The organism is Rhodococcus mengyinensis (genome assembly GCF_048381435.1).
Taxonomy (GTDB): domain Bacteria; phylum Actinomycetota; class Actinomycetes; order Mycobacteriales; family Mycobacteriaceae; genus Rhodococcus_F; species Rhodococcus_F opacus_D.
This window is the reverse complement of the sequence record NZ_JBLWIT010000105.1, coordinates 81,951-139,621: the sequence shown is the minus strand read 5'-3', so window position 1 is coordinate 139,621 and position 57,671 is coordinate 81,951. Positions and strand designations below refer to the sequence as shown.

The 57,671-nt window shown below is 67.8% G+C and carries 55 protein-coding genes (2 of these 55 cut by a window edge); 11 read left to right on the top strand and 44 right to left on the bottom strand.

Annotated elements, in window-relative coordinates:
• From ACNJ7E_RS21660 to ACNJ7E_RS21645, 4 genes are all read right to left on the bottom strand, one after another.
• Positions 1-927: the 5' portion of a YifB family Mg chelatase-like AAA ATPase gene (locus ACNJ7E_RS21660; RefSeq protein WP_283334793.1), read on the bottom strand. The gene continues 582 nt to the left of window position 1, outside the view; 927 of the gene's 1,509 nt are visible here — the first part of the coding sequence; it begins with the start codon at positions 925-927; its stop codon lies off the left edge, out of view.
• Positions 927-1,283, bottom strand: a complete 357-nt coding sequence (locus ACNJ7E_RS21655) for a YraN family protein (RefSeq protein WP_005259362.1) — start codon at positions 1,281-1,283, stop codon at positions 927-929. Before ACNJ7E_RS21655 ends, ACNJ7E_RS21660 begins: the two co-directional genes overlap by 1 nt.
• 209 nt (positions 1,284-1,492) lie before the next feature.
• Entirely contained in the window at positions 1,493-2,365 is an 873-nt protein-coding gene (locus ACNJ7E_RS21650) for an LLM class F420-dependent oxidoreductase (protein WP_418340923.1), read from the bottom strand.
• A 53-nt stretch (positions 2,366-2,418) separates the two neighbouring features.
• Positions 2,419-3,321 (bottom strand): Lrp/AsnC family transcriptional regulator, encoded by a 903-nt coding sequence (locus ACNJ7E_RS21645; protein WP_418340922.1) that lies wholly within the window; start codon positions 3,319-3,321, stop codon positions 2,419-2,421.
• A gap of 223 nt (positions 3,322-3,544) precedes the next feature.
• Between ACNJ7E_RS21645 and ACNJ7E_RS21640 the strand changes: the two genes are divergently transcribed.
• Both ACNJ7E_RS21640 and ACNJ7E_RS21635 read left to right on the top strand, forming a co-directional pair.
• The gene (locus ACNJ7E_RS21640; protein ID WP_418340921.1) at positions 3,545-5,263 is read left to right on the top strand and encodes an amidohydrolase; all 1,719 of its coding nucleotides are present in this window, start codon (positions 3,545-3,547) and stop codon (positions 5,261-5,263) included.
• The gene (locus ACNJ7E_RS21635; protein WP_317568927.1) at positions 5,260-6,603 is read left to right on the top strand and encodes an MFS transporter; all 1,344 of its coding nucleotides are present in this window, start codon (positions 5,260-5,262) and stop codon (positions 6,601-6,603) included. The genes ACNJ7E_RS21640 and ACNJ7E_RS21635 overlap by 4 nt, the downstream gene beginning before the upstream one ends.
• 56 nt (positions 6,604-6,659) lie before the next feature.
• Here ACNJ7E_RS21635 and ACNJ7E_RS21630 read toward each other — a convergent pair whose 3' ends face one another.
• From ACNJ7E_RS21630 to ACNJ7E_RS21600, 7 genes are all read right to left on the bottom strand, one after another.
• Positions 6,660-7,703: a patatin-like phospholipase family protein gene (locus tag ACNJ7E_RS21630; protein ID WP_283354793.1), complete on the bottom strand. Its 1,044-nt coding sequence runs from the start codon at positions 7,701-7,703 to the stop codon at positions 6,660-6,662.
• A gap of 34 nt (positions 7,704-7,737) precedes the next feature.
• Positions 7,738-8,055 (bottom strand): DUF2469 domain-containing protein, encoded by a 318-nt coding sequence (locus ACNJ7E_RS21625; RefSeq protein ID WP_005240496.1) that lies wholly within the window; start codon positions 8,053-8,055, stop codon positions 7,738-7,740.
• 37 nt (positions 8,056-8,092) lie between these two features.
• Positions 8,093-8,773 carry a ribonuclease HII gene (locus tag ACNJ7E_RS21620; RefSeq protein WP_105413024.1) on the bottom strand — a complete coding sequence of 227 codons (681 nt, stop codon included), beginning with the start codon at positions 8,771-8,773 and terminating at the stop codon, positions 8,093-8,095.
• Positions 8,770-9,552 (bottom strand): signal peptidase I, encoded by a 783-nt coding sequence (lepB, locus tag ACNJ7E_RS21615; RefSeq protein WP_283354801.1) that lies wholly within the window; start codon positions 9,550-9,552, stop codon positions 8,770-8,772. Before lepB ends, ACNJ7E_RS21620 begins: the two co-directional genes overlap by 4 nt.
• A gap of 81 nt (positions 9,553-9,633) precedes the next feature.
• Positions 9,634-9,975, bottom strand: coding sequence for a 50S ribosomal protein L19 (gene rplS, locus ACNJ7E_RS21610; RefSeq protein ID WP_005240490.1), 342 nt, complete (start codon positions 9,973-9,975; stop codon positions 9,634-9,636).
• Positions 9,976-10,069: 94 nt separating this feature from the next.
• Positions 10,070-10,975 (bottom strand): hypothetical protein, encoded by a 906-nt coding sequence (locus ACNJ7E_RS21605; RefSeq protein ID WP_418340966.1) that lies wholly within the window; start codon positions 10,973-10,975, stop codon positions 10,070-10,072.
• A 72-nt stretch (positions 10,976-11,047) separates the two neighbouring features.
• Complete coding sequence (locus ACNJ7E_RS21600) at positions 11,048-13,384, bottom strand: Tex family protein (protein WP_280781748.1); 2,337 nt, start codon at positions 13,382-13,384, stop codon at positions 11,048-11,050.
• A gap of 75 nt (positions 13,385-13,459) precedes the next feature.
• Between ACNJ7E_RS21600 and ACNJ7E_RS21595 the strand changes: the two genes are divergently transcribed.
• Positions 13,460-14,494, top strand: a complete 1,035-nt coding sequence (locus tag ACNJ7E_RS21595; protein ID WP_418340920.1) for a serine hydrolase — start codon at positions 13,460-13,462, stop codon at positions 14,492-14,494.
• 25 nt (positions 14,495-14,519) lie between these two features.
• On the opposite strand, the gene trmD is transcribed toward ACNJ7E_RS21595, so the two are convergent.
• From trmD to ACNJ7E_RS21525, 14 genes are all read right to left on the bottom strand, one after another.
• On the bottom strand, positions 14,520-15,212 hold the full coding sequence (gene trmD, locus ACNJ7E_RS21590; RefSeq protein ID WP_418340919.1) for a tRNA (guanosine(37)-N1)-methyltransferase TrmD: 693 nt from the start codon (positions 15,210-15,212) through the stop codon (positions 14,520-14,522).
• Between the two features lie 10 nt (positions 15,213-15,222).
• A complete protein-coding gene (gene rimM, locus ACNJ7E_RS21585; protein ID WP_418340918.1) occupies positions 15,223-15,774 on the bottom strand; it encodes a ribosome maturation factor RimM in 552 nt (183 codons plus the stop codon).
• Between the two features lie 13 nt (positions 15,775-15,787).
• Positions 15,788-16,030, bottom strand: a complete 243-nt coding sequence (locus ACNJ7E_RS21580) for an RNA-binding protein (RefSeq protein ID WP_005240479.1) — start codon at positions 16,028-16,030, stop codon at positions 15,788-15,790.
• Positions 16,027-16,488: a 30S ribosomal protein S16 gene (rpsP, locus tag ACNJ7E_RS21575; RefSeq protein WP_005240477.1), complete on the bottom strand. Its 462-nt coding sequence runs from the start codon at positions 16,486-16,488 to the stop codon at positions 16,027-16,029. Before rpsP ends, ACNJ7E_RS21580 begins: the two co-directional genes overlap by 4 nt.
• A gap of 179 nt (positions 16,489-16,667) precedes the next feature.
• A complete protein-coding gene (locus ACNJ7E_RS21570) occupies positions 16,668-17,753 on the bottom strand; it encodes an amidohydrolase family protein (RefSeq protein WP_280781744.1) in 1,086 nt (361 codons plus the stop codon).
• A gap of 3 nt (positions 17,754-17,756) precedes the next feature.
• Positions 17,757-19,343, bottom strand: coding sequence for a signal recognition particle protein (gene ffh, locus ACNJ7E_RS21565; RefSeq protein WP_280781743.1), 1,587 nt, complete (start codon positions 19,341-19,343; stop codon positions 17,757-17,759).
• 76 nt (positions 19,344-19,419) lie between these two features.
• Entirely contained in the window at positions 19,420-21,972 is a 2,553-nt protein-coding gene (locus ACNJ7E_RS21560) for a [protein-PII] uridylyltransferase (protein WP_283334804.1), read from the bottom strand.
• Entirely contained in the window at positions 21,962-22,300 is a 339-nt protein-coding gene (locus ACNJ7E_RS21555; RefSeq protein ID WP_005240467.1) for a P-II family nitrogen regulator, read from the bottom strand. Before ACNJ7E_RS21555 ends, ACNJ7E_RS21560 begins: the two co-directional genes overlap by 11 nt.
• Before the next feature lie 4 nt (positions 22,301-22,304).
• Positions 22,305-23,624 (bottom strand): ammonium transporter, encoded by a 1,320-nt coding sequence (locus ACNJ7E_RS21550; RefSeq protein WP_371113085.1) that lies wholly within the window; start codon positions 23,622-23,624, stop codon positions 22,305-22,307.
• A 258-nt stretch (positions 23,625-23,882) separates the two neighbouring features.
• Positions 23,883-25,286 carry a signal recognition particle-docking protein FtsY gene (ftsY, locus tag ACNJ7E_RS21545; RefSeq protein WP_418340917.1) on the bottom strand — a complete coding sequence of 468 codons (1,404 nt, stop codon included), beginning with the start codon at positions 25,284-25,286 and terminating at the stop codon, positions 23,883-23,885.
• A gap of 66 nt (positions 25,287-25,352) precedes the next feature.
• A complete protein-coding gene (gene smc, locus ACNJ7E_RS21540) occupies positions 25,353-28,958 on the bottom strand; it encodes a chromosome segregation protein SMC (protein WP_418340916.1) in 3,606 nt (1,201 codons plus the stop codon).
• Positions 28,959-28,980: 22 nt separating this feature from the next.
• Positions 28,981-29,250: an acylphosphatase gene (locus ACNJ7E_RS21535; protein WP_011598391.1), complete on the bottom strand. Its 270-nt coding sequence runs from the start codon at positions 29,248-29,250 to the stop codon at positions 28,981-28,983.
• A 5-nt stretch (positions 29,251-29,255) separates the two neighbouring features.
• Positions 29,256-30,185, bottom strand: a complete 930-nt coding sequence (locus ACNJ7E_RS21530) for an NHL repeat-containing protein (protein ID WP_280781780.1) — start codon at positions 30,183-30,185, stop codon at positions 29,256-29,258.
• Positions 30,185-30,625 carry an OsmC family protein gene (locus ACNJ7E_RS21525; RefSeq protein ID WP_418340915.1) on the bottom strand — a complete coding sequence of 147 codons (441 nt, stop codon included), beginning with the start codon at positions 30,623-30,625 and terminating at the stop codon, positions 30,185-30,187. Before ACNJ7E_RS21525 ends, ACNJ7E_RS21530 begins: the two co-directional genes overlap by 1 nt.
• A 146-nt stretch (positions 30,626-30,771) precedes the next feature.
• On the opposite strand from ACNJ7E_RS21525, the gene ACNJ7E_RS21520 reads away from it, so the two are divergent.
• Positions 30,772-31,476 (top strand): pyridoxamine 5'-phosphate oxidase family protein, encoded by a 705-nt coding sequence (locus tag ACNJ7E_RS21520; protein WP_280781739.1) that lies wholly within the window; start codon positions 30,772-30,774, stop codon positions 31,474-31,476.
• On the opposite strand, the gene mutM is transcribed toward ACNJ7E_RS21520, so the two are convergent.
• From mutM to ACNJ7E_RS21470, 10 genes are all read right to left on the bottom strand, one after another.
• Positions 31,418-32,296 (bottom strand): bifunctional DNA-formamidopyrimidine glycosylase/DNA-(apurinic or apyrimidinic site) lyase, encoded by an 879-nt coding sequence (gene mutM / locus ACNJ7E_RS21515; protein WP_418340914.1) that lies wholly within the window; start codon positions 32,294-32,296, stop codon positions 31,418-31,420. The two genes, ACNJ7E_RS21520 and mutM, sit on opposite strands and share 59 nt — an antisense overlap.
• Complete coding sequence (gene rnc / locus ACNJ7E_RS21510; RefSeq protein ID WP_009479707.1) at positions 32,289-33,047, bottom strand: ribonuclease III; 759 nt, start codon at positions 33,045-33,047, stop codon at positions 32,289-32,291. The genes mutM and rnc overlap by 8 nt, the downstream gene beginning before the upstream one ends.
• A gap of 19 nt (positions 33,048-33,066) precedes the next feature.
• The gene (rpmF, locus tag ACNJ7E_RS21505; protein ID WP_005240446.1) at positions 33,067-33,249 is read right to left on the bottom strand and encodes a 50S ribosomal protein L32; all 183 of its coding nucleotides are present in this window, start codon (positions 33,247-33,249) and stop codon (positions 33,067-33,069) included.
• A gap of 2 nt (positions 33,250-33,251) precedes the next feature.
• Positions 33,252-33,812, bottom strand: coding sequence for a YceD family protein (locus ACNJ7E_RS21500; protein ID WP_009479706.1), 561 nt, complete (start codon positions 33,810-33,812; stop codon positions 33,252-33,254).
• 158 nt (positions 33,813-33,970) lie between these two features.
• Positions 33,971-34,744, bottom strand: a complete 774-nt coding sequence (locus tag ACNJ7E_RS21495; RefSeq protein ID WP_105413040.1) for a DivIVA domain-containing protein — start codon at positions 34,742-34,744, stop codon at positions 33,971-33,973.
• Positions 34,745-34,852: 108 nt separating this feature from the next.
• On the bottom strand, positions 34,853-35,347 hold the full coding sequence (gene coaD / locus ACNJ7E_RS21490) for a pantetheine-phosphate adenylyltransferase (RefSeq protein ID WP_005240440.1): 495 nt from the start codon (positions 35,345-35,347) through the stop codon (positions 34,853-34,855).
• Positions 35,344-35,910: a 16S rRNA (guanine(966)-N(2))-methyltransferase RsmD gene (gene rsmD, locus ACNJ7E_RS21485; protein WP_009479703.1), complete on the bottom strand. Its 567-nt coding sequence runs from the start codon at positions 35,908-35,910 to the stop codon at positions 35,344-35,346. Before rsmD ends, coaD begins: the two co-directional genes overlap by 4 nt.
• The gene (locus tag ACNJ7E_RS21480) at positions 35,907-39,311 is read right to left on the bottom strand and encodes a pyruvate carboxylase (protein WP_280781737.1); all 3,405 of its coding nucleotides are present in this window, start codon (positions 39,309-39,311) and stop codon (positions 35,907-35,909) included. The genes rsmD and ACNJ7E_RS21480 overlap by 4 nt, the downstream gene beginning before the upstream one ends.
• A gap of 155 nt (positions 39,312-39,466) precedes the next feature.
• Positions 39,467-41,725, bottom strand: a complete 2,259-nt coding sequence (gene recG / locus ACNJ7E_RS21475; protein ID WP_418340913.1) for an ATP-dependent DNA helicase RecG — start codon at positions 41,723-41,725, stop codon at positions 39,467-39,469.
• An 8-nt stretch (positions 41,726-41,733) separates the two neighbouring features.
• On the bottom strand, positions 41,734-43,422 hold the full coding sequence (locus tag ACNJ7E_RS21470; protein WP_418340965.1) for a DAK2 domain-containing protein: 1,689 nt from the start codon (positions 43,420-43,422) through the stop codon (positions 41,734-41,736).
• 235 nt (positions 43,423-43,657) lie between these two features.
• Here ACNJ7E_RS21470 and rpmB point away from each other — a divergent pair, with 235 nt between their 5' ends.
• On the top strand, positions 43,658-43,849 hold the full coding sequence (gene rpmB, locus ACNJ7E_RS21465) for a 50S ribosomal protein L28 (RefSeq protein ID WP_005240429.1): 192 nt from the start codon (positions 43,658-43,660) through the stop codon (positions 43,847-43,849).
• Between the two features lie 148 nt (positions 43,850-43,997).
• Positions 43,998-44,786, top strand: coding sequence for an enoyl-CoA hydratase/isomerase family protein (locus ACNJ7E_RS21460; RefSeq protein WP_280781735.1), 789 nt, complete (start codon positions 43,998-44,000; stop codon positions 44,784-44,786).
• Positions 44,787-44,831: 45 nt separating this feature from the next.
• Here ACNJ7E_RS21460 and ACNJ7E_RS21455 read toward each other — a convergent pair whose 3' ends face one another.
• Genes ACNJ7E_RS21455 through ACNJ7E_RS21445 form a run of 3 tightly spaced genes read right to left on the bottom strand, consistent with a single transcriptional unit; the run spans position 44,832 to position 46,948 of the window.
• Complete coding sequence (locus ACNJ7E_RS21455) at positions 44,832-45,506, bottom strand: uracil-DNA glycosylase (protein WP_418340912.1); 675 nt, start codon at positions 45,504-45,506, stop codon at positions 44,832-44,834.
• A complete protein-coding gene (locus ACNJ7E_RS21450) occupies positions 45,506-46,027 on the bottom strand; it encodes a gamma carbonic anhydrase family protein (protein ID WP_037245490.1) in 522 nt (173 codons plus the stop codon). The genes ACNJ7E_RS21455 and ACNJ7E_RS21450 overlap by 1 nt, the downstream gene beginning before the upstream one ends.
• A 9-nt stretch (positions 46,028-46,036) precedes the next feature.
• Positions 46,037-46,948, bottom strand: coding sequence for a thiamine-phosphate kinase (locus tag ACNJ7E_RS21445; RefSeq protein ID WP_411194597.1), 912 nt, complete (start codon positions 46,946-46,948; stop codon positions 46,037-46,039).
• A gap of 246 nt (positions 46,949-47,194) precedes the next feature.
• Between ACNJ7E_RS21445 and ACNJ7E_RS21440 the strand changes: the two genes are divergently transcribed.
• Both ACNJ7E_RS21440 and ACNJ7E_RS21435 read left to right on the top strand, forming a co-directional pair.
• Positions 47,195-47,428: an Lrp/AsnC ligand binding domain-containing protein gene (locus ACNJ7E_RS21440; RefSeq protein ID WP_283334813.1), complete on the top strand. Its 234-nt coding sequence runs from the start codon at positions 47,195-47,197 to the stop codon at positions 47,426-47,428.
• 2 nt (positions 47,429-47,430) lie between these two features.
• Positions 47,431-48,027, top strand: a complete 597-nt coding sequence (locus ACNJ7E_RS21435) for a DUF3515 domain-containing protein (RefSeq protein WP_280781734.1) — start codon at positions 47,431-47,433, stop codon at positions 48,025-48,027.
• A 19-nt stretch (positions 48,028-48,046) separates the two neighbouring features.
• On the opposite strand, the gene ACNJ7E_RS21430 is transcribed toward ACNJ7E_RS21435, so the two are convergent.
• From ACNJ7E_RS21430 to ACNJ7E_RS21420, 3 genes are all read right to left on the bottom strand, one after another.
• Positions 48,047-49,153: a D-alanine--D-alanine ligase family protein gene (locus ACNJ7E_RS21430; RefSeq protein ID WP_105413049.1), complete on the bottom strand. Its 1,107-nt coding sequence runs from the start codon at positions 49,151-49,153 to the stop codon at positions 48,047-48,049.
• Between the two features lie 95 nt (positions 49,154-49,248).
• Positions 49,249-50,373 (bottom strand): cystathionine gamma-lyase, encoded by a 1,125-nt coding sequence (locus ACNJ7E_RS21425; RefSeq protein WP_418340911.1) that lies wholly within the window; start codon positions 50,371-50,373, stop codon positions 49,249-49,251.
• Positions 50,374-50,377: 4 nt separating this feature from the next.
• The gene (locus ACNJ7E_RS21420) at positions 50,378-51,376 is read right to left on the bottom strand and encodes an NAD(P)H-dependent glycerol-3-phosphate dehydrogenase (protein WP_009479691.1); all 999 of its coding nucleotides are present in this window, start codon (positions 51,374-51,376) and stop codon (positions 50,378-50,380) included.
• A gap of 149 nt (positions 51,377-51,525) precedes the next feature.
• Here ACNJ7E_RS21420 and cofC point away from each other — a divergent pair, with 149 nt between their 5' ends.
• The 3 genes from cofC to ACNJ7E_RS21405 all read left to right on the top strand — a co-directional run bounded on the left by cofC (position 51,526) and on the right by ACNJ7E_RS21405 (position 55,491).
• Positions 51,526-52,248, top strand: coding sequence for a 2-phospho-L-lactate guanylyltransferase (gene cofC, locus ACNJ7E_RS21415; RefSeq protein ID WP_280781732.1), 723 nt, complete (start codon positions 51,526-51,528; stop codon positions 52,246-52,248).
• Between the two features lie 68 nt (positions 52,249-52,316).
• A complete protein-coding gene (locus tag ACNJ7E_RS21410; protein ID WP_283334815.1) occupies positions 52,317-54,521 on the top strand; it encodes an RNA degradosome polyphosphate kinase in 2,205 nt (734 codons plus the stop codon).
• Between the two features lie 34 nt (positions 54,522-54,555).
• On the top strand, positions 54,556-55,491 hold the full coding sequence (locus ACNJ7E_RS21405) for an NUDIX hydrolase (protein WP_283334816.1): 936 nt from the start codon (positions 54,556-54,558) through the stop codon (positions 55,489-55,491).
• 103 nt (positions 55,492-55,594) lie between these two features.
• On the opposite strand, the gene ACNJ7E_RS21400 is transcribed toward ACNJ7E_RS21405, so the two are convergent.
• The 3 genes from ACNJ7E_RS21400 to leuC all read right to left on the bottom strand — a co-directional run.
• Positions 55,595-56,287, bottom strand: a complete 693-nt coding sequence (locus ACNJ7E_RS21400; protein ID WP_418340910.1) for an HU family DNA-binding protein — start codon at positions 56,285-56,287, stop codon at positions 55,595-55,597.
• Between the two features lie 158 nt (positions 56,288-56,445).
• The gene (leuD, locus tag ACNJ7E_RS21395) at positions 56,446-57,054 is read right to left on the bottom strand and encodes a 3-isopropylmalate dehydratase small subunit (protein WP_005240402.1); all 609 of its coding nucleotides are present in this window, start codon (positions 57,052-57,054) and stop codon (positions 56,446-56,448) included.
• 27 nt (positions 57,055-57,081) lie between these two features.
• On the bottom strand, positions 57,082-57,671 hold the 3' portion of the coding sequence (gene leuC, locus ACNJ7E_RS21390) for a 3-isopropylmalate dehydratase large subunit (protein ID WP_280781728.1). 832 nt of this gene lie beyond the right edge of the window; the window shows 590 of its 1,422 coding nt (coding positions 833-1,422); its start codon lies off the right edge, out of view; its stop codon occupies positions 57,082-57,084.

Below are 57,671 nucleotides of genomic sequence, written 5' to 3'. Positions count from 1 at the left end.
GATCTCGGCGCACTCGTCGAGAAACAGCACCCCTCGGTGGGCGCGACTGACGGCGCCGGGCTTCGCGACACCGCTTCCACCGCCGACGAGTGCGCTCACGGACGCCGTGTGGTGGGGTGCGATGAACGGCGGCACGTCGATGAGGGGACGCTCGGGCGGCAGAAGCCCGGCCACGGAGTGGATTGCCGTCACCTCGAGCGATTCGCTCTCGGTGAGCGGCGGCAGAACCCCGGGAAGTCGCTGCGCCAGCATCGTCTTCCCCACGCCGGGTGGACCGGTGAGCATCAGGTGGTGCGCTCCCGCCGCCGCCACCTCGATGGCCCAACGCGCCTCTACCTGACCCACCACCTCGCTCAGATCGGCGCGCACCGGTTGCGCAACCCACTGCGCCGGCTCCGGATACTCGAGATCCCGCTCCTCCCGCAGCCACGCGATCGCCGCCCGCAGGTCGTGCGCGCCGAGCACCTCGACACCACCGACCAGCCCTGCCTCGGGCAGCGACTGCACCGGAACCACTACCGTTGCCCACCCCGCATTCTTCGCCGCGAGCACCGCGGGCAGGATCCCGCGCACCGACCGGAGCCGCCCGTCCAGCGCCAGTTCTCCGAGCAGAACGGTCTCGCGCAGCCGCTGCCGCTTCACCTGCTTGGCCGCGTCCAGGACGGCAGCGACGAGCGCGAGATCGTAGACCGACCCGACCTTCGGCAGCGTCGCCGGCGACAGCGCGAGGATCACCTTCGAATCCGGCCACTCCTCGCCCGAGTTCGCCACCGCGGCCCTGATCCGGTCCCGAGCCTCCTGCAGCGCGGTGTCCGGCAGCCCGACCAGATGCACCGCGGGGAGTCCGCGGCCGATGTCGGCCTCGATCTCGACCAGTTGACCGTCGACCCCGGTCACGGCCACCGAATGTGCTCGCCCCAGCGCCATCAGAACGCATCCCGGACATGCTCGATCTGGGGCTGCGGACCGTGCCCGATCATGATCGCGACCACGTCGAACCGCACCCGCGACCAGTGCCGGCCCGAGTCCCGCAGCCACTCGACGGCCAGCAGGCGGATCCTGCGCTGTTTCGAGAACGTCACCGCCTCGGCGGGACTGCCGTATCCCAGGCCGCGCCGTGTCTTCACCTCGACGAAGACGAGCCAGTCTCCCTCTGCTGCAATGAGATCGACTTCGCCGTATCGGGATCGCCAGTTTCGGTCGACGATCTCCATGCCCGCTTCGGTGAGATACCGGGCGGCCAGATCCTCCCCATGTGCACCAAGCGCGAGATTGTGCGCCACAGCAGCCTCCACCCCGTCCCCCGGCGGCCCACCGATGCGAACCGCGTCTCTCGCATCACCGTGCCCGACCCGCATTCCGGGAAGAGGTGCCCGAACTGGCCGAACGAATTGGGCTGTGGATGAAGTGCACGTTGTGGACAACTCGGCACTGTGCGGGAGCTGTTTCTCCCAAAGGCCCAGTTCAGCCTGTCAAGCCGGTAATCGAACGGTCAGCCGACAGCGGGCATCCATCGGCGCGCGAGCGATGCCACCCAGTCGGCGGCCTCACCGGGATCCCCGGGTGGCGACTCGACGAGGACGAGTTCGTCGACTCCCGCGTCGGCCAGCGCGTCGACGTCGGAGGGGTCCACTTTCCGCAGGGCGACGGCCAGGCGCAACTCCTCCGTGTCGCGCCCCGCGTCCCGGCACAGTGCGTGGATCGTCCGGATCCGTTCGGTGACGGCGTCGATGCCGTCCACATTGAACCCGTACCAGCCGTCGCCCCACGCCGCGACCCGGCGGAGTGCCGCGTCACTGTTGCCGCCGAGCACGACCGGAATCCGGCGATCTCGCACGGGTTTCGGATTGACCCGCACCGAATCGACGCGGACGAACTCACCCTCGAACGTCGCGACGTCGTCACGCCACAGCGTGCGCATCGCCGCGACGTATTCGGCGGCGCGCTCGCCACGTCCCTCGAACGGAATGCCGAGCGCAGCGAATTCCTCCCGGGACCAGCCGATGCCGACGCCGAGCGTCAGCCGGCCACCACTCATCAGATCCAACGTCGCGGCCTGCTTGGCCATGAGGACAGGATTGTGTTCGGGCAGTAGCAACACCCCGGTGGCCACGCCGATCGTGTGGGTGGCAGCGGCGGCGAAGCTCAGCCCGATCATCGGGTCGAGCCAATCCGCGACGGCGGGGACCGCGATCCGGCCGTCGTCCGCGTACGGATACCGCGACTCCGACCGGTCCACCATCACGACGTGCTCGCCTGCCCACAGCGTGGCGAATCCGCTGTTCTCGGCGGCACCCGCGACCGAGTCGATCACCGCGCGACGAGCGCCGGTGCCGATCCCGAGTGCGTGCAACCCGAGGCGCATCGGCCGATCGTCTCACAGTTGCCCGGCCGAAGTGACTCGCTTCCGGGATGCTCCTAGCCGCGGACGTCGAGGCTACGGGCGTAGTGCTCCTTGAACACCTCGAGATGCGTCCAGGTCTCCAAGGCCATCACACCGTCGATCGTCCGGATGTGCTCGGCAAGAGAGTAGAGGTCACCCGACGAATCGGCGGCGACCGTGCCGATCAGGTCGAATCTGCCGAGTGTCCGCGCCAGGAACTCGATACCCGGCAGGTCCTCGATCTGCGCGCACGCCTCCCGATCCCGCGATCCGAGGCTGACACCGATGCCCATGGCGAGGGTTCTGCCGCCACCGCGGCGCCTCACGACGGCTCCGACGCGCAACGCGGTGCTGTCGATCAGATGGTTCACGCGATTCCGCGCCGCGCTCGGTGAGAGCCCGGTGCGTTCGGCCAGTTCCAGAAACGGCATCCGCCCGTTCCGTTCCAGTAGCTCGATGAGCGCGACGTCTTTCGCGTCCAGTCGAACGTCGGCCCGTAATGCGCTCTTGGGCATAAAAATTCCCTTGATGACATCGGCGTAGAAGAGCGTGTTGACGGTGCGGACACCGGGTTCCGCACGGATCGCCGCGATCGCGTCGTAGAGGTCCCGCTGGCTGGGGACGCGCAGTTCGGCGATGATGTTGTACTGCCCGCTCACAGCGGAAATGTAGACGGCCGCCTCCGACGCGCAGAGCACCTCGGCCACGGGACCCACCGGCCCCGACACGGCGACGGACACGTGTGCCATCGCCTTGAGGCCCAGCAACTCGGGGTGGGCGACGGCAACGACGCTCACCGTGCCGGTGTCGAGGAGCATCTGGACGCGCGTGGACACCGCGGCGCGTGGTACTCCGACGGTCGCGGCGAGCTCCCGATAGGTTGCGCGACCGTTCGACTGCAACGCCGCGATGAGCTTGGAATCCAGTTCGACAGTCATGATGCCCGGAGATTTCTCGATTTCTTTCTGCACTTCCGACAGAGAAGAAGAATCGCACATACCTCCAGATTCTGCGAATCGGTGCAAATCTGCTCCAGATATCGAACACATTCGCCGTCGACTGCTCGGTCCGAAACTTTGATGTATTGCGCAGCCGCTGGTCAGGGCGTAATTTTCCCTCCCAACCGGAACGTGACCCACACCACCATCTCGAAGGATCCCCATGCGCAAGCTGTTCCACCACGAGGCGTCCCCCCTCGACGCCACCGCCACCGTCTTCACCGGCGGCACGCTCCGCACCGTGGACGCAGACACCGAGGGCGCCGAGGCCTTCCTCGTCTACGGCAATCGCTTCGCCGCGGTCGGCACCGTTGCGGAATGTCGTGAGGAAGCGCGGAGGATCGGCACCCGGACGACGGACGTCATCGATCTCGCCGGGGCGACCGTCGTACCCGGGTTCGTCGATCCGCACGCCCACCCCCTGATGTACGGCCAGATGCTCAGCTGGGTGGACTGCGGCCCCGAGAAGGCACGCACCATTCCCGAGATCGTCGCGCTGCTGCAGGAGGCATCGGGGAATCAGCCTGCCGGGATCCCGGTGCGCGGGTACGGCTACGAGCACCGCAACCTCGTCGAGGGCCGTCATCCCACGAAGGAGGAACTCGATCAGGTCGGTACCGACCGCGAGGTCTACCTGATGAACGCCAGCGGTCACGGCGGCGTTGTCAACACGTTCACCCTCGAACTCCACGGCGTCACCCGCGACACCCCGAATCCGCCCGGCGGCGAGTTCTTCCGCGACGCGGACGGCGAGCTGACCGGCCAACTGTCCGATGCCGCCTGCAACATCCTCACCGGCGTGAACGGCGTCAAGGTCGGTCATCACGGCCCGAATTTTCACCTCGAGGACGAACCCGAGGAGCATCTGCGACAGCTCTCCGTGGCGCAGGAGAAGTTCCTCGAGGGCGGCGTGACCACGATCGGCGACTGCCAGGTGACGCGGCGCGAGTTCGACATGTACCTGCGCCTGGCGGAGCAGGGCCGGCTCGAGACCCGGGTGAGCATGTACCTGCTCAGCCACCTGCTCGATCACGCGCTCGACACCGGGCTGCACGGTGCGTTCGGCAACTCACGTCTCGCGTTCGGCGGGATCAAGTTCTACGCCGACGGCACTCTCGGCGGTTGGACCGCCTACTTCCCTGATGGGTACGTGGGCGACCCATGCCGGACCGGGCAGCTCTATCACGAGCCCGCCGACTATGCGGCGCTGATCGCGAAGGCACACACCGTCGGCCTGCAGACCGCGACGCATGCGCAGTCGCCGACCGCCATCGACATGGTCCTCGACGCGATCGAGGCCGCGCAGAAGGCGCATCCCGACGCCGATGCCCGTCATCGCATCGAGCACTGCGGGTTGCCGACCCCCGAGCAGATCACGCGGATGCACGCACTCGGGGTGTACCCCGTCAACCAGCCGCAGCACTACTACAACTGGGGCGAGGGCGTGACCGCGGCCATCGGCACGCCGGGTGAGCGTTTCAATCCCCTCGGGGAATTCGTCGAAGCCGGCGTGCCGGTCACGATCAGTTCCGACGCACCCGTCGCCGAGCCCAAACCACTCGAGGCGATCCAGGCCGCCGTCACCCGCATCACCCGGCAGGGACATCAGCTCGGCTCGAACGCGTTGCGGCTGACCGCTGCCCAGGCGCTCACCGCGCACACGCTGAACGGGGCCCGCGCGCTCGGAAGGGAATCCGAACTCGGCAGCATCTCCCCCGGCAAGCGCGCCGATTTCGTGGTCCTCGGCTCCGACCCTCTCACCGTCGACCCGCACACCATTGCCGACATCGAGGTTCGTGAAACGTGGATCGACGGCGAATTGGCGCATTCCACCCGCAGCGACCTATTCTCGACCATTGCAACCACCGAGGATCAGTCATGAGTCACGACACCCAGATCGCCAAGGCCCGCAGGGCGGGTTTCGCGGCCTTCGTCGGCACCACCATCGAGTGGTACGACTTCTACGTGTACGCCACGGCGGCGGCCCTGGTGTTCGGTGAGATCTTCTTCCCCTCCGACACCGACCGCCTGACCGGCATCGCCGCCGCGTTCGCCACCTACGCGGTGGGCTTCTTCGCCCGCCCGCTCGGCGGCATCGTCTTCGGACATGTCGGCGACCGGGTCGGCCGGCGGACGGCGCTCGTCGTGACGCTCACCCTGATGGGCGCGGGCACGTTCCTGATCGGCGCCCTGCCGACGTACGCGCAGATCGGGTTCTGGGCGCCGCTGCTGCTCGTGATGCTGCGCTTCGTGCAGGGCTTCGCGGTGGGCGGCGAATGGGGTGGCGCCGTGCTGATGGCGGTCGAACACGCGCCCGAGGACAAGAAGACGTTCTACGGCGGATTCGCACAGCTGGGTAACCCCGCAGGCGCGCTGCTCGCCACCGGGTTCTTCAGTGTCCTCTCGACCTTCGGCGACGACGCCCTGCGGGACTGGGCGTGGCGGCTGCCGTTCCTGTGCTCGGCGCTGCTGATCGGCGTGGGTCTGCTGGTGCGACTGAAGGTGGAGGAATCTCCCGTCTTCGAGTCCGAGGTGCAGACGGCGACCGAACCCGAAGCGCTGCCGCTGAAGTACGCCATCGTCACCAACTGGCGCCCGATCCTGCTCGGCATGGGCATCCTGCCCGTCGCGGTGGGTGGCTACTACCTCGTGACGACGTTCATCACGGCGTACGCCACCGACCCGGACGTCGGGCTGTCCGAGACACTCGTCCTCAACGCGCTCAGCGTGGCCGCGGTGGTGGAATTGATCGCCACGCTCGGGGTGGCGTGGCTCGGCGACAAGGTCGGCCGGATCCGCGTGGTGATCTACGGACTGCTGGCCGTCGCGGTGCTCGCCGCACCACAGTTCCTGGTCCTCAAATCCGGGTCGGTGATCCTGATCTTCCTGACCTTCGCCGTCATGCGGCTCGTCCTGGCCGCGACGTACGGCCCGATCGCGGCGGTGCTGTCGCAGATGTTCCGGCCGCAGGCCCGGTACACCAGCATCTCCCTCGCCTACCAGGGCGCGGGCGCGATCTTCGGTGGGCTGTCCCCGTTGGTGTCCACGCTCATGTTCCAGGCAACCGGCAGTGTGTGGCCGGTGATCGGCCTCCTGATCGGAATGTGCGCGGTCAGCATTCTCTGCCTGCTCGTGGCGCCGCAGCACGTCGATCACGTCGACGGCGAGTCCGACGAATCGGTGGGCGACCTGGGCGCCGCCCGGGCTCCAGCCTCGAGCTGACATCCCCGCGACGGGAAGGGCCGGTGGTGCGTGTGCAGCACCGGCCCTTCCACCTGTCAGGTGGGCTCGCCGTCCGAATCTGCCGGAGACACAGCGGCTGCCGGCGAGACGAGACCGGCGTCGTCGAGCGCACGCCCGGTGAGAACCCGACCCAGTTCGATCATTTCGGCGGCACGATGGAAGTCGAGACTGCGGCACGCGTTCCGGGGCACCCGAACGTGCACGTCCGGTGGATACGCGGCGAGCTGATAACGAGCCAACGTCGCCTGCATCACGTCAAGCGAACGGTTCATCACCGCGAACCGGCTGAACTTCGGGACGGCCACGGCGTCGCCCTCGACCACTGTCTGATCGCCGATCACCTGGCCGTCCTGCTCGTCCGACGGATCCGGGTCGGTCTGCGCAGCGCCGAACCGCCCCACGACCGACCGCACGATGTCCAGGTCACGCAGCTGCGCGGCGCTCCGGCGGAAGCGCGCCACCCATTCGTCCACCGGCCGCGAATCGGCGCTGACGTTCTCCGGTGACAGCGAGCGCCCGTCCCGATCCTCGGCGCTCAGGCTGATTCCGACGGTCAGGTCGGCGCTCACGGAGACGAGCGGCGCCATCGGCAAAGGGTCGAGCACCCCACCGTCGGCGAGGACTCGGCCGTTCAGCACATACGGCGTGATGACGCCGGGGATGGCGATCGACGCACGGATCGCCGCGTCGACGGGCCCTCGCTGGAACCACACCGACCGGCCCGCAGCGAGATCGGTGGCCACGGCAGTATACGGAATCGGAAGGTCTTCGATGCGGATCTCGCCGAGTATCTCCCTGACCCGTTGCAGGATCTTCTCGGCGTGGATGGCTCCGGGTGCGGACACCGACAGGTCGAGAAGACGCACGACGTCGAGCTGGGTCAGGCCGATCGCCCACCGGGTGAAGTCGTCGAGCTTGCCCGCTGCGTGGAGTCCACCCACCAGGGCACCCATCGACGAGCCTGCGACACCGACGATCTCGAATCCGCGCTCCTCGAGTACCTGGATCGCTCCGATGTGGGCGTATCCCCGCGCACCGCCGCTACCCAGAGCCAGCGCGACGCGCCTCGGTCCGGTCATCGGATGATCGTACGCGGACGAGAACTCCGGATCGTCAGGACAGACCGTTGTCGGGGAGCCGCAGGTCCGGCTTGTCGAGCTCCTCGATGTTCACGTCCTTGAACGTGATGACGCGGACATACTTCACGAAACGCGCGGGGCGGTACATGTCCCACACCCACGCATCGGACATCCGCAGCTCGAAGTAAATCTCTCCGTCCGCGTTGTGCGGCAGCAACTCCACCGAGTTGGCCAGATAGAACCGGCGCTCCGTCTCCACGACATAGGAGAACTGACCGACGATGTCCCGGTACTCGCGGTAGAGCGACAGCTCCATCTCGGTTTCGTACTTCTCGAGATCCTCGGCACTCATCGGTCTCGGAGTCCTCCTGCTCTGGTGTGAATTGTCATCATCTCGCACTTCCGGAACTGTTATCCACTCGGTGTATCAGCGCGGCGACGTTCGACCACGAGCGGCGGTGCTCCGGGCACGGGCCCAGCTTCTCGAGAGCCGCCAGGTGCGCGGGCGTGTTGTACCCCTTGTGGATCGCGAAACCGTAACCGGGATGTGTCTCGTCCATCGCGACCATCACCCGGTCACGAGAGACCTTGGCCAGCACGCTCGCCGCCGCGATGCATGCCGCCGCGGCGTCGCCGCCGATCACCGGCAGCGACGGGGCCGGCAGGCCCGGGACGCGGAAGCCGTCGGTGAGAACGTAACCCGGGGTGGTCGAGAGCCCGGCGACGGCACGTCGCATGCCCTCGATGTTGGCTACGTGCACACCCATCCGGTCGACTTCCTCGGCCGGAAAAGATACGACGCTCCACGCCACCGCGAGCCGGGTGATGGCCGGGAACAGCTCTTCACGCGTGCGTTCGGTGAGCTTCTTCGAATCGTCGAGGCGCGCCAGCGCCGGATACGGCTTCGGCGCGAGCACGCAGGCCGCCACGACGAGCGGCCCCGCACACGCGCCCCGGCCTGCCTCGTCGACACCGGCCACCGGCCCGAGGCCGCTACGGACCAGGGCCGACTCCATTGTCCGCAGACCGGACGACCTGCGAATGACGGTGCGTGGAGGCCAGGAAGTCACTTGCCCTGGATATCAGGTGAACTGATCGTGCCCATCCGCGACGGCGGCAACGCGATGAAGACGGCCTTACCGATCACGTTGTCGAGCGGGATGGTGCCTTGCATGTCGTCGCCCACGTGGTACCGCGAGTCCGCGGAGTTGCTGCGATTGTCGCCCATCACCCACAGGTGCCCGTCGGGCACGGTGACCGGACCGAAGCAGCGCGCCGACTTCAGTGCTGTGTCGCAGGCCTGGGAGCCGGGGACGAACGGGAAATCCATGACGACGTAGGGCTCGTCGAGCGGCTTGCCGTCGACCAGGATCCGGCCCTGGTCGTCGCAGCATTCGACGGTCTGACCGCCGGTGGCGATCACACGCTTGACGAGGTCGTTCTCGTCCGGGGGGACGAGTCCGACGAGGGAACCGAGTTCCTGCGCACCGCGGATCACCACGTTGGAGGACCGGGTGGAGACGAAATCCTGTGACCACGAATCGGGGCCGCGGAACACGATGACGTCACCCGGTTGCGCTTCACCGAAGCGGTAACCGATCTTCTCGACCACGATGCGGTCGCCGGTGCAGCCCGCGCACCCGTGCAGCGTCGGTTCCATCGATTCGGACGGAATGAGATACACCCGGGCGACGAACGTCTGCAACAGGAAACTCAGAACGAGCGCGACCAGAATCAGGATCGGCAACTCGCGGAGGAAGGAGCGGGGCTTCTTCTCGGGCTCCGCCGCTCCGCCGTTCACGGCGGAGGTGGCGGCCGAATCGCCGGTGGTCTCGGATTCCGACGACAATGCCCGCTCCTTCGAAGAATCTGTCACGAAATCAGATTAGCCCGGCACTGCGAGTACGCAGTGCCGGGCTCATCGGAAAGGTCAGCGCTTTTCCTTGATCTTGGCGGCCTTGCCACGCAGATCGCGGAGGTAGTACAGCTTGGCGCGACGGACGTCACCGCGGGTGACGACCTCGATCTGCGCCAGGTTGGGGCTGTGTACCGGGAAGGTGCGCTCGACGCCGACACCGAAGGAGACCTTGCGGACGGTGAAGGTCTCGCGGACGCCGCCGCCCTGACGGCGGATCACGACGCCCTTGAAGACCTGCACGCGCTCCTTCGAGCCTTCGATGACCTTGACGTGCACGTTGAGGGTGTCGCCGGGACGGAACTCGGGAATGTCGTCGCGGAGGGACTTCTTGTCCAGGAAATCGAGAGTGTTCATCGGTGTTCCATCCTTGCGTTTTCGCAGGAGCAGAGGAACCGAGCGGCACCCGGACGTTCGAAGAACACCGGTGCTCGTCTGGTTCGTGCCCAGATCAAGTACTGCTGCCTGGTCCAGGCAACCCGTCCATTGTGCCAGACGCCACCGGGTGAAGAGAAATCGGCGGCGGCGCCGCGTGCACCACGTGGTCGAGTTCGACCTCCGCCGCCACCCTGGCATGCTCCGCGGCTTCCTTCACGTGTACTGCGCTGGGAGTTCCCGCGATGAAGTCCTGCACGAAGATCTTGGCGCGGATGACCGGCCGACGCCACTTCCGCTCCCGTTCGAGTGCGCGGAGCATCCGCTTCGGCTTGGAGGTGTAGCGCCACCGGGCCCACGGTGCGCTCGGCCGGCTCAATCGGAGCGCCCCGATCAGCAGGATCGGAAAGACGAACAGGCCGAGCAACCCCGTCCAGATCTTGCCCTTCAGCAGCACCACCGCCGCGATGAGCAGGTTGATCACGGACGACAACCCGATTGCGACCCGCACCCACGGATCCGGCGAGTCCCGGAAGTCGGTGACGTTGATAAGTTCGAGCGGCCGGAGTCCGAGCAGCAGCAGACCCGTCACCGCGATCGCCACGAACACGGCATCGACCGACGTCCGGCCCTCATCCGCCCAGTACACGTCCTGCAGGTAGAAGATCAGCGCGAACTCGTCCAGCACCAGCGCGGCGCCGATCCCGAAGAACGTGGCGAGGACGGCGCCGGTGGTCTGGGTGCCGTCCTCGTACACGGCGATGAGGGACACTCCCGACACGAGCATCGTCACGACGCCGAACACCACGTGGTGGACGTGATGCCCGCCGGGTTTCACGTTGCCCGGCCACCACGACACCTCGGCGCGGATCATCCGCACGCTCAACCGGATGAACAGGAACGCCGCGAGAAACCCGAGCAGGAAAAAGAGCAGAGGCAGGCGCCCGTGCCCGACGATTTCCCGATCCAGCCATTCGTACATCGGCATCCACTATCCCAGTAAAGAACTGGTCACTCCATCGAAAAGTGGTGGCTCGTGTCGGGATGGTGACCTCTACTTGCCGAACCCCGCCTTCCGCAGCGCGTCGGCCATCGAACCGCCGGGCGCCGGGCGGGAGTCACGCCCGCGATCGCGTCCACCCTGCTGCTGCGGCTTGCCGCCGCGCCGATCCTGCGGCTGCCCGCCGCCCCGCCGGTCCTGCCGCTGCGCGCCTCCGCCGCGGGGACCGTCGTTCTTGCGGCCGGCCCCGACCTCGTCGTCGAGCCGCAGCGTCAGGCCGATGCGCTGACGCGCCTCGTCCACCTCGAGGACCTTCACCTTCACGACGTCACCCGACTTGACGACGTCCCGCGGGTCCTTGACGAAGTTGTGGGACATCGCGGACACGTGAACGAGGCCGTCCTGGTGAACGCCGATGTCGACGAACGCGCCGAACGCCGCGACGTTGGTGACGACGCCCTCGAGCGTCATCCCCGGCTTCAGGTGCGACACCTTCTCGATGCCGGCGGCGAACGTGGCCGTCTTGAACTCCGGGCGGGGGTCGCGGCCGGGCTTCTCGAGCTCACCGATGATGTCGGTGACCGTGGGCAGACCGAACCGGTCGTCGACGAAGTCCGCCGGGTTCAGGCTGCGGAGCGCGGACGTGTTGCCGATGATCTCGCGCACGCCGGTGCCGCTGGCGCCGACGATCTTGCGCACCACCGGGTAGGCCTCGGGGTGGACGCTGGACGCGTCGAGGGGGTCGTCCCCGTTGGGGATGCGCAGGAAGCCGGCGCACTGTTCGAACGCCTTCGGACCGAGCCGCGCGACGTCCTTGAGTCCCTTGCGGCTGCGGAACGGGCCGTTCTGGTCCCGGTGCGCGACGATGCTCTCTGCGAGCGAACCGGCGATACCCGACACGCGGGACAGCAGCGGCACCGACGCGGTGTTCACGTCGACGCCGACCGCGTTCACCGCGTCCTCGACGACGGCACCGAGCGACCGCGCGAGCAGCGTCTCCGACACATCGTGCTGGTACTGCCCGACGCCGATCGACTTCGGGTCGATCTTCACCAGTTCGGCGAGAGGGTCTTGCAGACGTCGCGCGATGGAGACTGCTCCGCGGATCGATACGTCGAGGTCGGGCAGCTCCGCCGAGGCGTACGCGGACGCCGAGTACACGGACGCGCCGGCCTCGGACACCACGATCTTCGTCAGGTTGGTGGCACCCGACTTGGCGATCAGCTCGGTCGCGAGCGCATCCGTCTCGCGGGAGGCGGTGCCGTTCCCGATGGCGATGAGTTCCACGCCGTGCTTGGCGACGAGACCGGCGAGAGTGGCCAGGGAGGCGTCCCACTTGTTCTGGGGCTGATGCGGATAGATCGTGTCGTGGGCCACGACCTTGCCGGTGGCGTCCACGACCGCGACTTTCGTCCCGGTCCGGAAGCCGGGGTCGAGGCCCATCGTGGCGCGGGTACCGGCAGGCGCTGCCAGCAGCAGGTCGCGCAGGTTGTTGGCGAACACGTCGACGGCGTCCTTCTCGGCCGACTGCCGCAGGCGCATCCGGGTGTCGATGCCCAGCGTGACGATCATCTTGGTGCGCCACGCCCACCGCACGGTGTCGAGCAGCCACCGGTCGGCGGGCCTGCCGCGGTCGGCGATGCCGAACCGGCCGGCGATCCGGCCCTCGTAGACGGTCGGCTCGCCGGGGACGGGCTCCTCCGTGTCGGGTGCCAGGGTGAGCGTGAGCACCTCTTCCTTCTCGCCGCGCAACACCGCCAGGATCCGGTGGGACGGGAGCTTGCCGAACGGCTCGGAGAACTCGAAGTAGTCGGCGAACTTCGCGCCCTCGGTCTCCTTGCCCTTACGGACCGCGGACACCAGCTGCCCGCGGGTCCACATCAGCTCGCGGAGCTCACCGACCAGGTCTGCGTCTTCGGCGAAACGCTCGACGAGGATCGCGCGCGCACCCTCGAGCTGTTCGGCCGTGTAGGACGCCGGATCGGTGGAGGGATCGGTGATCAGTGCGTCGGCGACGGGTTCGTGACCGGCCTCGCGGGCGATCTGCGCCTTGGTGCGCCGCTTCGGCTTGAACGGCAGGTAGATGTCCTCGAGGCGCGCCTTCGTGTCGGCGGTCATGATCTGCCCACGCAGCTGGTCGTCGAGCTTGCCCTGCGAGTCGATCGACTCGAGCACGGCGACCCGGCGCTCGTCCAGTTCCCGCAGGTAGCGCAGGCGTTCCTCGAGTTGGCGGAGCTGAGCGTCGTCGAGCGTTCCGGTGACTTCCTTGCGGTACCGGGCGATGAAGGGCACGGTGGCTCCACCGTCGAGGAGGTCCACGGCGGCCGCGACCTGTCCCTCCCGGACGTCGAGTTCCTCGGCAATGCGCTGGTTCACGGTCTTGAGAGTCACGGAAATGGACCCTACCGCTACTCTGAGACAATATCGTCGGCGGTGAGGCCGTCACGGAAATCTCGGGAGAATTTCATGTCCAGGCTGATCCGATGCCTGACGGTCATGGTCTTCGTGCTGGTTGCGCCGGCCTGCACCATCCCGACCGAGACGAACTCCGTGGTCGACATCCCGGCGACGTCACCGGCCGTCGCCACCCCCGACCTCCTCCCGGCCGACGACCCGCCGGCGGGTGACGGCGTGACCGTGAGCCCGGAGCCGTTCCCCTCCGCGCGAGTTCCCGTTTCCGCACCCCTCGCCGAACGCATCTCGGCGGCGGTCGCGACGGCGTCCGCCGAACGCGGCGCCGACATGTCGATCGCTGTTCTGGACCGCGCCACCGGCAGCTATCTGGAGGGTGCCGCGACCGAACCCGTCGAAACGGCGTCGTTGGCCAAGCTGTTCATCGCCGCCCAGATGTATCACCTCGACGCGCTCGGTGAGCGGCCGCTGTCCGACTTCGACCGTGTCCTCCTGAAGCGGATGCTCGAATCGTCCGACGACGACGCGGCCAACACTCTCTGGGACGATCTCGGCGGCTCGGACGTCGTCGTCGACGTCGCCGGGCGGTACGGACTCGCCGCGACCACCCCACCCTGGGACGGACTGTGGTGGAACACCGAGACGACCGCCGCCGACCTCGTGACGTTCTATGCCGGGCTTCTCGACGATCGCGAAGGCCTGGGCGCGGATCGCATCGCCGAATTCGTCGGCTACCTGCGCTCGTCGACACCCGCGGGGATCGACGGTTACGACCAGCGGTTCGGCATCCCCGACGGGTTGCCCGGCGAGAACGTCGTCGGGGTGAAGCAGGGTTGGATGTGCTGTGTGGGAGATCGGTGGATCCACGTGTCGACCGGCCTGATCGGTGACGACAACCGCTACATCGTGGCCGTCGCGTCGCGGGAGGACATCCGGTACGAGGACGACGAGGAGTCGTACCCGGACACCGCGATCACGGATGTCACCGAGGATTCCAGCGCCCGGCATGCACGGGACACGATGACCGGATTCGTGAAGTCGCTGTTCCCCACCGGTGTCGTCGACGACTGGGCGCAGCCCCAGGGTTAGAGCTGCGGCAGGCCCGGAAGCCGGTTCAGGGCAACAGGTCCGGGCGGCGTTCGGCGGTTCGTTGCAGCGACTGCTCCCGCCGCCACGCAGCCACCTTCGCGTGATCACCCGACAGCAGGACCGGCGGGACGTCGAGTCCGCGCCACGTCGCCGGCCGCGTGTAACTGGGACCTTCGAGGAGGCCGTCGGAGAACGAATCTTCTTGGTGCGACTGCTGATTGCCGAGCACTCCGGGGATCAGGCGCACGAACGCCTCGGTCATCACCAGCACGGCCGCCTCGCCCCCGATGAGGACGTAGTCGCCGATGCTCACCTCTTCGACGCGCACCCGGCGGGCGGCGTCGTCGAACACGCGCTGATCGATGCCTTCGTAACGTCCGCAGGCGAAGACGATGTGCTGCTCCCCCGCCCAGCGCTCGGCGGTGGCCTGCGTGAAAGGAACACCGGCCGGTGTGGGGACGACCAGCAGCGTGTCCGAGTCGCCGTCGCCCGCGGCGAGGACGTCGTCGAGCGCGGGCCCCCACACGGTGGGTTTCATGACCATCCCCGGCCCGCCGCCGTACGGAGAATCGTCGACGGCCTTGTGGACGTCGTGCGTCCAGTCCCGCAGATCGTGCACGTCGACGGAGATGAGGCCCTTGTCGATGGCCTTGCCGAGCAACGCCGCTCGAAGCGGTTCGAGGTACTCGGGGAAGATGGTGACCACGTCGAGACGCATGGCTACCGACTCACTTCTCGTCGGCCGATTCACCGAAGTCGGGATCGAGTAACCCTTCCGGCGGATCGATCTCGACGACGCCGTCGGCGACGGACACCGACGTGACGATCGCGGCGACGAACGGGACGAGAAGTTCGCCGGACTGTTCGCCGGCCCGGCGGATCGAGAGCAATTCGCCTGCCGCGGAATGCAATACCTCGATGACGGTGCCCACCTCGGTGCCGTCCGAGAGGCGCACCGACAGTCCCTCGAGTTCGTGGTCGTAGAACTCGTCGGGGTCGTCGGACGGCTCGAGTTCGGCGCTGTCGATGACGAACAGCGTGCCCCGCAGGGCATCCGCCGCGGTGCGATCCGACACACCCTCGAGGCGCAGCAGAAGCCGCCCGGAATGGTCCCGGGCGGCTTCCACCGTGTATGTGCTCACAGTCTGCTCGCGCGGCTTGTGTCCCCGCAGCACGGCACCCACGGCGAATCGATCCTCGGGTTCGTCGGTGCGAACCTCGACCACGATCTCACCCTTGATGCCGTGCGACTTGGCGACACGGCCGACGACGAGCTCCACTGCTGTAAGGCCTCTACTGATCGGTGTCGACGACGTCGACACGGATCCCGCGGCCACCGATACCGGAGACCAGCGTGCGCAGAGCGGTCGCGGTGCGACCACCGCGGCCGATGACCTTGCCGAGATCGTCAGGGTTGACGTGCACCTCGACTGTGCGCCCCCGACGCCCGGTGATCAGCTCGACACGAACGTCGTCGGGGTTGGCGACGATGCCACGAACGAGGTGCTCCACGGCATCGGCGACGACGGCACTCACTTGTCAGCAGCCTCGGACTCTGCAGCAGCCTCGGCGGGAGCGTCGGCAGCAGCCTCGGCGTCCTCGGCCTTCGCCTTCTTCTTCTTGGGCGTGATGGCCTCGCCGACGGGCTCGTTCTCGGCCTGCGCGAGCGCAGCCTGGAACAGCTCCAGCTTGGAGGGCTTGGCTTCCTTGACGCGGAGGGTGCCCTCGGCGCCCGGCAGGCCCTTGAACTTCTGCCAGTCACCGGTGATCTTGAGGATGGCCTCGACGGGCTCGGTGGGCTGGGCACCGACGCCGAGCCAGTACTGAGCGCGCTCGGAATCGACCTCGATCAGCGAGGGCTCTTCCTTGGGGTGGTACTTGCCGATGGTCTCGATCGCACGGCCGTTGCGGCGGGTGCGGGAGTCGGCGACGACGATGCGGTACTGCGGGTTCCGGATCTTGCCGAGCCGGGTGAGCTTGATCTTGACAGCCACTGCTGTACTTCTCCTTCAGTGCGCACACGAGTGTGCTCACGTGTCACGTGCAATTCGGCGACGCGCAGGAATAGCGCGCCCGGTTTTGCCTCTAACCTGTGACCGCCGCGCGGTGCGTGACCGGATGCGACGAACAGCGGTTCATTCTGCCAGACGAACACCGTCAGCGGGAAACCAGGTCATCGGGTCTTGACGACGTTGCCCCGCAGAACCACGACATCGGGCGCGGCGAGGGCGTCGCTGCTCGCCCGCGGGTCGTTCCGGAAGACCAGCAGATCCGCGGGCGCACCCGCTTCCACACCCGGATGTCCGAGCCACGTCCGCGCGTCCCAGCACGCAGCCCCGAGGGCCTCCGCCGGGGTCAGTCCGACCGCCTTCAGTTCCTCGACCTCGTCGGCGATGCGTCCGTGGACGATCGATCCGCCGGCGTCGGTGCCGGCGTAGATCGGGATCCCCGCGTCGTGAGCGGCACCGATGGTGTCCTTCACCCGTGAGTGCAGGTCACGCATGTGCGCGGCGTAGATCGGGAACCGCGAGGCGGACTCGGCGATGTCCGGGAACGTCGCGATGTTGATCAGCGTCGGGACGAGGGCGGTTCCGTGCGAGACCATCAGCTCGATCGTCTCGTCGGTGAGCCCGGTGCCGTGCTCGATGCAGTCGATTCCGGCGTTGATCAGACCGGGAAGCGCATCCTCGGCGAAGACGTGCGCGGTGACGCGAGCCCCTTCGCGGTGTGCGGCCGCGATCGCTTCGACGAGGATGTCGTCGCTCCACAAGGGCGCCAGGTCGCCCGCGGAGCGGTCGATCCAGTCGCCGACGAGCTTGACCCACCCGTCACCGGCCCGGGCCTGGCGCACCACCTCGTCCGGCAGTTGCGACTCGTCCTCCAGATCGACCGGCAGTCCGCGGATGTAGCGCTTGGGGGCTGCGATGTGCTGCCCGGCGCGGATGATCCTCGGCAGGTCGGGGCGGTCGTCGACGAACCGGGTGTCGACCGGCGAACCCGCGTCGCGGATCAGCAGGACCCCACAGTCACGCTCGGTCTCCGCCTGCGCGATCAACCCTTCGACGCTCTCGCCACCGCCGCCGCCGAACCGGATGCCGACGTGGCAGTGGGCGTCGACGAGACCGGGCACGATCCATCCCGATTCGCAGACGGTCTCGGCGCCGGGAACCGGTTCCGTCGAGATCACACCGCCGTCGACCCAGAACTCGACCGGCTGTTCGTCGGGCAGACCGGTGCCCCGGAAGTGCAGTGCGGCCATCGGCTACTTCTTCGGCAGCTTCAGCTGGGACAGGTCGATGCCCTCGAGTCCGGGCGGCAATTCGTCGAGGCCCTTCGGCATGTTCGACAGATCGGGCATCCCCGCGGGGAGACCGCCGGGCGGCATTCCCGGGAACCCGCCGGGCAGGCCGCCGGGGAATCCGCCGCGCACCTTCGGCGGCGTCGGCCCCTTGCCACCCTTCTTGCCCTTCTTGCCCTTCTTGCTGCGCTGCGGCTTCCGTGAACCGGGCATGCCCATTCGCCCGGCCATCGCGGCCATCATCTTGCGGGCCTCGAAGAAACGATCGACGAGCTGGTTGACGTCGGAGACCTTGACGCCCGAACCGTTGGCGATCCGCAGCCTGCGGGACGCGTTGATGATCTTGGGATCGTCGCGCTCGGCGGGGGTCATGCCGCGGATGATGGCCTGCACCCGGTCGAGCTGCTTCTCGTCGACGTTCGCGAGAGCGTCCTTCATCTGCCCCGCACCCGGGAGCATGCCCAGGAGGTTGCCGATGGGGCCCATCTTGCGGACGGCCATCATCTGCTCGAGGAAGTCCTCCAGCGTGAGCTGTCCCGAGCCGATCTTCTGGGCCGTGGCCTCGGCCTGCTCGGCGTCGAAGTGCTGCTCGGCCGCCTCGATCAGGCTGAGGACGTCACCCATGCCGAGGATGCGGCTGGCCATGCGATCGGGATGGAAGACGTCGAAGTCCTCGAGCTTCTCACCCGTGGACGCGAACAGAATGGGCTGCCCGGTGACCTCGCGGACGCTGAGCGCCGCACCACCACGGGCGTCACCGTCGAGCTTCGTGAGCACGACACCGGTGAATCCGACACCCTCACGGAACGCCTCGGCCGTGCTGACCGCGTCCTGACCGATCATCGCGTCGAGAACGAAGATCGTCTCGTCCGGGTTCACGGCGTCGCGGATACCCGCCGCCTGCGCCATCAGGTCGGCGTCGATACCCAGGCGGCCCGCGGTGTCGACGATCACCACGTCGAACTGCTTGTTGCGGGCTTCCTCGACACCTGCCCGGGCCACCTCGATCGGGTCGGCCGCGGTGATGCCCAGCTCGTTGTCGCCGCCGCCGATGGACGTGCCGGGGTGCGGAGCGAACACCGTGGCGCCCGCCCTCTCGCCGACGATCTGCAGCTGGGTGACGGCGCCGGGACGCTGCAGGTCGCAGGCGACGAGCAGCGGGGTGTGCCCCTGGTCGCGCAGCCACTTCGCGAGCTTGCCGGCGAGCGTCGTCTTACCGGAACCCTGCAGACCGGCGAGCATGATGACCGTCGGCGGCGTCTTGGCGAACACCAGACGGCGGGTCTCGCCACCGAGGATCCCGACGAGTTCCTCGTTGACGATCTTGACGACCTGCTGCGCCGGGTTCAGCGCCGCCGACACCTCGACGCCCTTGGCGCGTTCCTTGATCTTGGCGATGAACGCGCGGACGACGGGCAGCGCGACGTCTGCCTCGAGCAGGGCCAACCGGATCTCACGACAGGTGGCATCGATGTCGGCTCCGGAAAGGCGACCCTTGCCACGCAGATCCTTGAGGGTTCCGGTCAACCTGTCGGAAAGGGATTCGAACACCGAGTGCGCTCCTGAAGTCATACGAGTATGCGGTGGATATTCTCGGGCACCAGCCTAGCCGCTCACGTCCTGCCGTTCATTCTCCCCCGCTGCCCTCCTGCTTCTTCGGCTTCGTGAGCGGAACGACGCCGAGGATCGCGCTCTCGACCTGTTCCCTGCTCGCCCGGGTGTCCCCGCCGCCGAGATCGAGGCAGAACGAGTCGATCACCGAAGAACCCAGGGTGGTCACCCGCGCCCAGCGGACGTCCGCGCCGCATGTGTCGAACGCGTCGGCGAGCCGGGACAGCAGCCCCAGCCGGTCCTCGGCCCTCAGTTCGAGGATGACCTCGCCGGGCGATGCGGTGTCGAACCAGATGACCCGCGGCGGCGCCTGCGCGTACTGCACCGGAACCGCGGCTTCGCCCCGTTCCTCCACAGCGGCGACGCGCTGGCTCTCGCGAGCCTCCTCTTCCTTGGCCGTGAGCATCTCCAGCAGGTTCAGCTCCCCCGCCAGCGCGCGGATCAGCTCCTGCCGCAGCAGACCCGCTTGCGGTGGCGCCCCGAATCTCGGGGACACGACGAACGAGTTGACCGCCGACCCCTCGGCGCTGCCCAGGGACGCGGAGTAGACCCGCAGGGAGTGCAGCGCGAGCACGCCCGCCGCCTTCGACAGCAGACCCCGCTGATCGGGTGCGATGACCGTCACCACATACGTGTGGGGACTGTCGGCGGGGACCAGCGCGACGTGCACGCCACCCGACGCGGCCAGAGCCACGTGTTCCGGATCGAGCGGATCGGGTGCGGGAAGCACCTCTCCCGCCATGACCAGACGGCAGCGGCGCACGAGTTCCCCGATCAGCGACGACTTCCAGTCGCCCCACACACCGGGACCCGTCGCCAGCGAATCTGCCTCCGCCAGCGCATGCAGCAACTCCAGCAGGACGCCGTCGCCGCCGATCGCTTCCACGACCCGCTCGACCGTCTCGGGATCGTCGAGGTCCCGCCGGGTCGCGGTGTGCGGCAGCAGCAGGTGGTGGCGCACGATCGCCGTCAGCAGCGCGACGTCCGACGGCCACAATCCGAGGCGCTTACCGATCTGGGTGGCCAGTTCCGCGCCGACCACACTGTGGTCGCCGCCGCGGCCCTTGCCGATGTCGTGCAGTAACGCGCCGAGCATCAGCAGGTCCGGGCGGGCCACGCGGGTGGTGAACCCACTGGCATAGGCAGCGGTCTCGACGAGATGACGATCCACCGTCCACGTGTGCACCGCGTCCCGCGGCGGCAGGTCCCGGACGGCACCCCACTCGGGAAGAAGCCTGCCCCACAGGCCGGTCCGATCGAGAGCTTCGATCGCCGCGACGGCACGGCTACCCGAGCCCAGCATCACCAGCAGATCGTTCAGCGCCTCCTTCGGCCACGGCTCGCGCAGCTCGGGAGCGTTGTCGGCCAGGCGATTCAGAGTGGACGCCGACATCGGCATCCCCGTCGTCGCCGACGCCGACGCGACCCGCAGCACGAGGCCGGGATCCTTCGCCGGCCGGGCGTCGCGCGCCAGCACCACTTCACCGGCGTGCTCGACGACACCCTCGTCGAGGGGCCGTCGCACCGGTGGTCGGCGCAACCGCGCCAGACCGCGCCGCGGCAGGGCGTGCCCGGCCGTCCGCACACCGACGTCGACGGAATAGCTGATGGTGCGCGCGGCATCGCTGAGCATGCGTGCGAGGTCGAACCGATCGCCGATCCGCAGTGCGGCGCCGATCTCGTCGGCATCCTGCGCCCGCAACTGATCGCGGGAGCGACCCGCGACCCGGTGCAGTTCGGTGCGGACGTCGAGGAGCCGGCGATGTGCGAGTGCCAGTCCCCCACCGGGCGACTCGGGACCGAGCCCGGGCATGCCGTCGGTGAGCTGCGCGATGGACAGCGCGTTGAGCAACTGTACGTCCCGCAGTCCACCGCGACCGCTCTTCAGGTCGGGCTCTGCGCGGTGGGCGATCTCGCCGCTGCGTTCCCAGCGCGACCGCGTCTGCTCGATGAGTCCGTCGAAACGGTTGCGGATGTCGGTGCGCCACTGCCTGCGGACCCCGCTGATGAGCAGATTGGTCAGCTCGACGTCGCCGACGATATGACGCGCCTCGAGCATTCCCAGAGCCGCGGTGATGTCCGTGTCCGCCACCTGTAGTGCCTGAGGGATGGTGCGGACGCTGTGGTCGAGCTTGATGTGCGCGTCCCACAACGGATACCAGAGTTGGTCGGCGACCTGCGCGACGACTGCTGGATCCATGTCGTCGTGAAGCAGGAGGAGGTCGAGATCCGAATACGGCAAAAGTTCCCGCCGTCCGAGCCCACCGACAGCGACGAGTGCGAAACCGCTGTCGGGCTTGATGCCCAGCTCGGCACCCTTTGTGGTCAACCAGAACTCGTGCAGGTCGACGAGCGCGTGACGGAGCGCTGCGGCGTCGAGCCGACGCCCGTGTCCTGCGGGATTCCTTGCGCCGGGGCCGGTCTCGGAGCCGCCGGTGAGCAGTTGCCTGCGTGCGCGGGCCAGGTCCGCTGCTTCGTCCGATCCGCCTGACGCAACCGGCCCTGGTTCCGTCGCCTTGGCGACGGGACCAGGGCCGGTCTTACCGGACCCGTTGGGGTCAGAGCGCATCCGCGCCGCGTTCCCCGGTGCGCACCCGGATGACCGACTCGACCGGCGAGACCCAGACCTTGCCGTCACCGATCTTGCCGGTGCGTGCCGCTTCGACGATCACCTCGACGACCTTGTCCACAGCAGCGTCGTCCACGACGACCTCGACCCGGACCTTCGGAACGAAATCGACCGAGTACTCGGCACCTCGGTAGACCTCGGTGTGGCCCTTCTGCCGGCCGTACCCCTGGACCTCGCTGACGGTCATGCCCAGGACGCCCGCCTGCTCGAGTCCCGTCTTGACGTCCTCCAGAGTGAACGGCTTGACAATTGCTGTGATCAGCTTCATTTCCTCATCCCTCCTTGCCGGATACACGAGCAGTCGCCGAGTTTCCGCCGAGAGCGGCGAAATCGTAGCCAGTTTCTGCGTGTTCCGACTCGTCCACTCCAAGTGATTCACCCTCGTCGCTGAGCCGCAGACCGATCGTGAACTTCACGATCAACGCGACGACGGCCGTACCGACGAGCGAGTAAAGCAGTACTGCTCCGGCGCCCACTGCCTGACGCCAGAGTTGGTCGAGGCCTCCACCATAGAACAGTCCGACAACACCCGCGGGCGCCTCAGCCGTTGCGACCAGGCCGACCATCAGCGTTCCGACGATTCCGCCGACGAGGTGGACACCGACGACGTCGAGCGAGTCGTCGAACCCGAAGCGGAACTTGAGTCCGACCGCGAGCGCGCAGAGTGCGCCTGCGACGACGCCGATGGCGAGCGCGCCGAGGACGTTCACCGACGAACAGGAAGGCGTGATGGCAACCAGGCCGGCCACGATTCCGGACGCCGCACCGAGTGTGGTGGCGTGGCCGTCGCGAATCCGCTCGACCAGGAGCCAGGCGAGCATGGCCGCGCACGTTCCGATGACGGTGGTGATGAAGGTTGCTCCGGCGATGCCGTTGGAACCGACGGCCGAACCGGCGTTGAAACCGAACCAGCCGAACCAGAGGAGGCCGGCGCCGAGCATCACGAAGGGCAGGTTGTGCGGACGGAACGGGGTGCCCGGCCATCCCTTGCGCTTGCCGAGGATGATCGCGAGGACGAGGCCGGCGGCGCCGGCGTTGATGTGGACGGCGGTACCACCCGCGAAGTCGACCGCGGCGAGCTTGTTGGCGATCCAGCCACCGGTCTCGGCGGTGACGCCGTCGAAGGCGAAGACCCAGTGCGCCACGGGGAAGTACACGACCGTCGCCCAGAGGCCGGCGAACAGCAGCCAGGAACCGAAGCGCAGGCGATCCGCCACGGCACCCGAGATGAGGGCCACGGTGATGATCGCGAACATGGCCTGGAACGCGACGAAGACCGTCGCGGGGATGGTGCCGACGAGCGGGATCGCGGAATCGGCGATCACCGAACCGGCATCGTCGGTCTCGGCGAGGTACGACCCGCCGATCAGTCCTTTGAGCCCGAAGTACTGGAACGGATCACCGACAAGGTTTCCCTTGTCCTCACCGAAGGCCATGGAGTAGCCGTAGAGAACCCACAGGATGCCGACGACACCCATCGCGCTGATGCTCATCATGAGCATGTTCAGCACGCTCTTGGCCCGCACCATGCCGCCGTAGAAGAACGCAAGACCCGGAGTCATGAGCAACACGAGCGCGGCGCTGGTCAGCATCCACGCTGTGTCCCCGGTGTCCGGTGCACCGATAGTGGGGAAATCCACCTTGAGCCTCCTCCTTCTCTGCCCAGCCGGTAGCGGCTGACGACCTGAGAAGAAGGGTGCTCAGTTGGTGTTTCGGCTGTGCCACTGCACTGTTTCGCGCGCGTGAACGCATCGGCCTATTTTGTTGCGTGCAGGTTTCGCCAGGCGATTTGCGGTCGGTTTCAGCCCGCCTGAGCGGTCCGGGAGCCCGAGACGACCCGGATCGCTGCGTCAGCCGAGCAACGCGTCGACGAAGGCACCCGGCTCGAACGGCGCCAGATCGTCGGCGCCCTCACCGAGTCCGACGAGCTTCACGGGAACCCCGAGTTCGTGCTGAACCTGGAACACGATGCCGCCCTTGGCGGTGCCGTCGAGCTTGGTGAGCACCACACCGGTGATGTCGACGACCTCGGCGAACACCCGCGCCTGCGCGAGGCCGTTCTGGCCGATGGTCGCGTCCAGGACGAGGAGGACGTCGTCCACCGACGCCTTCTTCTCGATGACCCGCTTCACCTTGCCCAGCTCGTCCATCAGTCCGGTCTTCGTGTGGAGCCGGCCGGCCGTGTCGATCAGCACGACGTCGACGCCGTTGTCGATTCCCTTGGCCACGGCATCGAACGCGACGGCCGCCGGATCTGCGGCCTCCTTCCCGCGCACCACCTCGGCGCCCACCCGCTCGGCCCACGTCTGCAGCTGGTCCGCGGCGGCAGCACGGAACGTGTCGGCGGCACCGAGCAGGACACGCCTGCCGTCGGCCACGAGAACACGCGCGAGCTTGCCGGTGGTCGTCGTCTTGCCGGTGCCGTTCACACCGACGACCAGCAGGACCGCCGGGTGGTCGTCGTGCGGCAGGGCACGGATCGAGCGATTGAGTTCCGGCCGGAGTTCGGCGACCAGGACTTCGCGGAGCAGCGCACGGGCATCGGCCTCGGTGCGGACGCTGCGCGACGCCATCTGCTCACGCAGCGACGTGACGATCTTCGTGGTGGTCGCCGAGCCGAGGTCGGCGATGAGGAGCGTGTCCTCCACCTCTTCCCAGGAGTCCTCGTCGAGATCGCCGCCGCCGAGCAGTCCGAGCAGGCTCTTGCCCACGGCGGACTGGGAACGGGACAACCGCCCACGCAGACGGTCGAGCCGCCCCTCCGTGGGAGCGATGACGTCGAGCACCGGCGCGGCGGGGGCCGGTGCGGCTTCGGGTTCGGGCGCGGGCGCGACCTCGGGTTCCGGTTCGACCTCGGGTGCGACGACCGGTTCGTACGTGACCGGCTCCGGCGGGACCGTCGGCTTCTCCGGGGCCTTCTCCGGCTCGGGCGCCTTCTCCGGTGCCGGGGGTGCGACGACCTCGGGTTCGGGTACGACGACTTCGGGTTCGGGCACCGGCTTCGGCAGAACCGGCTCGGGCGCAGGCGGACGTGGCGGCGCCGTCGCCGTCGACCCCTGGCTGAAGTTGAACCCGCCGTCCGCGCGGTAACTGCCCGAACGGTCCTTCTCCGCCGTGGTGACCTGCGGGGTGTCCGGCGCCTTCAGGGAGATTCGGCGACGCCGATACAGCAGGGACCCGACGACGAGAACGACGAGAAGTACGGCCAGTGCGGCCGCGATGGCAATCCAAGCTCCGGTAGTCACGCCGCCCATTGTTTCAGGCTCCGGATTTCGTTGCTCACTGCCTTCCCACGCGCACAGTCCCGGCTCGGACCGGAATCAGGCGTCCGCGGCCGCCATGTCCTGGCCACGGAGCCGCTGGGAGATGACGGTGGTGATGCCGTCGCCGCGCATGCTGACGCCGTAGAGCGCGTCGGCCACCTCCATCGTCGGCTTCTGGTGGGTGATGACGATCAGCTGCGACTTCTCCCGCAACTGCTCGAACAATCCGATCAGACGACGCAGGTTCGTGTCGTCCAGTGCGGCCTCCACCTCGTCCATCACATAGAAGGGGGACGGCCTGGCCCGGAAGATCGCCACGAGCATCGCCACCGCCGTCAGCGACTTCTCGCCACCGGACAGCAACGACAGCCGTTTGACCTTCTTGCCGGGCGGCCGGGCCTCCACCTCGATGCCGGTGGTCAGCATGTCCGACGGGTCGGTGAGCACCAACCTGCCTTCACCGCCGGGGAACAGTTTCGCGAACACCTGCACGAATTCGCGTTCGACGTCCGAGTAGGCCTCGGTGAATACCTGCAGGATGCGGGCATCGACGTCGGCCACCACCCCGAGGAGATCCTTGCGGGCGGTCTTCACGTCCTCGAGCTGTGTCGAGAGGAAGTTGTAGCGCTCCTCGAGCGCGGCGAACTCCTCGAGTGCCAGCGGGTTGACCTTGCCGAGCGTCGCCAGGTCCTTCTCGGCACGTTTCGCGCGACGCTCCTGCGTGGCGCGGTCGTACGGAATCGGTGCGGGCATCGTGACCTGCTCGCCGCGCTCCTTCGCTTGCTCGTACTCCTCCATCTCGAGTGCGGACGGCGGCAGCGCGACGTCGGGGCCGTATTCGGCGATCAGATCGTCCAGGCCGATGCCGTGCTGTTCGAGGATCGCCTCCTCGAGTTGCTCGATGCGCAGCGCGGCCTGGGCGCGAGCCACCTCGTCGCGGTGCACGGTGTCGGTGAGCGACGCCAGCTGTCCGCTCAGCTGACGCACCCTTTCCTTCACCTGTTCGAGTTGGGTGGTCCGCTCGGTGCGGGCCCGCGCGAGTTCGTCGCGGTGCGCCATCGCGGCGTCGACGACGTCACCGAGGTGCTCGGCGACCCGCTGCCCGGACTCGGCGACCGCCGCCGCAACCGCGGCCGCGTTCTGGCGCGCCTTCATCGCACGTTCGGCCCGGGCGCGCGCGTCGCGTTCCACCTGTGCGGCGCGGCGCAGGGAATCCGCCTTGCCGCGCACCGATTCGGCACGCTCCTCGGCCGTGCGCACCGACAGTCGGGCTTCCACCTCCACGGCACGCATTTCGGCCAGCGCCGCGGCCGCCATCTCACGATCGATGCTCGTCGTGTCGGATCCACCCGTGTCGGCACCGGAGGACGACCCGTCCTGTTCCGCCAGGCGCAGCCGCTCCTCGAGTTCGGCGAGCGCGGTCAGCGTGTCCTCGCGACCGCTCTCGGCCTTGTCCCGCTGCGCCATGAGCCGATCGGATTCGGCGTGAGCGGCCCGCGCGGCCTGGCCGAGGCGGCCGAGGCGCTCGTAGATGGCGGACATCGCAGCGTCGGATTCGTTCAGCGCGGCCAGTGCCTGCTCGGCGTTCTCCTGACGGTCGGCCTGTTCCGCGACCGCGCCGGACAGTGCCGCGGACAGTTCCTCGGCGCGACGTTCGGCGCGGGCCAGATCCTGCACCGAGTTGTCGATGGCGGCCTGGACCTCGAGGGTGCTCGGCTGACGGTCCGAGCCGCCGCTCATCCAGCCCGTTCCGAGGAGATCTCCGTCTCGGGTGACGGCGCGCACGTCGGGCCTGCGCCGGACGGTCTCGACGGCGTCGTCGAGGGAATCGACCACGACCACTCCGCCCAGGAGCGCTGCGAGCCCGGTCCGCAGTTCGGCGGGGCAGTCGATGACGTCGACGGCCCACCGGGCGCCGGAGTCCAGGTGCCCGCCGTCACCTGCGACGTGATCGGTGCCGATGAACAGGGACGCCCGTCCGCTGTCCGTTTCCTTCAGCGCACCGACGGCGCCGCGGGCGGCGTCGAGGGATTCGGCGACGACGGCGTCCGCGGCGGGGCCCATGGCCGCGGCGACAGCACCCTCGTATCCCTTCTCGACGGTGATGAGTCCGCCGATCGGTCCCCGGATGCCGTGTTGCGCCCGATTCTCGACGAGCCAGCAGGCGCCGTCCTTGCGTTCGAGGCCCATCGACAGCGCGTCGATCCGGGCACGCAGGGATGCCACTTCCTGTCCGGCGGCGCGCTCCTCGGCCTGGAGTTCCGTGACGCGTTCGGTGATCAGGCGCAGTGCCTCGACGGCACGCTCGTGGTGGGAATCCAGCCCGAGCTCGCCGGCGTCGAGGTCACCGATCTCGTCCTGGACCACCTCGAATTCGGACTGTGCCGCGTCGCCGCGCTGCCGGGCCTCTTCGATTGCGGCGGTCAGCCGGGACACTTCGGCGTCGACGGAGTCGGCGCGGGTGCGCAGCGTGTCGACCTGCCCGGACAACCGGGCCAGGCCTTCACGGCGGTCGGCGATCGCCCGGACCGCCGCCATGTGAGCGCGTTCGGCCTCGGCGGCGGTCTCCTCCCCCAGTGCCAGCTGCTCCTTGGCCGCGTCCAGCGCCGCGCGCGCCATCTCGACGGCTTCGACGAGCTCCATTTCCTCCGCGGCGATCCGGTCGGCGCGGGCCTCCATCTCGTCCGGATCCTGACCGCGGTTCGCGGAGGGCTCGGAGTCGAGGTGGCGCGCCCGTTCGCGGGCGATGCGGATGGTCGCGTTGACGCGCTCCGCGAGTGCCGACAGCTGGAACCACGTCTGCGCGGCCGCTTCCGCACCCGGTGTGAGCCTCGACAGTTCCTGTTCGTGCCGTCCCAGCTCCAGATTGGCCTCGTCGAGCGCCTCGGTGACCTGGTCGTGCTGCTCACGCGCGACCTTCTCGTCCTGAGCCTGGTTGGCCAGCTCCTCGCGCCGCGTGACCAGGTCGTCCGCGGCGAGCCGCAGCTTCGCGTCGCGGAGGTCGGCCTGCACGGTCTGGGCGCGGCGCGCCACCTCGGCCTGCCTGCCGAGCGGTTTGAGCTGGCGCCGCAGTTCCGCCGTGAGGTCGTTCAGGCGCGCCAGATTGGCCTGCATGGCGTCGAGTTTGCGGACCGCTTTTTCCTTGCGCTTGCGGTGCTTGAGAACGCCGGCTGCTTCCTCGATGAATGCGCGCCGATCCTCCGGTCGGGATTCGAGGATGGCGGCGAGGCGGCCCTGACCGACGATCACGTGCATCTCCCGGCCGATGCCGGAGTCGCTGAGCAGTTCCTGCACGTCCATGAGCCGGCACGAGCTGCCGTTGATCTCGTATTCTCCGGCGCCGTCGCGGAACATGCGCCGGGTGATCGACACCTCGGAGTAGTCGATCGGCAGGGCGCCGTCGGAGTTGTCGATGGTCAGCGTGACCTCGGCGCGCCCGAGGGGCGCCCGCCCGGCGGTGCCGGCGAAGATGACGTCTTCCATCTTGCCGCCGCGCAGTGCCTTCGCCCCCTGCTCGCCCATCACCCAGGTGAGCGCGTCGACGACGTTGGATTTACCCGACCCGTTGGGCCCTACGACACAGGTGATTCCCGGCTCGAATCGCAGAGTCGTTGCGGACGCAAAGGATTTGAATCCCTTCAGCGTCAGACTCTTCAGATGCATGACGGAGAACTTTACCTGCGGTTCACCGTTCCACGAACCCGGTGAGGTCGCCGCGGGCGGAATCCCATTGCTCCACGACGAGATCCACCGCGCCCGGTGTGTCTCCCGACCGCAGCAGCGTCAGCAGGGTTTCCAGCTTGTCCCGAGGCCCCTCGGCGATGACGAGCACGCGGCCGTCCTTCTGGTTGGCCGCGTATCCGACGAGGCCGAGTTCCAGCGCGCGGGCGCGGGTCCACCACCGGAATCCCACACCCTGCACGAATCCGTGCACCCACGCGGTCATTCTCTCCATGTCCGTCACGACCGTTCGAGCTTGTAGATCTTCCCGGTGAAGCTGGTGGCATAGAGCGCGTCAGGATCCCAGCCCGGTCCGGCGCCGAACCGCACCGAGGACACGAGCGGCAGTCCGGACGCCAGGGCGCAGCTCTCCCCCGTCGTGGGATCGACCCGCACCACCTTGCCGCCGCCGTTGTAGGCGACGTAGACGATGCCGTCCGGTCCGGCGGTGAGGTCGTCGGCCGCGTTGAGGGGCCCGGAGCCGGGCAGCGCGACGGAGACAACAGGTCCGCCGAGGTCGTCTTCGCGGAGGATGCGCAGCGTGGTGGTCGTGTCGAACGTCGTCACCGTGTAGACGTTGCCGTCGTGCGCGGAGAGACCGTCGACGGTGCCGAGATCGGTGCGGACGACCTCCGGTGTGTGGGGATCCGCCGCGGGGACGCGCGTCAGTCCCGCCCCGGAGCCCAGATTCCGGGTGGTAAGGATGTCTCCGTTGCCCAGCCGGACCAGCCCGTTCGGCATGACCAGTCCCTCGGCCACGGTGCGTGTGTCACCCGTGTCGAGGTTCACGACGTCGACCGTGCCGCTCGCCGAGCCGGTGACCCCGGCGGCGAAGGAGTTCCCCGTGGCGAAGTACGCGTCGGCGCCGTCCACGGCGATTCCACCGGGCGACTCGACCTCGGGCACGACCGGGGTGACAGTGCCGTCGGGGGCGACCCCGTCGAGGGCTCCGCCGCCCACCAGGCCTGTCCGCGACACCAGCATGGTGCCCGCGCCGTCGAAGGCCAGGTTCTCCAGAACACCCGCCCCGGACGTCACCTCCGACACCGACCACGGGGTGCACGCACCGCCGGGGGGCGAGAACGCGGGCCCGGCGGCCGCGGGCGCGACCACGAGCAGACCCGCGCAGAGCGCCGTCCCGCCCGCGAGTGCGGCCAGCTCACGACGCATCATGCTTCCCTCTGGACGGTCAACGTCACTTTCGTCCCGGCCTTCAGCGTCCGCCCGACCGTGCAGACCTTGTCGACCGACCGTTCCACGAGCGCCACCAGACGCTCCTGCGCGTCGGCGTCGAGCTCGCTGAGGTCCAGCTCCAGCACCTCGTCCAGCTGCGAGTACACCTCGTTCTCCCGGTCGGCGGCACCGGACACCCGGATGGTTGCGTCGTAGTTGTCGCCCAGCCGCCGCGACAGCGGGAAGTCCGAGCTCATTCCACTGCACGCGGCGAGTGCGATCTTCAGGAGTTCCCCGGGGGTGAACACGCCCTCCACGCCCTCGGAGCCGATCAGGACCTCGGCGCCGCGCGAGCTGCGGCCCGTGTATCGCCGGGTGCCCGTCCGCTCGACCCACAGTGAGGTGGGCGCCGTCGTGTCGGAAGTCTGTTCTGCCATGGGTCAATCCTGCCACCGATCGACGCAACGCCAGGTAGGTGGGTGGGCGGCAGTGGTTTCCACACAATTGTGAACGAGGATTCTCAGCACAGGGAACCGGTGGGCCGTAGGGTGAACCGACCAATGACGCCGAGACGTAGCGGGGAATGCAGATGGGCCAGATCGGTAGTGCGGGAGAGCGCGGGCTTCAGTCCGAGTACGGCACCGAGGATCGTGCCGCCAAGTTCTACTCGGATCAGATGCTGGACCATCTCAATCCGACGATGATCGAGTTCGTCGGCCGCCAGGAGATCGCCTTCATCGCCACCGCCGACGCGTCCGGCGAATGCGACAACAGTCTGCGCGCCGGGACACCGGGATTCATGCACGTCATCGACTCGAAGACCCTCGCGTATCCGGAGTACCGCGGCAACGGCGTCATGGCGAGCCTCGGCAACATCCGGGAAAACCCGCACGTCGGAATCATTCTCGTGGACTTCGTGCAGGACCTCATCGGACTGCACGTGAACGGCTCGGCCCGGATCGTCGAAGACCCGGTCCTGCGCTCCGAGATCGCAGATCTGCCTGCGGACCACACGAACGGCCGGATCCCGGAACGCTGGGTGGTCGTGGACGTCGAGGAGGCATACATCCACTGTCGCAAGCACATTCCGAGAATGGCACCGGTCCCCCGCCACCGCGAGTGGGGCACCGACGACGTGAAACGCAAGGGCGGCGACTACTTCGACGCCAAGGCGACACCGCGCCACGACACCGACGGTCAGCTCTCCGAGGAGCCCGCGACCGCCGAACTCACACAGACGATTTCGCCGGGCTTCTCCGTGGTGCCGGCTGGCACTTCGGGCAACTGAACGACGAGCGGTTCATGAATTTCTCTCGCCTGATCGCGGTGCCGCACCGCGGGCACGGGCGATCCTCCTGACCGTAGGCGGACAGCGAACGGTCGAAATAGCCCGACTCGCCGTTGACGTTCACGTAGAGCGCGTCGAAGGACGTGCCGCCCTGGGTGAGCGCCTCACGCATGACCTCCTGGGCGGCCGTGAGCACTTCACGGACCTTGGGACCACTCAGCCTGTCGGTGAGCCGATTTCCGTGGATCTGTACGCGCCACAGCGCCTCGTCCGCATAGATGTTGCCGATGCCGGAGACGACGGTCTGGTCCAGAAGCGCACGTTTGATCTCGGTGTGCTTGCCGCGCACGACCTTCACGGTGGCCGCGAGGTCGAAACGCGGATCCAGTGGGTCACGGGCGATGTGCGCCACCGAGTCCGGCACGAGCGAGCCGTCGACGTCGACGAGCGGCGCCAGCGCCCAGCCCCCGAACGTCCGCTGGTCGACGAACCGGAGGTCGAGACCGGAATCGAGCCGGGCCCGGATCCGCAAATGCTTCTCGGTCGGCAATTCCGGTGGCTGCACGAGCATTTGACCACTCATGCCGAGATGCACCACGAGAGCGACCGTGCTGGGTTCGAGGACCAGCCACAGATACTTTCCACGACGGTCGGCGCTCGCGATACGTTCGCCGGTGAGCTGTCCGGCGAGGTCGGCGGCGCCGGGCAGATGACGCCTGATCGCACGTGGGTGCAGGATGTCGACGGAATCGATCGACGCCCCCACGATGTGGCGTTCGAGTCCGCGCCGGACCACCTCGACTTCGGGTAGTTCAGGCACTGACGTCGTCGGCCGCTACGTCGGGGCCTGCGTCGGACAACGCATTCCACGCCGTGCTCGCAGCCTTCTGCTCGGCCTCTTTCTTGGAGCGGCCGATACCGACGCCGAGGGGCTTGCCGCCGACGATCACGGTGGCGGTGAATTCCTTGTCGTGGTCCGGGCCGGTCGCGGTGATCTCGTACGCCGGGACACCGACGCCACGCTCCGCCGTCAACTCCTGCAGACTCGTCTTCCAGTCCAGACCCGCGCCGAGGCGAGGGGCTCGCTGGAGAAGGTCGCTGAAGAGGTCGAGTACGACGCGTCGCGCCGTGTCGATGCCGTGCTCGAGGTGGATGGCGCCGAGAATCGACTCCATGCCGTCCGCCAGGATGCTCGGCTTGTCACGGCCACCGGTCATCTCCTCGCCCTTACCGAGCAGAAGATGGGCACCGAGGCCGCCCTCACCGAGTGTGCGGGCCACCTCCGCGAGCGCGTGCATGTTGACGATGCTCGCCCGGATCTTCGCGAGGTCGCCCTCGGACTTGTCCGGATGCGCAAGGTACAGCTTCTCGGTGACGGTGACTCCGAGCACGGAGTCACCGAGGAATTCGAGACGCTCGTTGGTGGGCAGACCACCGTTCTCGTACGCATACGAGCGGTGCGTCAACGCCAGGGTGAGCAGTGAAGGCTCGATTTCTACGCCGAGGGCGGCGAGGAGGGAAGCATGATCCTCCTCGCCGCCGGCGGGTGTATTACTGATGTCGCTCGTCACAACGCCTCTCCGCGGAGAACTAGACGGCGGCAGTGACCTGGCGGCCCTTGTATGTGCCACACGACGGGCACGCGACGTGGGGCAGCGTCTTCTCGCCGCAGCCACGGTTGGGGCAGGTGACGAGGGTAGGCACAGTGGTCTTCCACTGGCTGCGACGCGACCTCGTGTTGGATCGCGACATTCTGCGCTTGGGGACAGCCACTTCTACTTCTCCTCGGCTTCGGTGTTCACAAGATTCTTGCTGGGTTCTGATTCCACGCCAAATTTGGCTGCAAGACCAGCCCAGCGAGGATCAAGTATGTCATGCCCATGGCCAGATTCGGCAATCGCCAGGCGAACGCCACATTCTGGGCACAATCCTTGGCAGTCGTCACTGCAGAGCGGCTGCAACGGCAGTGCGAGGCCGACGGCGTCGATCACGACGGGTTCGAGGTCGATCTCGTCGTCGACGACGTGATAGACCTCCCCCTCCTCCGTGGTCTCTTCCGTGGCGCTGTCCGGGTAAGCGAACAGCTCCGTGAGAGTCAGGTCCACCGTGTCCGAGAACGGCTCGAGACATCTCGAGCACTCCCCCACGGTGTCGGCTCGCAACGAACCGGTGACCAGAACCCCCTCGGATACGGCCTCCAACCGGAGATCGAGATCGATCTCCGATCCTTCCTCGATGGCGATCAGGTCGAGACCGATGCGCTGTGGCGCCGTCACCACCCGTTCCACGGTGCGCATCGAACCGGGACGACGGCCGAGTTTGACCGTGTCCAGCACGAAGTCCGCGTCCCGTCGGGAACGCGATGAGCTGTGGCGATGGGATGACAACAAACTTCACTTTCGAGAAAAGGGAAACGACAAAGGGCAACCACTCCACGATACGCAATCTGCGCGGTGGAGCCAAATTCGGTCGAGGGCGCCGGCCGGGCGGTGGCTCAGCGGCGACGCTCGGCCCGGCGGTCGTCGACGTCGTAGTCCGAGGCGTAATCGGGGACACCTGAACCGGTCCGCAACTGCTGACGTCCCCGGCCCACGGACCGGACGGTGCCGTTCAGGAAGTCCTCGAATTCCGCGAGCTTCGTGTCGACGTACAGATCGCAGTCCGAGCGGAGACGATCCGATTCGGCGTGCGCGGAGTCGATCACCCGGGCCGACTCGGCGTGCGCCGCCTGGACGACCTCCGTCTGCGAGACGAGGCGCGCCTGCTCGGCCGTGCCCTCCGCGACGGACCTCTCGTAGGACGCCTTGCCCGACTCGATCATGCGATCGGCTTCGGACCGCGCACGACCCGTCAGTGCGTCGTATTCGCGCTGGCCTTCCGCGACGGACGACTCGGCCTCGGCGCGCGCGTCGGTGACCAATTGCTCGGCGTGCGCGCGGGCCTCGGCGACCATCCGGTCGGCCTGCGCCTTCGCGTCCGCCAGAATGCGGTCGGCGTCGTCTCGCGCGTTCTCGATGGTGGAGTTCGCCTCGGCGTTGGCGCTGGAGATGGTCTTCTCCGCGTTGGACCGCGCGTCCCCCACCAGTTTGTCCTTGTGGTCCAGGACGTCCTGGGCGTCGTCGAGTTCACCGGGAATGGCATCGCGCACGTCGTCGAGCAGTTCGAGGACGTCGCCGCGCGGAACCACGCAGCCGGCGGTCATCGGTACGCCGCGTGCCTCTTCGACAATCGCGACAAGTTCGTCGAGCGCCTCGAATACCCGGTACACAAGCAACCCCAATCATCCATGACCCTCAGCAGGTCGGCGCAGCCTTCTTCGTGCAAGTCTGCCCGACCGGACGCCGCGGGTGTGTCGTGGCAGCCGGTGTGTCGGGTATCAGCTGCTCTCGGCGGCGCGCTCGGCGATCCTCGCGAGAAGACGGGCGTGCACCTTCTCGGGCAGCATGTCGGAGACGTCGCCGCCGAACGTGGCCACTTCCTTCACGAGCGAACTCGACAGGTAGCTGTAGGTGGGGTTGGTCGGGATGAAGAGGGTGTCGACGCCACTGAGCTTCTGGTTCATCTGCGCCATCTGCAGCTCGTAGTCGAAGTCGTTGGCGCCGCGCAGGCCCTTGACGATCGCTGTGATCCCTTGCTGCTTGGCGTAATCCACCAGCAGGCCGTGCCACGAGGACACCCGCACGTTGGGCAGCTCACTGGTCGAGTCTTCGAGCATCTCGATGCGCTCCTCGACGGTGAACAGGCCACGCTTGCTCTTGTTGACCATGACCGTCACGATGACCTCGTCGAACTGCGCGGCAGCTCTGCCGATCACGTCAAGGTGGCCATTGGTCACGGGGTCGAAGGATCCGGGGCAGACAGCGCCAGTCATGAGTCCAGACCGTAGCAGGTCGCCAATTCGATTCTCGCCTCGCCGTACTTCTTCGCTTTGACGGGCGCGAAGCCCTCGGGCCACGCCGTCTCGGGTGACCTCGACGACCTCTCGAGCACCACGATCGAACCGTCGCCGACCCAGCCGTTGACCCGGAGGTGGCCGAGCACCGTCTGTACCGCCTCGTCGTCGACGGCGTACGGCGGATCCGCCATCACCAGGTCGTACGGCCGGTCGGCGGTGCCCGCGAGCACCGCGGCCACCGGAGCCCCGCGCACTTCCGCGCCCGGCAGACCGACCGTCGTCACGTTGTGCTTGATGATGCCCGCCGCTTTCGAGTCGGACTCGACGAGGACGACGCGGTCCGCACCCCGGGAGAGCGCCTCCAGGCCGAGCGCCCCCGACCCCGCGTAGAGGTCGAGGACGGACGCGCCTTCGAGGTCCATCCGGCTGTGCAGTGCGCTGAACAATGCCTCGCGGACCCGGTCCGAGGTGGGCCGGGTCCCGCTCGGCGGGACCCGCAGGCGTCGACCGCCCGCGAGTCCCGCGATGATCCGAGTCACTCGCTCGCGGACTCCCCTGTCGACACGACGGCGAGGAGGTCGCCGCCCTCCACCTGCTGGACCGATCCGATGGCCAGCCGGGAGACCGTGCCACTTCGCGGGGCGGTGATGGCCGCTTCCATCTTCATGGCCTCGATGGTCGCGATCGTGTCGCCGGCGGCGATGTGCTGACCCTCGGTCACGGCGAGGGTCACCACACCGGCGAACGGCGCCGGCACGTGGCCGGGGTTGTTCTTGTCGGCCTTCTCCGCGGCCGGGAGCTCACTGGAGATGGACCGGTCACGCACCGACACCGGACGCAGCTGCCCGTTGAGGATGCACATGACGGTGCGGTATCCCCGCTCGTCGGGTTCGGAGATGGCCTCGAGCCCGATGATCAGCTCGACACCCTGTGCGAGGCGGACCCGGTGCTCGTCGCCGCGACGCAGGCCGTAGAAGAACTGGTTCGCCGAGAGCTGCGACGTGTCGCCGTACTTGTCCCGGTGCTCGAGGAATTCCTTCGTCGGGCCGGGGAACAGCAACCGGTTGAGCGTCGCCCGTCGTTCCGCGGACGTGCCGGAGAGTGCCTTCTCGTCGTCCGCGGACAGAGCCACCTCGGGCTTGGCGGCTCCGCGACCTTCGAGGGCCCGGGTGCGGAACGGTTCGGGCCAGCCGCCGGGCGGGGTGCCCAGTTCGCCGCGCAGGAACCCGACCACCGAATCGGGGATGTCGAACTTCGCCGGGTTCTCCTTGAATTCCTCGGTGGACGCTCCGGATCCGACGAGGTGCAGGGCGAGGTCGCCGACCACCTTCGACGACGGGGTGACCTTGACCAGGCGGCCGAGCATCCGGTCGGCGGCCGCGTACTTGGCCTCGACCTCCTCGAACTTGTCACCGAGACCGAGCGCCACGGCCTGGGTGCGCAGGTTCGACAGCTGACCGCCGGGGATCTCGTGCGTGTAGACACGTCCGGTCGGGGCAGGCAGCCCGGACTCGAACGGCTTGTACACCTTGCGCAGCGCCTCCCAGTACGGCTCGAGGTCGCACACGGCCTGCAGGTCCAGGCCGGTGTCGTGCTCGGAGTGCGCGGCCGCGGCCACGATCGCCGACAACGCAGGCTGGCTGGTGGTGCCCGCCATCGCGGCCGAGGCACCGTCGACCGCATCCGCGCCTGCCTGCCATGCGGCCAGGTACGTCGCGAGCTGACCACCCGGGGTGTCGTGGGTGTGCACGTGCACGGGGAGGTCGAAGTTCTTGCGTAGCGCCGTCACCAGGGTGGTGGCGGCGGGGGCGCGGAGCAGTCCGGCCATGTCCTTGATCGCGATGATGTGCGCACCGGCCTCGACGATCTCCTCCGCCAGGCGCAGGTAGTAGTCGAGGGTGTACAGCTTCTCGTTCGGGTTCGACAGGTCGCCGGTGTAGGACAGGGCGACCTCGGCGAGTGCGGTGCCGGTCTCGCGGACGGCGTCGATGGCCGGCCGCATCTGGTCGACGTTGTTGAGGGCGTCGAAGATGCGGAAGATGTCGATGCCGCTGTTGGTGGCCTCCTCGACGAACGCCCGCGTCACCTTCTCCGGGTACGGGGTGTAGCCGACGGTGTTCCGTCCGCGCAGCAGCATCTGCAAACAGATGTTCGGCACGGCCTCGCGCAGAGCGGCCAGCCGGTACCAGGGGTCCTCGTGCAGGAACCGCAGCGCCACGTCGTAGGTCGCACCGCCCCACGCCTCGATGGACAGCAGCTCGGGGGTCAGCCGGGCGACGTGCCCGGCGACGTCGAGCAGACCGCTGGTCCGCACGCGGGTCGCGAGCAGCGACTGGTGTGCGTCACGGAACGTGGTCTCGGTGACGGCGAGGGCCTTCTGCTCCCGCAGTGCCTTGGCGAATCCCTCCGGCCCGAGGGCGAGCAGCTTCTGACGGCTGCCGTCCGGCGGCGGGGTGGACAGGTCGATCTGGGGCAGCTTGTCGCGCGGGTATACCGCCGACGGCCGCTCGCCGTGCGGCTTGTTGACCGTCACGTCGGCGAGGTAGGTGAGGATCTTGGTGCCACGGTCGGCGGAGCTGCGCAGCGTGAGCAGCTGGGGGCGCTCCTCGATGAAGGACGTGGTGACCCGGCCGGCTTTGAAATCGGGGTCGTCGAGCACCGCCTGCAGGAACGGGATGTTCGTCGACACACCGCGGATGCGGAACTCGGTGACCGCGCGGCGGGCCCGGGCGACGGCGGTTTCGAAGTCGCGGCCGCGGCAGGTGAGCTTGACGAGCATCGAATCGAAGTACGCGGAGACCTCTGCCCCGACCGACGTTCCGCCGTCGAGGCGGATACCGGCACCACCCGGGGTGCGGTAGCCGGTGATCCGACCGGTGTCCGGGCGGAATCCGTTGGCGGGGTCCTCGGTGGTGATGCGGCACTGCAGCGCCGCGCCGCGCAGCGTGATCTTGTCCTGGCTCAGGCCCAGGTCCGCGAGGGTCTCCCCCGACGCGATCCGCAACTGCGACTGCACGAGGTCGACGTCCGTGACCTCTTCGGTGACGGTGTGCTCGACCTGGATGCGGGGGTTCATCTCGATGAAGACGTGGTTGCCGCGGGTGTCGAGGAGGAATTCGACGGTGCCCGCACAGGAGTAGTTGATCTCCTTCGCGAACGCCACCGCGTCCGCGCAGATCTTCGCCCGCAGCTCTTCCGACAGGTTCGGGGCAGGCGCGAGCTCGATCACCTTCTGGTGACGGCGCTGCAGCGAGCAGTCCCGCTCGAACAGGTGGATGACGTTGCCCTGACCGTCGGCCAGGATCTGGACCTCGATGTGACGCGGGTCGACGACGGCCTGCTCGAGGAACACCGTCGGGTCGCCGAAGGCCGACTCGGCCTCACGCGCGGCGGCCTCGATGGACTCCTTGAGCTGAGCCCGCTCGGCGACGCGGCGCATGCCGCGGCCACCGCCGCCGGCAACGGCCTTCACGAACAGCGGGAACTGCATGGTCTCGGCCGCGGCCAGCAGCTCGTCCACATCGGCGGACGGCTCCGACGACGCCAGCACCGGCAGACCGGCGGCCTTCGCCGCGGCGATCGCACGCGCCTTGTTGCCGGTGAGCTCGAGCACCTCGGCGGAGGGACCCACGAACGTGATGCCCGCCTCGGCGCACGCGGCGGCGAGATCCGGGTTCTCGGAAAGGAAGCCGTAGCCGGGGTAGATGGCGTCGGCGCCTGCCTGCTTGGCCGCGGAGACGATCTCGTCGACGGAGAGGTACGCCCGAACCGGGTGTCCCTCCTCGCCGATCTGATAACTCTCATCAGCCTTCAGACGGTGGATCGAGTTCCGATCCTCGTACGGGAACACCGCAACCGTTCCAGCACCTAGTTCGTAGGCGGCACGGAAAGCGCGGATCGCAATTTCGCCACGGTTGGCGACCAGGACTTTGGAGAACATTGGAGCAAACTACCCCGCCGCGGACGGCCGCGGAGAAGTGGCATCCCACATTTCAGGATCCTACACAAACTTCACAAAGACCCCCCTGACGTGTGCGAATTCTGCAACAGACCCGAAACAGACGAGCGAAGATTTACGTGAAGCGAAGTAAGTTCTCACGTTTTCTCCAGATATTCGATGCGGTCCGCGTCGAGCGCCGAGGTCACCATCGCCGACAGCCCGGGATGGTTTTCGAGGCGCGGATCGTCCGCGATGACCGAACGCGCGAACTCGGACGCCGCAGCGATGACGTCCTCGTGGCCGAGCAGCGACAACAGCCGCAACGTGGACGTCGTTCCCGACTGCGCCGCACCGAGAATGTCGCCCTCGCGGCGGGTGGCGAGGTCGAGTTGCGCAAGTTCGAAACCGTCGTTGGTCGACGCCACGTTCGACAATCGCTCGTAGGCGGGACCGCCCGGATTCATCTCGGTGACGAGAATGCACAGGCCCTGGTGTTTGCCACGGCCGACGCGTCCGCGCAGCTGGTGGAGCTGACTCACACCGAAACGGTCCGCGTCGACGATCACCATGATCGTCGCGTTCGGGACGTCGACGCCGACCTCGACGACCGTGGTGCACACCAGGACGTCGATGTCGCCGGCCGTGAAGTCGCGCATCACCGCGTCCTTCTCGTCCGCGGGAAGCCGGCCGTGCAGCAGACCCACCCGCAGGTCCGGCATGATGCTGCCGCTCAACTCCTCGAACACCTCGACGGCAGACTTCGTCTCGGGTGCCTTCTCGTCGAACGCGTCCTCGCCGTCGCCCTTCTCGCCGTCGCCGATGCGCGAGCACACGACGTACGCCTGCCTCCCCTCGGCCACGTCCTCGCGGATCCGTTCCCACGCGCGCGCGACCCACTGCGGCTTCTGGGACGCGGGTACCACACTGCTCTTGATCGGCGACCTGCCCTTCGGCAGCTGCCGCAGCGTCGACACCTCCAGATCGCCGAGCACCGTCATCGCGATGGTGCGGGGAATCGGCGTCGCCGTCATCACCAGCAGGTGAGGGCTCAGACCCTCGCGCGCCCGCGACCGCAGCCGGTCGCGCTGCTCGACACCGAACCGGTGCTGCTCGTCGACCACCACCATCCCGAGGTTGAAGAACTCGACGTTGTCCTGGATGAGGGCGTGGGTGCCGATGACGATCCCCGCGTCGCCGGTGATCGCCTCGTTCAGAGCCGTGCGTTTGGCGGCGACCGGCATCGACCCCGTCAGCAGCGCCACCCGTGTGGCCTTCTCGTGCGCCCCGAGTTCCCCGGCGGTCGCGAGGGAGCCGAGCATCGCCCGCAGCGACCGGGCGTGCTGCGTCGCGAGCACCTCGGTCGGGGCGAGCAGGGCGCACTGGTAGCCGGCGTCGACCACCTGGAGCATGGCGCGCAGGGCCACGATCGTCTTACCGGAACCCACCTCCCCCTGCAGCAGCCTGCTCATCGGGTGCGGCTGCGCCAAATCGGCGGAGATCTCGTCGGCGACCGTGTGCTGACCCTCGGTGAGCTGGAAGGGAAGCATCTTCTCGAATATGTCGGCGATCCCGCCGGGCACCGGCAGGCACTCGGGCGCGACTCGCTCGGCGTTGTCGTGGCGGCGACGGGCGAGAACCAGCTGCAGCGCCGTCGCCTCGTCGAACCGGAGACGGTCGTGGGCGTTCTCCACGTCTTCACGCGTGTCGGGCAGGTGGACCGACCGGAGGGCTTGGTCGAGGCCGATCAGCTCGCGTTCGGCCCGGATGTTCTCCGGCAGGGGGTCGTCGACGTGATCGAGCTGGTCCAGGATCTGGCGGACGCATTTCATGATCGTCCAGCTCTCGACGTCCCGGGTGGCCGGATAGAGCGGGATCAGCGCCCGGTCGAACACGGACATGTCGACCCCGGCACCGGCTTCCTGCGACGCCCGGGCGATTCCCGCGAGATCCCCGGCACCGCGGATCCGGCCGACGTTCACGACGGGGTCCTCGCTGCCGGCCCGCGGCTCGGGGAGGATGAGGTAGCTCGGGTGGGTGAGGCTCCACTTCTGGCGGAAGTACTTGACCGTTCCCGAGAACATCGCGCGCACACCGGGCTTGATCACGTGCTTGACCTTCTGCGGGCTGAAGAAGGTGACGTCCACGTTCTGGGTGTCGGTGGACAGGACCACCTTGAGCATGCTGCCCGGCCGGTTCTTCATCTTCACGACGGCCGCGGACGTGACCCGGGCGATGATCGTGATGTGCTCGCCCTCCGGCGGGTCCTTCTCCGCGAGCTCACGGCCCTGCGAGGCGTACCGGTGCGGGTAGTGCCGCAGCAGGTCCTCGACCGTGCGGATGTCGAACGCCTCCTCGAGCGCGTCGGCGGTCTTCTTTCCCAGCAGATGATCGAGCCGGTCGGACAATGTGGCCATCGAATTCCTCATTCCACCCCGAGTTGCAACAGATCTCCAGGTTGTCCACCGTGGTAGATCATCACCTCGACGCCGGGGTGCCGCTGCGAGATGTGATCGGCCAGTTCCGTGTCCAACCCGTCCGGCGCCTCCGACCCCATCAGGAGCGTCACCAGTTCGCCACCCGCGCCGAGGACGAGGTCGACGAGTCGCCGTCCGGCCGCGACCGCGTCCGGTTCGATGACGATCACCTCGTGACCCATCAGTCCGATGCCGTCTCCCGGTTCGCACGTGCCCACATAGGTGAGGGCCCGTTCCCTGGCGATGCGCAGCGATCCCCAGCGGGTCGCTGCGGCGGCCTCCGACATCGCGAAGGCGTCGTCCACCGCCTCACGCTCGGGGTCGTGCACCGCCAGGGACGCGAGTCCCTGCACCATCGCGGACGTCGCGAGCAGCAGGACTTCGTGCCGGGCGTCCCTTGCCGCGGCACTGACCGCGACGAGTTCCTGGGCCGTCAGCGCACCGTTGGGGAGGACGAGCACCTCGGTGCGTCCCATCTGCCTGATGATGCCGAGGAGCTGGGCCCGGGTGACGGGGGCGTCGTCGCATCGGAGGACTGTCGCGCCTTCGCTGGCGAACAGTTCGGCGGCGCCGTCGCCGGCCACGACGGCGACGATTCCCCGCTCCCCCTGATCCGGCCGGGTCCGGACCGGGGGAAAGAGCAACCCCTGGTCCCGCGCATCCACGAGGAAGCTGCTGACCCGGATTCCGTGGATGCGTCCCGCCGAGAGGCCGGCCTCCACTGCTGCGCCCGCGTCCGTGCAGTGCACGTGGACCGACCAGCCTCCGCGGCCGTCGCCGACAATCACGATCGAGTCCCCGAGGGCGTTCAGCGTGGTGCGCAACTCCGCGATGCGGTCCTCGTCGGACTCCGCGACCAGGTACATCACCTCGAAGTCCTGATCCGAACCCTCGTCGCATTCGGGTCCGGGTCCCGGATGCGCGTGCGGGCCCTGCGACGCGGGCGGCGCGGAAACAGGGACGAGCTCTGCGCGATGCGTGGACGGGGTGCGGCGCGGAACGTGGAGCGCGATCGGTGCGCGATCGGGCGGTGCCCCCGTCACCGCTGTGACGAGAGCGTCGAGGATCACGACGAGGCCGAGTCCTCCCGCATCGACGACGCCTGCGGTGCCGAGCACCTCGAGTTGCGACGGCGTCCTGGTGAGCGCGGACGCCGCCGCGTCCGCGGCTGCGCGGGCCGTGACCGCGATCGGCGCCTCGTCCGGAAACTCCGCCGCGGCGTCGGCGGCACAGCGCAACACGGTGACGATGGTCCCCTCCACCAGGTAGCTCACCGCGTCCGTCACCAGGTTGGTGGCCATCAGCAGCCCGGTCCGGACCGTCCTTGTGTCGACGGCGGGGGTGACGGCTGCTTCCGCAATCCCTCGCAGCACCTGGGACAGGATCACGCCGGAGTTCCCGCGCGCGCCGGCGACCGCGCCCCGAGCCAGGGCGATGGCCACCTGCCGGACGTCCTTGGTGCCGCTGCCCGCGTACTCGTCGATCGCACCCAGCGCCGCACGCATCGTGAACAGCAGATTGGTACCCGTGTCGGAGTCCGGGATCGGAAAGACGTTGAGGCTGTTGATCTCCTCGCACCGCTTTTCCAGACCCGCGACGGCGGTCCGCGCCCACGATTCGAGGACTCGCCCGTCCATCGGGAGCTCAGGGGCCACTGTCGTCCTCTCCGGCCAGGGAATGGGAAGGTGCCGTCAGACTAGTCGGGGGACGATGATCGGGCCCGCGGTCCGAGCCCTTCGGGACCGGGTTTGGCCAATCCGCACTCGAGCGGCTACTCTTGCACGGTTGCCTCGTACAGGGCGCGCTTGCTGTGCCCTGTCTCCACGAGGCCAGCAAATTTCACAGTTCACTATCTTGAAGGAGTTCGCGACTATGGCTGCCGTCTGCGACGTATGCGCCAAGGGGCCCGGCTTCGGTAAGTCGGTCTCGCACTCGCACCGGCGTACCAACCGTCGCTGGAACCCGAACATTCAGACTGTTCGTGCCGAGGTTGCCCCCGGAAACACCCGGAAGGTCAACGTCTGCACCTCCTGCCTGAAGGCTGGAAAGGTTGCTCGGGGCTGACCCGACGCTGCGTGCGATGTCACTGCGCCCCCGACACTTCGGTGTCGGGGGCGCAGTTTTTTGTGTCGCCACATCCGTCCGATTCGGCATCGTCGCAGCGCATCGGGGCACGTCGGGCACCGGCAGGGGCCCAACGTAAGGTGCAACGGTGACTTCTCTCGATGGACTCAGCAAAGTACAGCTCGAAGACGGCGTCCTGCGCATCACGATCGCGACGGCGGAGAACGGCACCTCACTGGACGGCGAGGGCATGGTGCAGGGCGCCCGGGCACTCGAAGCGGTCGGTGACCGAATCGGCAGCGTCCTTCTCGTCGGGGAGGGCCCGAACTTCTGTGCGGGCGGCAACGTCCACGCCTTCGCGTCCGCACCGGTGCGAAGCGAATACGTCGCCGAGGTGGCGCGCGTGTTCCACGAATTCGTTCGTGCGCTCGACGCCGTGACCGTTCCGGTGATCGCCGGTGTTCACGGGTGGGCGGCGGGCGCCGGCATGAGCCTTGTCTGCCTCACGGACGTCGCCATCGGCGGCCCGGGGACCAAGCTGCGCCCGGCCTACCCGTCCATCGGCTTCACCCCGGACGGCGGCATGTCCTGGACCCTCCCGCGCATCGTCGGCGACGCCCGCGCGCGCGAGATCCTGATCACCGATGCCGTTCTCAGCGGCGACGAGGCCGTCCGCCTGGGCATCCTCAGCCGCCTCGTCGGCGACGACGTCGTCCAGGACGAGGCCCTTCGACTCGCCCGCACCCTCGCTGCCGGCCCGACGCCGTCCTACTCGGGGATCAAGACGCTCGTGCGCGCCTCCCGATATCGCTCGCTCGCCGAGCAACTCGACGCGGAGGCCGCGTCGATCGCCACCGCGGCCGACAGCCCGGTGGGACGCGAGGGCGTCGACGCCTTCGTCGAGAAACGGCGTGCCGATTTCTCGTCTGTGCAGTAGAGGAACGTGCCGCCTTCTCGTCTGTGCAGTAGGGGAATTCGCCGTTTACGGCAGCTGCCAGTTCACCGGTTCGGCGCCCAGGCCGTCGAGGAGTTCGTTCGCGCGGCTGAACGGCCGCGAACCGAAGAATCCGCGCGACGCGGACAGCGGTGAGGGGTGCGCCGATTCGATCGTCGGCACGTCGCCGAGCATCGGTTTCAACGTGGACGCGTCCCGGCCCCACAGAATTGCGACGAGGGGTTCGGGGCGCGCCACGAGAGCGCGAATGGCCTGCTCGGTCACCGCCTCCCAGCCCTTCTTCCGGTGCGAGGCCGGGAGTCCGGGCTGCACGGTGAGGACCCTGTTCAGCAGAAGCACTCCCTGACGTGACCACGGGGTGAGGTCCCCGGTGGTGGGCGTCTCGCAGCCGAGGTCCTTGCTGTATTCGGTGAAGATGTTGCCGAGGCTGCGTGGCACGGGGCGCACATCCGGAGCCACCGAGAAGCTGAGACCGACCGCGTGACCGGGTGTGGGGTACGGGTCCTGACCCACGATCAGGACCTTGACCTCGGAGAATGGGTGGGTGAACGCTCTCAGGACGTTCTCTCCGGCGGGAAGGTAGTCGCGCCCGTCGGCGATTTCCGCGCGCAGGAACTCGCCCATCTCCGTGATCCGTCCGGACACCGGTTCGAGTGCGTCTGCCCATCCGGCCTCGACGAGGTCCGCCAGCGGCGCCGCCATCAGTCGAGCCTGCGCAGCGAGTCGCGGTAGTAGGCCGCGTTCGCGGCGTACATCTTCACGTTCATCTCGAGGTGCCCCTCGGGAACCTCGTAGCCCTGCCGGATCTTCGCGGGGACGCCGAGCGCCATGCTCCGCGGCGGAACCTCGAACTTGAACGGAACGACGGCGCCGGCTCCGACGACCGAACCGGCACCGATGACCGAACCGTTGAGAACGATCGATCCGGAGGCGATCAGGCAGTGGTCGCCGATCGTGGATCCCTCGATGTGCGCCGCGTGACCGACGACGCAGCCCGAGCCGATGACGGTGGGATCGATCATCGTGCAATGGATCACGGTGCCGTCCTGGATGTTCGTGTCGGCGCCGACGGTGATGGTGCCGTAGTCGGCGCGGAGCACGGCCTGCGGCCACACCGAGGTGCCTGCCGCCAGGGTCACGTTCCCGATCACCACGGCGTCGGGATGGACGTAGGCGTCCGGATGGATGTCGGGTTCGCGGTCCCCGAGCGCGTAGATAGCCATGCGTGCAACCTATACCGAGAAACTCTGCCAGCCGCCGGCCCCCGGCCAGGTCTCGCCGTCCACCGAGATGCCGGACCCGTCGTGCACCGCGCCGATCCCGGTCCACCCCGCCGGGAGCGGGACGCCGGCAGGGAAGGTGGCGGCGAAACCGTGGTCCTCTCCCCCGGTGAGCACCCATTCCCAGTGGTCGACGCCGAGAGCCTTCGCTGCCGCCACCAGTTCGGGTGAGACAGCCAGGTCGGATCGGGTGAGGGACATTCCGACGCCGGAGGCGTCACAGATGTGGCCGAGATCGGCGAGGAGTCCGTCGGAGATGTCGGTCATTGCGTGGGCGCCCCCGTCCGCGGCGGCCCAGGCGGCGGAATACGGCGGGGTGGGGACCCGATGCGCGGCGAGCAGGTCCGGGAAATCCGAGGACCCGCCGAGCAGCAGCGCGAGACCGGCCGCCGACCGGCCGAGTTCGCCGGCCACCGCGACGACGTCGCCGGGCCGCGCGCCCGACCGCCGGATCGGGCTCCTACCACCCAGATCACCGAGGACGGTGACGGAAATCACGATCTGCCCGGCCTGCACGAGATCACCGCCCACGACGCCGGCCCCGAGTTCCTCGGCGCTTTCCCCGATTGCCGCCGAGATGCCGTCCGCCACGTCGATCGACGTGTCCGGCGGGAGACCGAGGGAGACGAGGAAGGCCGTGGGCCGCGCCCCCATCGCCGCGACGTCGGCCGCATTCTGCGCCACCGCCTTGTGGCCCACATCGCGTGGGGACGACCAGTCGAGCCGAAAATGCCTGTCCTGCACCAGCATGTCGGCGGACACCGCCACCCGGCCGTCGTCCGCCCGGACGAGGGCAGCGTCGTCGCCGGGGCCGATCAGCGTGGACGGCGGCTGCACCCGGCCGTCCACCGCTCGGCCGATCACGGCGAACTCGCCGACGTCGGCGACGGTGAGGGGCGGGTTCGGGTCCGGGGAATCCGTCGGTGTGATGGTGTGCCTCCAGTGTCGGGTGGCCCGTGCAGCGGCTGTGGGCCCGGTCGACGGAATGTGCGACTGCGGTACCTTTTAGCTGTTGCCGGAACTTCTCGGCACGTGACCGATCAGCGCGCCGAAGCACCCGCGACTCTACCGAGATCATGCGGCGCGGAGCAGGGAAGGGCCGGAGCGAGAGTGCAAGCGTTCATCCTGATCCAGACCGAAGTCGGCAAGGCTGCGGCGATCGCGACCGAGATCGCGAAGATCACCGGAGTCCGGACCGCCGAGGACGTGGTCGGACCGTATGACGTCATCGTGCGGGTGTCCGCTGACGAGGTCGCTCCCGTCGTCGAGGAGATCCGTCACGTCTCCGGCATCACCCGCACCCTCACCTGCGACGTCCCCGAAAAGTCTGCGAACAAGAACTGAGCATGTCCGACCTCGAACCCGAACAGAGCACACCCGCCGGCAACTCCGACCCGGTCCCCGCGGAGCGGCGCAATCCCGCGCTCATCGCGACGGCCGTGGCGCTTCCCGTGGCCCTGGTCATCGGCATCGTCGTCGCGGCGGTGTTCGCCGGGCGGAACCCGGTGAAGGAACCGGTGTCGCTGGGCCCGGTGCCCGCGCCCGCATCCGGCTCCGCGGAGTGCGCCACCCTGATGGCGGGCCTCCCCGACGCGCTGGGCGACTACACGCGCGCCGAACTCACCGAGCCCGCACCCGAGGCGACTGCCGCGTGGCAGCCGGCCGAGGGTGAACCACTCGTCCTGCGTTGCGGTCTGGACCGTCCCGCGGAGTTCGATCAGGCTTCGGCGCTGCAGGTGATCGACGGAGTTCAGTGGTTCGAGATCTCGGGTGCGAGCGCCGGAATCGACGCGAGCAGCTATTTCGCGGTCGACCGCGGCGTGTACATCGGACTCACGGTTCCCACCGGGGTGGGACCGACGCCGCTTCAGGACATTTCCGGCGCGGTGTCGCAGGCATTGCCGCAGAAGCCGCTCGATCCGGCGCCCGTGGCGAATCCCTGAGCGCCGGACCTCGGTTTCTCTAGCGCAGGCCGATGCCGCGCGCGAGGGCTGTGTCGACCAGGGTCGAGACGAGGGTGCCGTAGTCGACACCAACCGCACCCCACATGCGCGGGTACATCGAGATCGACGTGAATCCCGGCATCGTGTTGATCTCGTTGATGACCGGGCCGTCCTCGGTCACGAAGAAGTCGACCCGCGCGAGACCCTGGCAGTCGAGCGCGGAGAACGCGCGCACCGCGAGTTCGCGGATCTCTTCGCTGACCGCTTCGTCGAGTTTCGCGGGCACGTCGAACTCGCACACGTCGTCGAGGTATTTGCTGTCGAAGTCGTAGAACGCCTCGTCGTCGCCTGCGCCTTCCGGCATCCGGATCTCGGCGATGACGCTGGCCCGCACGTCGCCGTCCGGGAACTCGAGGACTCCGCACTCGACCTCGCGGCCGACGATCCCCGATTCGACGATCACCTTCGGGTCGTGCAGGCGGGCGTGGGCGATGGCGTCGTCGAGCGCGGCCCACTCGGCCACCCGGGTGATACCGATCGACGATCCGCCGCGGGCCGGCTTCACGAACACCGGGAGGTGGAGGCGGGACTTCTGTTCGTCGGTCAGTGTGGCGGTGCCCGGACGCAGGACGACCTGGAACCCGATGGGCAGGCCTTCCGCGGCGAGCAGCTTCTTCGTGAATTCCTTGTCCATACCGGCGGCGCTGGCGAGTACGCCGGGACCGACGTACGGGACACCTGCGAGTTCGAGCAGGCCCTGGATCGTGCCGTCCTCGCCGTAGGCGCCGTGCAGGACGGGGAAGACGACGTCGACCGAGGCCAGGATCTTGCCCGCTTCGCCGTCGTCGAGTGCGACGAGGTCGCCGGACCGCGTCGGGTCGGCGGTGAGGGCCAGTGCGGACCCGTCGGCGTCGACGCTGGGCAGTGCCCGGCCGCGGATGGACAGCGTTTCGGGGTCGGTGGAGCCGAGGACCCACGAGCCCTCGGTGGTGATGCCGATCGGCACTACCTCGTACCGTTCCGGGTCGAGATTCCTCAGGACGCTTCCGGCCGACACACAGGACACGGAATGCTCGTTGCTGCGGCCACCGAAGATGACGGCTACCCGGGTACGCGGTTTACTCACGACACAGACCGTACCGTCGTCGCGACACGCTCACCGCACCCACCTCTCCTCATATTTCCTTCGCCGACCTCACGACACGGTGGGCGGCCCCGCACTCACAACGCGGACAGCGCTCGCTCGAGATCGGCGACGAGGTCTTCGGTGTCCTCGATTCCGCACGAGATCCGCACGAACCCGTCGGGTACGGGGTCGCCCCACCGGGCCCGGCGGTCGGCGCTGGTGTGGATGCCGCCGAAGCTCGTCGCAGGCACGAGGAGCTCACTTCCGGCCACGAGTCGGTGGAACTGTTCGGCGGAGTCCACCTCGAAGCTCACCAGCCCGCCGAATCGACGCATCTGACCGGCGGCGACGGCGTGCGCAGGATCTCCGGGCAGACCCGGATACCGGACGCGGTGGGCCGCCGGGTGTGACTCGAGCAGGACCGCGAGGGCCAGGGCGTTGGCGCATTGACGCTCGAATCGCAGACCGGCCGTCCCGAGACTCCGGTGGGCGAGCCACGTCTCGAACGGCCCCAGCACCGTGCCCGACAGGGCCCTCTCGCGTTCCATCCCGGCCAGGAAGTCGGCGTCCGACGCGGCGATGTACCCCATGAGGAGATCACTGTGACCGCTCAAAGTCTTTGTGCCGCTGGCGACTACCACGTCGGCTCCGAGTTCGAGCGGTTGCTGGCCGAGCGGCGTTGCGGTCGTGTTGTCCACCACGAGAACAGCGCCCGCGCTCGCGCACTGCTCGGACACGGCGCGCAGATCCACCACGTCGAGCGAGGGGTTGGCCGGAGTCTCGGCCACCACCACCGTCGTCCCCTCGGCGGACGCCAGCAGTGCGGCGGCCGTCTCGCCGGCCATCTCGGCGGTCCTCAGTTCGTGCACGGTGATGCCCATCGGCTCCAGGCGCTCCCGCGCGTACGCGCGCACCTGGTAGTAGCCGTCGGACGGAACGACCACGGTGTCGCCGGCGGTGAGCAGACTCCTCAGCACGACGGTGACCGCCGACATCCCGGAGCCGACGACGAGCGCGCCCGCGGCGCCCTCGAGTGTCGCCAGCGCCGATTCGAGGTCGCGCCAGCCCGGATTGGAGGCACGCGCGTAGGTGTCGGACTCGGTTCCCTCGTCCGCGCTCAGCTGATACGGCGCTGCGAAAACCGGCCCCCTCTGCATCGGCGATCCGGGAACATTTTCTGCGGCAACGGCTTTGACGCAGCGGGTGGAATCACCACTCACGAGCTCACTCCGGCTTCGTGCGACGGCCGAGCAGCTGACCGATCGCGTCCTGCACCACGACGCCCTCGTGGCACACCCGGTGCACGGCATCGGTCAGCGGCATCTCGACGTCGTAACTGGCCGCGAGAGCCCGCACGGACGAGCACGATTTCACACCCTCGGCGACCTGACCGTGAGTGGCCGCCTGGGCACTCTCGATCGAACCACCCTGACCGAGGCGTTCACCGAAGGACCGATTGCGCGACAGGGGCGACGTGCACGTCGCAACCAGATCGCCCACTCCCGCGAGACCCGCGAGGGTGGCAGGTTTCGCACCGAGGGCCACTCCCAGCCGGATGATCTCGGCGAGACCGCGAGTGATGATGCTCGCAATCGTGTTCTCTCCCAGACCGATTCCCGATGCCATACCGCAGGCGAGGGCGATGACGTTCTTGCAGGCGCCACCGATCTCACATCCGATGACGTCCGAATTCGTGTACGGACGGAAGTATCCGGTGGCCGAGGCCTTCTGCAGTTCCAGTGCCCGCGTCGAATCCGTGCACGCGACGACCGTCGCCGCCGGTTGACCGATCGCGATCTCCCGGGCCAGATTGGGCCCGGACAGCACGGCGACACGCCCCGGGTCTGCGCCGGTGACCTGGATGATCACCTGGCTCATCCGCATGAGGGTGCCGGTTTCGATGCCCTTGGCGAGACTCAGCAGGGTGGCGTCCTCGGGGATCATCGGACTCCAGACCTGCAGATTGTCGCGCAGGGACTGCGACGGCACCGCGAGGACGACGATGTCGGCGCCGTCGAGTGCCGCCCGCGCGTCGTCGGTGGCGGTCAACGACGGAGGCAGGGCGATGCCCGGCAGGTAGTCCGCGTTCTCGTGCCGCGACACGATCGATTCGGCGACCTCAGCGCGTCGCGCCCACATGGTGACATCGGTCCCGGCGTCGGCCAGGACCTTCGCAAATGCAGTCCCCCATGAACCCGCTCCCAGTACCGCAGCCTTGCTCACACAGCCCCCTCGTCGTTCGTTACCCGATGCGTCGCCCACAGTATTGCCGATGCCGAGGTCGAGCGCCGCCCCGCTACCGAACTCGTTCGCTGCTCAGCGGCGACCGGGCGTCCGGAGCACCGCCCCGCGCGGGCTGGCAAGATATCCGCATGAGCACAGCGACCCGATCCGTGGCGCCGCGCGCGCACGTACTCGTCGCCGTGAAGGAACTCCACGCGGCCAAGACGCGGCTGTCGGGCGTCTTCGACACGGCCGACCGCACCGGACTGGTCCTGTCGATGCTGCGCGACACCCTGGCCGTCGTCAGCGACGTCGCGACGGTCGTCGGTGTCACCGTGGTCACGCCGGATCCCGCGGTGGCGCGGCTCGCGCGCAGTGTCGGCGCGCACGTCTACGCCGACCCCGCACCCGTGTCCGCCGAGGATCGGCCGGACGAGGGCGGCACCGAGCACAGCCTCAATGCGGCGCTGTCGGCGGCGGCCGAGCACGTCCGCCGCAACGAGCGCGGAGTCGACGTCGTCGCACTGCAGGCCGACCTTCCGTCTCTGCGCGGAGGCGAATTCGGTGAAGCACTCGCCGCAGCGAGAACCGGTGGCAGGTCGGTCGTCGTCGATCATCACGGCACCGGAACCGCCGCACTGTTCTCCTGCGACCCGGAGATTCCGCTCGATCCCCGGTTCGGACCGGGATCGGCGAAGCGGCATCTCGAGTCCGGGGCGCGGCCCCTCGACGGGCACTGGCCCGGTCTGCGAACCGACGTCGACACCGCCGACGATCTCGATGCCGCGCAGGCTCTCGGCGTCGGACCTGCGACGCGTGCCGCCCTCGACGCTCTCGAACACACCGCCCCCTCGCGCTGCGGAAACGAGTAGGTCGCGCACGCCGTGTGAATTTGCCCCATCGATTGTCGGCGGCCGAATTCTCGAGGGATGATCGTGGGGTGAGTAACCGAGAAGCACTCGACCAGCAGACCGACGTCGACGGAAAGAACGGAACCCGCGACGACATCGTCACGGCCAATCCCACGAACGTTCCGATGGCGCCACCCGCTGCGACGAGTGCCCTCACGAGCGCGCTGACCGACGGACTCCCCGAAGATCGTTACCTGAACCGCGAACTCAGTTGGCTCGATTTCAATGCCCGGGTTCTCGCCCTCGCCGAGGACACGTCGCTGCCGTTGCTCGAGCGCGCCAAGTTCCTCGCCATCTTCGCGTCCAATCTCGACGAGTTCTTCATGGTCCGCGTGGCCGGACTCAAGCGCCGCGACGAGACCGGGCTGTCCGTGCGGTCCGCCGACGGTCTCTCCCCCCGCGAACAGCTCTCGCTGATCGCAACCCGGACTCAGGAGATCTCGGAGAAGGCCGCACGGGTCTTCCTCGACTCCGTTCGTCCCGCGCTTGCCGCCGAAGGGATCTCCATCATCGGATGGGACGATCTCACCGACGACGACCGCGAGCGCCTGTCGGTGCATTTCCAGGACCAGATCTTCCCCGTGCTCACCCCGCTCGCAGTCGACCACGCCCACCCGTTCCCGTACATCAGCGGTCTGAGTCTCAACCTCGCGGTGACGGTGAAGGATGCGGTGACCGGTGGCGAACACTTTGCGAGGGTCAAGGTTCCGGACAACGTGGGCCGGTTCGTCCGCGTCCGCCGCGACGAAACGCCCTCCTCCATCGACGCGTTCCTGCCCCTGGAAGATCTGATCTCCGCTCACCTCGACATGCTGTTCCCGGGCATGGAGATCGTGGAGCACCATGCATTCCGGATCACGCGCAACGCCGATTTCGAGGTCGAAGAAGACCGCGACGAGGATCTTCTGCAGGCCCTCGAGCGTGAGTTGGCCCGCCGCCGCTTCGGTTCACCGGTGCGACTCGAGGTCGCGGACGACATGACCGAGCACATGCTCGAACTTCTCCTGCGCGAACTCGACGTCGATCCCGGCGACGTCATCCAGGTACCCGGACTGCTGGATCTGTCGTGCCTCTGGCAGGTGTATGCGGTCGACCGGCCCGCCCTCAAGGACGCACCGTTCGTCCCGGCAACGCATCCGGCGTTCGGCGAGAGAGAAACACCCAAGAGCGTCTTCTCCACCCTCCGCGACGGCGACGTCCTGGTCCACCACCCGTACGACTCGTTCTCCACGAGCGTCCAGCGCTTCATCGAACAGGCCGCGGCCGACCCCCAGGTTCTGGCGATCAAGCAGACGCTCTACCGCACTTCGGGCGACTCCCCCATCGTCGACGCATTGATCACCGCTGCCGAGGCGGGCAAACAGGTTGTGGCACTGGTCGAGATCAAGGCGCGATTCGACGAGCAGGCGAACATCAAGTGGGCCCGCAAGCTCGAACACGCGGGTGTGCACGTGGTGTACGGACTGGTCGGGCTCAAGACGCACTGCAAGACGTGTCTCGTGGTCCGTCGCGAAGGGTCCACCATCCGGCGTTACTGCCACATCGGTACCGGCAACTACAACCCGAAGACCGCCCGGCTGTACGAAGACATCGGCCTCCTCACCGCCGCACCCGAGATCGGCGCAGACCTCACCGACCTGTTCAATTCCCTCACCGGCTACTCGCGGAAGACGCAGTACCGCAACCTGCTCGTCGCGCCGTACGGTGTGCGCCGGGGAATCATCGAGCGGATCGACGGTGAGATCGCGCACAAACTGCGGGGCGAGGACTCCGGAATCCTGCTGAAGGCCAACGCCTTGGTCGACGAACAGGTGATCGACTCGCTCTACCGCGCGTCCCGGGCCGGTGTGCCCGTCGAAATCGTCGTGCGTGGCATCTGCGCCCTCAAACCCGGAGTCCCCGGGCTGAGTGAGAACATCCACGTCCGGTCGATTCTCGGACGATTCCTCGAGCATTCCCGGGTGTTCCATTTCCGCGGCGCCGACGAATACTGGATCGGCAGCGCAGACATGATGCACCGCAACCTCGACCGACGCGTCGAGGTCATGGCGCAGGTGAAAGACCCTCGACTCACCGCTCAGATAGCCGAGATCGTCGATTCCGCGCTCGATCCCGTCACGCGGTGCTGGGTGCTCGGGTCCGACGGCCGGTGGGTTCCGTCGCCTGCCCACGGCGAGGAGGTTCGCGACCACCAGGAGGCCATGATGCGCAAACGAATGGGCACCGGATCCTGATCGCGGCGAGTCCGCGGCAGAAGGAAGGAACTCGGTGAGCAGTTCACCCGGCAAACCGGTCAAAGCCAATATCTTCGCTGCGGGGGCAGTGCTGTGGCGAAAGTCTCCCCGCAATCCCGACGAGATCGAGATCGCGCTCATTCACCGGCCCAAATACGAGGACTGGTCATTTCCGAAGGGAAAGCTCGACCCCGGAGAGACCGCAGTGGTGGCCGCATTGCGTGAGGTGGAAGAAGAGACGGGTATTCGCGGGCGCCTCGGCCGGCATCTGGGCGCGTTGACATATCCGATTCCGGGCCATCGCCGATTGAAACGAGTCGAATACTGGGCGGCAGAAGCCCGCGCCGGTGAATTCGTCTCCAACAGTGAAGTGGACGAGATGCGGTGGCTTCCCGTCTCCGAGGTGGCCGATCAGCTGTCGTATCCCATGGATCGCAAGATGCTCCGCCGATTCACGGCTCAGCCACCCGACACCGCGACCGTGCTCCTGGTCCGGCACGCCAAGGCTGGAAGCCGGAAGCGATACAAGGGCGACGACACCACCCGGCCCCTGGATGCGAACGGCCTACTCCAGGCTGAGACGCTCGTCCCGCAGCTCGAAGCGTTCGGGGCCACCGACATCACGTCGGCCGACCGGACGCGGTGCACACAGACGGTCGAGCCACTGGCGCGCGCGCTGGACACGACCGTCCGGTTGGATCCGCTGCTGTCCGAGGAGAGTTACACCGCCGACCCGGTGGCCACCCGCACGCGGGTCCGCAAGATCGCCGCTCTCGGCGGAGTTCAGGTGATCTGCAGTCAGGGAGGCGTCATTCCCGATCTGCTCGACTGGTGGGCGGAGAACGACGGCATCACACTTCCCCCGGCGCGGAACAGAAAGGCGAGCACCTGGGTGCTCTCGCTGTCCGGCGGCAAACTCATCGCCGCCGACCACATCGACAGTCCCCTGCCTCCCACTCGGAAGGACTGAGCCCCACCGGCCGGAGTTCACCGAGAGGCAAGGGAAACACGGACAGGCGCCAACCCCCAGGGTCGGCGCCTGTCTGTGCTCGGGCAGTCCCGTGTGCGCTGTATTACTTGGCGCGCTTCGCGGGAGCCTTCTTTGCTGCGGTCTTCTTGGCTGCCGTGGTCTTGGCCGGAGCCTTCTTGGCTGCAGTCTTCTTCGCGGCCGTGGTCTTGGCCGGAGCCACCTTCTTCGCGACGGTCTTCTTGGCTGCCGTGGTCTTGGCCGGAGCCTTCTTGGCTGCAGTCTTCTTGGCTGCGGTCTTGGCCGGAGCCACCTTCTTCGCGACGGTCTTCTTCGCGGCCGTGGTCTTGGCCGGAGCCTTCTTGGCTGCAGTCTTCTTCGCGGCCGTGGTCTTGGCCGGAGCCTTCTTGGCTGCAGTCTTCTTGGCAGCCGTCTTCTTGGCAGCAGCCTTCTTGGCAGCAGCCTTGGTGGCGGGCGCCGCTGCGCCGCGCTTGACTGCCGGACCGGTGGCCGGAAGCTTCTGGCCGCCAGCGATAACCGCCTTGAACTGAGCGCCCGGACGGAACGCCGGCACAGACGTCGGCTTGACCTTGACGGTCTCACCCGTGCGCGGGTTGCGTGCGACACGTGCCGCGCGACGACGCTGCTCGAAGACACCGAAACCGGTGATGGTCACGCTGTCGCCGCGGTGCACTGCCCGGACGATCGTGTCCACGACATGCTCGACAGCTTCCGTTGCCGTGCGCCTGTCCGTGCCCAGTTTCTCGGTCAGAACATCGATGAGCTCTGCCTTATTCATTGAAATTCCTCCGCGAACTAATGGTCCATCATCGGACCGACTACGAACTACGGTAAACCTGAATACCGCAGGAGTCTATGTGCCACGCCAATTCTCATACAACGCGGCACCATTCTCAGGAACTTATTATCTGGCAGACAGGGCTCCGATTCCAACTTTCAGTCGGCTGGAGTGGGCTCCGGAAGAGTCGCAGGTTTCCAAGAAGGCCTTGACTTTTCGAACTCGGAAATGGCTTCTACCTGCCGTAATGTCAATCCGATGTCGTCCAGGCCCTCGATCAGACGCCACCGTGTGTAGTCATCAATCGCAAAGGGCACCACGGTGGTTCCGGCCGTCACAGTCTTGTTCTCGAGGTCGACAATCAATTCGAGACCGGGTTGCTCGTCGAGCAGTTTCCAGAGCAGTTCGACGTCCGACTGGGCCACCTGAGCGGCCAGCAGACCGGCCTTGCCGGCGTTGCCGCGGAAGATGTCGGCGAAGCGAGAGGCGATCACGACCCGAAATCCGAAGTCGGATAGCGCCCACACGGCGTGCTCCCGGGAGGAGCCCGTGCCGAAATCGGGCCCGGCCACGAGAACACTGCCCTTGTCGTATGGGGCGACGTTCAGAACGAAGTTCGGATCGTTCCGCCACGCGGCGAACAGGCCGTCCTCGAAACCGGTGCGGGTCACTCGTTTCAGGTAGACCGCCGGAATGATCTGGTCCGTGTCCACGTTGGATCGCCGCAGCGGAACGCCGATACCTTTGTGTGTGCTAAAGGATTCCATCGAAAAATCTCCTAAATTCCTTGGGTCCTAGGCCAGATCTGTCGGCGCGGACAGTGTTCCCCGGACCGCGGTCGCGGCGGCGACCAGCGGCGAAACCAGGTGAGTCCGGCCGCCCTTGCCTTGACGGCCTTCGAAATTGCGGTTGGACGTGGAGGCCGAACGCTCGCCGGGCGCGAGCTGATCCGGGTTCATCCCGAGGCACATCGAGCACCCCGCCTGCCGCCATTCGGCGCCAGCGGCGGTGAAGATCTCGCCGAGACCCTCCTTTTCGGCCTGCGCGCGAACACGCATCGAGCCCGGCACGATCAGCATCCGGACCCCGTCGGCGACGTGGCGGCCACGCAACACATCGGCCACGGCGCGCAGATCCTCGATCCGGCCGTTGGTGCACGAACCCACGAAAACTGTGTCGATCGCCACCTCACGCAACGGAGTTCCGGCTTCGAGACCCATGTAGGTCAACGCCTTCTCCGCGGCGTGACGCGCGCTCTCGTCCACGATGTCGGCAGGATTCGGCACGGCCTCGCCGAGCGGCAGTCCCTGCCCCGGGTTGGTGCCCCAGGTCACGAACGGCGTCAGGGAACTCGCGTCGATGTGGACCTCGTTGTCGAAAACCG

Coding starts and splice junctions, on each gene's coding strand:
- ACNJ7E_RS21650 (WP_418340923.1), bottom strand. CDS start 2,365: ATGCGCCTCGGGTTGCACGCACTCGGGATCGGCACCGGCGCTCGTCGC.
- ACNJ7E_RS21645 (WP_418340922.1), bottom strand. CDS start 3,321: ATGACTGTCGAACTGGATTCCAAGCTCATCGCGGCGTTGCAGTCGAAC.
- ACNJ7E_RS21640 (WP_418340921.1), top strand. CDS start 3,545: ATGCGCAAGCTGTTCCACCACGAGGCGTCCCCCCTCGACGCCACCGCC.
- ACNJ7E_RS21635 (WP_317568927.1), top strand. CDS start 5,260: ATGAGTCACGACACCCAGATCGCCAAGGCCCGCAGGGCGGGTTTCGCG.
- ACNJ7E_RS21630 (WP_283354793.1), bottom strand. CDS start 7,703: ATGACCGGACCGAGGCGCGTCGCGCTGGCTCTGGGTAGCGGCGGTGCG.
- ACNJ7E_RS21625 (WP_005240496.1), bottom strand. CDS start 8,055: ATGAGTGCCGAGGATCTCGAGAAGTACGAAACCGAGATGGAGCTGTCG.
- rplS (WP_005240490.1), bottom strand. CDS start 9,975: ATGAACACTCTCGATTTCCTGGACAAGAAGTCCCTCCGCGACGACATT.
- ACNJ7E_RS21605 (WP_418340966.1), bottom strand. CDS start 10,975: ATGTACGAATGGCTGGATCGGGAAATCGTCGGGCACGGGCGCCTGCCT.
- ACNJ7E_RS21595 (WP_418340920.1), top strand. CDS start 13,460: ATGTCCAGGCTGATCCGATGCCTGACGGTCATGGTCTTCGTGCTGGTT.
- trmD (WP_418340919.1), bottom strand. CDS start 15,212: ATGCGTCTCGACGTGGTCACCATCTTCCCCGAGTACCTCGAACCGCTT.
- ACNJ7E_RS21570 (WP_280781744.1), bottom strand. CDS start 17,753: ATGGCCGCACTGCACTTCCGGGGCACCGGTCTGCCCGACGAACAGCCG.
- ACNJ7E_RS21560 (WP_283334804.1), bottom strand. CDS start 21,972: ATGCGCTCTGACCCCAACGGGTCCGGTAAGACCGGCCCTGGTCCCGTC.
- ACNJ7E_RS21555 (WP_005240467.1), bottom strand. CDS start 22,300: ATGAAGCTGATCACAGCAATTGTCAAGCCGTTCACTCTGGAGGACGTC.
- ACNJ7E_RS21550 (WP_371113085.1), bottom strand. CDS start 23,624: ATGCTGACCAGCGCCGCGCTCGTGTTGCTCATGACTCCGGGTCTTGCG.
- ftsY (WP_418340917.1), bottom strand. CDS start 25,286: ATGGGCGGCGTGACTACCGGAGCTTGGATTGCCATCGCGGCCGCACTG.
- smc (WP_418340916.1), bottom strand. CDS start 28,958: ATGCATCTGAAGAGTCTGACGCTGAAGGGATTCAAATCCTTTGCGTCC.
- ACNJ7E_RS21535 (WP_011598391.1), bottom strand. CDS start 29,250: ATGGAGAGAATGACCGCGTGGGTGCACGGATTCGTGCAGGGTGTGGGA.
- ACNJ7E_RS21530 (WP_280781780.1), bottom strand. CDS start 30,185: ATGCGTCGTGAGCTGGCCGCACTCGCGGGCGGGACGGCGCTCTGCGCG.
- ACNJ7E_RS21525 (WP_418340915.1), bottom strand. CDS start 30,625: ATGGCAGAACAGACTTCCGACACGACGGCGCCCACCTCACTGTGGGTC.
- ACNJ7E_RS21520 (WP_280781739.1), top strand. CDS start 30,772: ATGCAGATGGGCCAGATCGGTAGTGCGGGAGAGCGCGGGCTTCAGTCC.
- coaD (WP_005240440.1), bottom strand. CDS start 35,347: ATGACTGGCGCTGTCTGCCCCGGATCCTTCGACCCCGTGACCAATGGC.
- ACNJ7E_RS21480 (WP_280781737.1), bottom strand. CDS start 39,311: ATGTTCTCCAAAGTCCTGGTCGCCAACCGTGGCGAAATTGCGATCCGC.
- recG (WP_418340913.1), bottom strand. CDS start 41,725: ATGGCCACATTGTCCGACCGGCTCGATCATCTGCTGGGAAAGAAGACC.
- ACNJ7E_RS21470 (WP_418340965.1), bottom strand. CDS start 43,422: ATGGACGGGCGAGTCCTCGAATCGTGGGCGCGGACCGCCGTCGCGGGT.
- rpmB (WP_005240429.1), top strand. CDS start 43,658: ATGGCTGCCGTCTGCGACGTATGCGCCAAGGGGCCCGGCTTCGGTAAG.
- ACNJ7E_RS21455 (WP_418340912.1), bottom strand. CDS start 45,506: ATGGCGGCGCCGCTGGCGGACCTCGTCGAGGCCGGATGGGCAGACGCA.
- ACNJ7E_RS21450 (WP_037245490.1), bottom strand. CDS start 46,027: ATGGCTATCTACGCGCTCGGGGACCGCGAACCCGACATCCATCCGGAC.
- ACNJ7E_RS21435 (WP_280781734.1), top strand. CDS start 47,431: ATGTCCGACCTCGAACCCGAACAGAGCACACCCGCCGGCAACTCCGAC.
- cofC (WP_280781732.1), top strand. CDS start 51,526: ATGAGCACAGCGACCCGATCCGTGGCGCCGCGCGCGCACGTACTCGTC.
- ACNJ7E_RS21400 (WP_418340910.1), bottom strand. CDS start 56,287: ATGAATAAGGCAGAGCTCATCGATGTTCTGACCGAGAAACTGGGCACG.
- leuD (WP_005240402.1), bottom strand. CDS start 57,054: ATGGAATCCTTTAGCACACACAAAGGTATCGGCGTTCCGCTGCGGCGA.